Genomic DNA, 57,671 nt, shown 5'->3' on the forward strand with positions numbered 1-57,671 from the left:
AAGGAACGGACGAGGACCTCGTAGAACACGGCGCGTTTGAACCACTCGGGGTCGCGGTCCTTGGCGGGAGTGTCCTCGAAGGTGTCCGGAACAGGTTCGTTGACGCTCATGGTGTGGGTGACCCTCCGATCTGCGGGGTGGACGGTCGCAGGACGGTGAGTACGTGCGCGGGCCGGGTGCCCGGTTCGAGGCGCACGTAGTTGGCCCTGCCCCAGTGATAGGTCTCGCCGGTGAGCTCGTCGCGCACCGGTACCGACTCGTGCCAGTCCAGGCCGAGTTGTGGCATGTTCAACGAGACCGTGGCCTCCTGGGTGTGGTGGGGATCGAGGTTGACGACCACCACAACCGTGTTCGAACCGCTCGCCTTCGCACTCCGCTTGGAGTAGGCGATCACCGCTTCCTTGTCGGTGGGATGGAAGTGCAGATCGCGCAGCTGCCGCAGGGCGGGCGCGGCCCGCCGGATCGCGTTGAGCCTCGTGATGAGGGGCGCGAGACTGTCGGGGGTGTCCCAGTCACGGGGTTTGAGCTGGTACTTCTCCGAGTCGAGATACTCCTCGCTGCCCGGCTTGAGCGGGGTGTTCTCACAGAGTTCGTAGCCGCTGTAGACGCCCCAGGTGGGGGAGAGGGTGGCCGCGAGCACGGCACGGATCGCGAAGGCGGCCCGCCCGCCGTGCTGGAGGTACTCGTGCAGGATGTCGGGGGTGTTGGCGAAGAGGTTGGGCCGCATGGAGGCGGCGGCGTCCCCCGACAGCTCCGTGAGGTACTCCGTCAGCTCCTGCTTGGTGTTGCGCCAGGTGAAGTACGTGTAGGACTGCTGGAAGCCGATCTGGCCGAGCGTGCGCATCATCGCGGGCCGGGTGAAGGCCTCGGCCAGGAAGATCACGTCCGGGTCGGCGGCGTTGATCTCCCCGATGACCCGCTCCCAGAACACGACCGGCTTGGTGTGCGGGTTGTCGACGCGGAAGATCCGCACCCCGTACGACATCCAGTGCCGCAGCACGCGCAGGGTCTCCGCGACGAGGCCGTCCATGTCGGCGTCGAAGGCGATCGGGTAGATGTCCTGGTACTTCTTCGGCGGGTTCTCGGCATAGGCGATCGTCCCGTCGGGCCGGTGATGGAACCACTCGGGGTGCTTCTGCACCCAGGGGTGGTCCGGGGAGCACTGCAGGGCGAAGTCGAGGGCGATCTCCAGCCCCAGCTCGCGCGCCCGTTCCACGAACCACGCGAAGTCCTCCAGCGTGCCCAGCTCCGGGTGGACGGCGTCGTGCCCGCCCTCCGGCGAGCCGATCGCCCACGGCACGCCGACGTCGTCCGGACCGGGGTCGAGGGTGTTGTTGCGGCCCTTGCGGAACGTGGTGCCGATGGGGTGGATCGGCGGCAGATAGACGACGTCGAAGCCCATCGCCGCGATCGCGGGCAGTCTGCGGGCGGCGGTGCGGAAGGTGCCGTGCGGGCGCTCGCGGGTGCCCTCGGAGCGGGGGAAGAACTCGTACCACGCGCCGTACAGGGCCCGTTCCCGCTCGACGAGCAGCGGCAGCGGCTCGGACGCGGTGACCAGTTCCCGCAGCGGGCGCCGGCCGAGCACGGCGTCGACCTGCGGCGTCAGCGCTGCGGCCAGCCGGGAGACGGGCGGGCGGGTCTCGTCGCGCAGGGCGTCGACCGCGGCCCGCAGCACGACCCGGTCGGGCCCCTTCGGCGCCGCCGCGGCGGCCCGTTCGTGGAGACTCGCGCCCTCTTCGAGGACCAGCTCGGTGTCCATCCCGGCGGGGATCTTGATGCGGGCGTGGCGCCGCCAGGTGGCGACCGGATCGCTCCACGCCTCCACGGTGTACGTCCAGCGGCCCGTCGCGTCCGCGGTGACGTCCGCGCCCCAGCGGTCGGTGCCGGGGGCGAGTTCGCGCATCGGCGTCCACGGACCGGGCCTGCCCTGCGGATCGCGCAGGACGACGTTGGCGGCGACGGCGTCGTGGCCCTCCCGGAACACGGTCGCCGAGACCTCGAACGTCTCGCCGACGACCGCCTTGGCGGGCCGGCGCCCCTGCTGGACGAGTGGGCGGACGTCGAGGACGGGTATGCGCCCGACGGCGGGCGCGAGCTGCTCGGCGTCGCCGCCGTGCGGGGAGTGCGGGGAGTGCGGGGAATGCGGGGCGTTCTGTGCGTGCGTGCTGCTCGTGCCGCTCGTGGTGCTTGTGCCGTGCGTTCCGCTCGTGCCGTGCGTGGCGTTCGTGCCGTGCGTGGCGTTCGGGGCGTTCGGGGCGTTCGGGGCGTTCGGGGCGTTCGGGGCGTTCGGGGCGTTCGGGGCGTGCTCGGGGCGGGTCGTCGGGGGTGTTGACGGGTGGTGCCTGGCTGGCATGACCGCTCCTGTCCGCATCAACGGGGGGTAGGCGGATGGATGTGGTGGGGAGGGGGTCCTGCGAGGGAGTACCGGAGGAGCCTTCCACCCTATTCGGGTGAGCAATCCGGCACTTTGTTAACTACTCGCGCGTATGTCTACGCACAAGACCGGCCCCGTTCGCGGGGAACGGGGCCGGTTCTGGCGCTCCGTCACCGGAAGGGTGGGACCTGGAGGAGTTTGTTCGGCGAACCGGGCCCGCGGCCGGAGACCTTGCCGTTCGCGGCCCCCGCGACCAAGGCCCTCGCGACCTGCGCGGGCGTGGCCCTCGGGTGGTCGGCGAGGTGTAACGCGGCCGCGCCCGCCGCGTGCGGCGCCGCCATCGACGTACCCGAGTACGCCGCCTTGCCGGTGTCGCTCGCGTACGACGCGGAGGTGATCGACACGCCCGGCGCGAACAGGTCGAGTGCGGAGCCGTAGTTGGAGAAGCCCGCCCTGGCGTCCTTGCGGTCGGTGGCCCCGACCGTGATGGCCTCCCGCACATCGGCCGGGGAGTGCAGGGCGGCCGGCTGCCCCAGATTGCCCGCGGCGACGGTGTAGGTGACGCCGGACCGGATGGAGGTGCGCACGGCGGCGTCCAGCGCCGCGTTGTAGCCGCCGCCCAGACTGAGGTTGGCGACCGCGGGCTTGTGCGCGTGCCGGGTGACCCAGTCGATGCCCGCGATGGCCTGCGCGGACGTGCCCGCACCGGAGTCGTCGAGCACCCGCACCGCGACCACCTGGGCCTTCTTGGCCACGCCGAGGCTCGCGCCCGCGACCGTGCCGGCCACGTGCGTGCCGTGTCCGTTGCCGTCGGAGGCGATCCGGTCACCGCCCACGAAGTCCCAGCCGTACCTCGCCCGGCCGCCGAAGTCGGCGTGCGTGATCCGGACGCCGGTGTCGATCACATACACCGTCACGCCGGCGCCCGCGGACTTCGGCCAGCTGTAGCTGCCGTCCAGCGGCCGGCTCGGCTGGTCGACGCGGTCCAGCCCCCAGGACGGCGGGTTCCTCCCGACCACGTCCAGCGTCACACGCGTGTCCTGGACGACCGAGGCCACCTCCGGGTCGGCCGCGAGCCGCCGCGCCTGTCTCTCGTCGGCCTCGACGGCGAACCCGTTGAGCACCGTGCCGTAGGTGTGGCTGATGGTCGCCCCATACCCGCTGACGAGGCGTCGTCCGGCCGCCGACGACGCCTTCAGGTCCCCCTTCAGCGTGACGAGATAGCTTCCGCCGACGGCGCCGGGCAGACCGGCGCCGAGTATCGGAGCGCCCCGGGCGGCGAGCGATGTCCCCTCCGGTGCGGCGAGCGACGTGCCCTCCGGTGCGGCGAGCGACGTGCCCTCCGGTGCGGCGTGCGCGGGCAGGGTGACGGCCGACAGCACCACGGTCGTGACGACCGCGGTCAGGCCCCCCGCCCGGCGCAGACGCCGTGTTCGCGTCCGTGCCATGGTTCGAGTTCCCCTCCTCGACTCGGCTACAGCCTCTCGTGCGGGGCGAACTGCCACAAGGTGGCCTGCGAGGGTGAAAGGGTAATTTTTCGGCCTTCCGGTGACGTGCCCGGCCTCGCCCGAAGAGCGCCGCGTCAGGCCGCTTCACCCCGTCCGCCGATCGAGCGGGAGATCCTTCAGGCCGAAAAGCGCGGGTTCGGGGGCGGCCAGCCCTCAGCGACGCCGACGCCGACGCCGGTACCTTCTACGAAAGACGTGACGCACACCGCCGTGCGTCTCTTCCTCACGCACGCCGAGGTGGAATGTGAAGGCGATCCGTCGATTCACCGTCCGACCCCTCCTCCCCGAACCCCTCCGGCCACTCAGCGACCTGGCCCGCAACCTGCGCTGGTCCTGGCACGCGGAGACCCGCGACCTCTTCCAGTCCGTCGATCCCGAACGCTGGGCCACCGCCGACCGCGACCCGGTGAGACTCCTCGGCACCGTGCGCCCCGCACGGCTCGCCGAACTCGCCGAGGACCGCCGTTTCCTGCGCCGGCTCACCGCCGCCGCCGACGACCTGCACGACTACGTGACCGGCGACCGCTGGTACCAGGCACAGCCCCCCACCGCCGGGCTGCCCGCCGCCGTCGCCTACTTCTCGCCCGAGTTCGGCATCACGGCCGCGCTCCCCCAGTACTCCGGCGGCCTCGGCATCCTCGCCGGCGACCACCTCAAGGCGGCCAGCGACCTGGGCGTGCCGCTGATCGGGGTGGGCCTGCTCTACCGGCACGGCTACTTCCGCCAGTCGCTCTCCCGGGACGGCTGGCAGCAGGAGCACTACCCCGTCCTCGACCCCAACGAGCTGCCGGTCACCCTCCTGCGGGAGGACGACGGCTCCCCCGCGCAGGTCTCCCTCGCCCTGCCCGGCGGGAAGTCGCTGCACGCCCGGATCTGGCTGGCCCAGGTCGGCCGCGTCCCGCTCCTCATGCTCGACTCCGACGTCGAGGAGAACGACCTCGGCGAACGCGGGGTGACCGACCGGCTCTACGGCGGCGGCAGCGAACACCGCCTCCTCCAGGAGATGCTGCTGGGCATAGGAGGTGTCCGGGCGGTACGGACGTACTGCCGCCTCACCGGCCACGCCCCGCCCGAGGTCTTCCACACCAACGAGGGCCACGCCGGCTTCCTCGGCCTGGAACGGATCGCCGAACTCGCCGACGCCGGACTGGACTTCGACCCGGCGCTGGAAGCCGTCCGCGCCGGGACGGTCTTCACCACCCACACCCCCGTCCCGGCCGGCATCGACCGCTTCGACCGCGCTCTCGTCGCCCGGCACTTCGGCCCCGACGCCGAACTGCCGCGGATGGACGTCGACCGCATCCTGCGCCTCGGCATGGAGACCTACCCGGGCGGCGAGCCGAACCTGTTCAACATGGCCGTGATGGGCCTGCGCCTGGCCCAGCGCGCCAACGGCGTGTCCCTGCTGCACGGCCGCGTGAGCAGGGAGATGTTCTCCGGCCTGTGGCCCGGCTTCGACCCCGAGGAGGTGCCGATCACCTCCGTCACCAACGGTGTGCACGCCCCTTCCTGGGTGGCCCCGGAGGTGCTGCGCCTCGGCGCCCGGCAGGTCGGCGCCGAGCGCGCCGAGGACGCCCTGAGCGTCGGCGGCTCCGACCGCTGGGACGCCGTCACGGACATCCCCGACCAGGACATCTGGGAACTGCGCCGCGATCTGCGCGAACAACTCGTGGTGGAGGTACGGCGGCGGCTGCGCGCGTCCTGGCGGCAACGGGGCGCGGGCACCGCGGAGCTGGGCTGGATCGACGGCGCCCTGGACCCGGACGTCCTCACCATCGGCTTCGCCCGCCGGGTCCCGTCCTACAAACGCCTGACGCTGATGCTGCGCGACCGCGACCGGCTGACGGAGCTGCTCCTCCATCCCGAGCACCCCATCCAGATCGTCGTGGCCGGCAAGGCGCACCCGGCGGACGACGGCGGCAAACGCCTGGTCCAGGAACTGGTCAGGTTCGCCGACGACCCGCGCGTACGCCATCGCATCGTCTTCCTCCCCGACTACGGCATGGGGATGGCCCAGAAGCTGTACCCCGGCTGCGACATCTGGCTGAACAACCCCCTGCGCCCCCTGGAGGCCTGCGGCACCTCCGGCATGAAGGCGGCGCTCAACGGCTGCCTCAACCTCTCCGTCCTGGACGGCTGGTGGGACGAATGGTTCCAGCCCGACTTCGGCTGGGCGATCCCCACGGCCGACGGCGCCGGCACCGACCCCGACCACCGCGACGACATCGAGGCGGCGGCCCTCTACGACCTGCTGGAACAGCGCATCACGCCCCGCTTCTACGAGCGCGGCCGGTCCGGCCTGCCCGACCGCTGGATCGAGATGGTCCGCCAGACCCTCACCCTCCTCGGCCCGAAGGTGCTGGCCGGCCGTATGGTCCGCGAGTACGTGGAACGCCTCTACACCCCGGCCGCCCACGCCCACCGCGCCATGACCCCCGACGTCGCCCGCGATCTCGCCGCCTGGAAGCACCAGGTCCGCGCGGCCTGGCACGCGGTGACGGTCGACCACGTCGAGACGTCGGTCGCGACGACGACGGCCGAACTCGGCACCACGCTCTCCCTGCGCGTCCGCGTGGGCCTCGGCGACCTGGCCCCCGACGACGTCGAGGTCCAGGCGGTCTCCGGCCGGGTCGACGAGGAGGACCACCTCACGGACGCGACGACGGTCCCCCTCAAACCGACGGGCGGCCCCGACCTGGAGGGCCGCTGGTCGTACGAGGGCCCCCTCGCCCTCGACCGCACCGGCCCCTACGGCTACACCGTCCGCATCCTCCCGACCCACCGCCTCCTCGCCTCCGGCGCGGAACTGGGGGTGGTGGCCCTGCCGCCGGAGGACGTGGTGGAGGGCGCGGGGGTGGTGCTGCGCTAGGAAGGGCTCTTCGGTGTGCGGGCGTTGGCGATGCCGGCGCCCGCACACGCATGCAGGTCACCGGGGCAGTGAGGGGCACGCTCTTGTCATGTCCGATCCGGGCTGACATACGCTGTGTCGCCCGACAAATGACTCCCAGAGAGGCCGAAGGCGCGTGTCTGACAGACCGTCCGATGAGCCCGGCTCCATATCCGATGAGGAATGGGCGAAGTTCGTCCAGGACAGTGAGCGTGCGATACCCTCCTCCGCTCCGAAGGAGCCGTCCGCGAGGGCGCGGATGGTGGCCGCGCGGTTGCGGGAGCAGGAGGCCAGGGGGGAGCTGCCCGAGGGGTGGCGTACCGGGCCGGCCTGGCAGGAGATGGACGGCACGGCCGCGCGGAAGCGTCGGCGGCGGTGGGTGTTCCTCGGCCTGCCCGTCGTGATCGCCCTGGCCGTGGTCGCCATGCGGCCTTCGCTGCTGCCCGGGGATCCGTTCGGCGCCGGAGACCCGGTGGCCGCCGCGTCGCCGCTGCCCGCCGAGACCGCCGCGCCGACCGCCGCTCCCGACGCGGTGGATCCCGACCGGCCCACGCTCGAACAGCCGTTCCTCGGCTCACCGGCCTTGCAGTGGGCCGACGGCGCGGCCGGGATCGTGCTGCCGAAGGCGACGCCCGTCGGATCGCTGTCGAAGGCCAAGGTGGCGAAGGCGCTGGAACTGACCAGGAACCTCCTGGTCGACGCGAACCTCGACCCGGTCACGCTGCGCGGCGGACGTCCCGAGACCGCGCTCGCGGTGATCGAACCCCGGCAGACGGACCTCGTCAGCCGGCTGAACACCTCACTGAGCAAGCCCGACGAGCAGCACGACCCGTTGGCGATGTTCAGCCGCTTCGACCCCGCCGACCTGAAGGTGGTCGGCGATGTGGTCAAGACCCGGGGCCGGATGACGTTCAAGGCGGGTGAACACGCCTCCGTCGCCGTGCACGCCGACTACACCTTCGTCTACCCGGTGGTGCGCGCCGAGAAGGGCTCGACCGAGGTGGAGCGCACCATCGTCCGCCGTGTGCTCGACGTGGAACTCTCCGATCCGGCCAAGTACATCGTCACCCCGGGGAAGATCACCGTCAGGAACTACGAGCAGTCGATCGGCAACTCCGCCTGCGACGTCTACGACGGCTTTCTGCACCCCGAGTTCTCGACGACGGCCGAGGCTGAGCCCACGGGCGCGGCCCCGACCGGGCCGACCACGGATCCCTACGACCGCAGCCGTGAGCTGGGCGCGGACCGCGACCAGGGCTGCGGCGTCGTCTCCCGCACCTGAACCGCCGGCGGGCGCTCGACGGACGACCCTCCCCGCACGGTCATCCGGTCCGCGTCCTTGCGGTCCGAGTCCTTGCGGTCCACGTTCTTGCGGTCCACGTTCTTGAGTGCGATCCCCGGCTCCCGCCCGGCGCGGAGCCGGGGGCGGTACACGCCTTGGATTCTGCGGACGTCCTCACGGTCCTTCGGGCGGCCCAGGTGCCGCTTCCACCGCAGCGTGTCGTGCAGCGTCAGGAAGTTGATCCCCTGGTAGTCCTCCGCGGCCCGGATGAGGTCGTCGACCGTCCCCAGCAGGAACGGGAACCAGGCGTTCAGGACCTCGATCCGGGATCCGAAGAAATGCACGGACAGGACGTCCCCGTAGGGGGCGTGCCGGGGGCCGGGGAGGGACAGGGACCGGGACCGGGACACGGCGTGGTTCCAGGCGGCTCCGCGCGCGACGATGTCGAGATCGGTGACCTGGTCGCGCAGCCCGTGGATGAACAGGGGCGCGCTGCCGGCCACGACGAAGTCCTCGGTCGCCAGCCCGAGTGTCTCGAGCTGCTGGAAGTGCTCGGTCCCCAGTCGGTCCTGCCGCACCGGACACTCGGGTACGGAGGGCGCCCGGCTCCCCGGCGCGGGGATCGGGCGGTCGGAATCCGGGTGTCCGGTGCGGGTCATGCCGCTAGCCCCGAAGGGAGCGGCTGGAGGAGGAGCAGGGGGAACTGGGGGAGCTGGGGGAGCGGGGCGGGGGAATGGCAGCGTCCGCTACCGACGCTCTGATCAACAACGTCCACAGTTGTGCTGTCACATCGTCTCCTGTGAGCCTGGTTGCCGAGCCCTGCTGGGTGACCGACGCCTGGCGCCTTGGTAGGAGGCGCGCCTGATACCTCGTCGGGCGACTGCCACGCTACGTTCCGGAGCCCGGCGGAGCCACCCGCGCAGGGCCGAAAGCAAAGAGACGAACAGGCCCGCGAACCATGTCATCCGACATAGTTCTGCCGCGGGCTGTGCGTCTACGCTGGTCGGATCGGGTGGAGTCTCTTTGCCGAGCCCTCGTCCGGTGACCGCGCAGGCAGGCTGCGGGGGTGGTAGCCCGCAGTTTTGCCTGCGTTTGGGGTGCCCCGGTGTCCTACGGACGGCGTAGGGGTCCCCCCGTCCGCCGCGGCACGGCGTCGACGTCGACCCGTCATCCTCCGTACGGGCCGCATCGGCTGTATCGGCCGCTCCGGCCGCAATGGCCGCATCGGCCGCTTCGGTCAGGATCCGTGTGCCACCTCGGTCAGCGCGGCCCGGTCCCGCAGTTTCAGCTGGCGGTAGCCGCTCTCCAGCATTCCCGCCCTGCGGAACTCCCGCAGCGCCCTGGCGACGGAGACCGGCGAGGCGGACACCAGTGCGGCCAGCTCGGCCTGGCTCAGCGCCACGTCGAGCACCGTGCCGCCCTCCTTCGCGTGGCCCAGCGAATCGGCCAGCGACAGCAGGACGCGGGCCAGGCGCACCCGCACGCTGTAGGTGTGCACCTCGACCCGCGCGACGGTCGCCGAGCGCAGCTTCGCGGTGACCACCCGGAACAGCGCGGCTCCGAGGTCGGGGTGGACCTCGGCCAGCCGGAAGAAGGTCTTGTGCGACACCCGCCAGGCGGTCACCGGACCGGCCGGCGCGACCGTGGCCGACCGCAGGGGGGTCTTCTCCAGCGCCGAGAGCTCTCCGATGACGTCCCCCGGGCAGCGGATGGCGAGCAGCGTCTCCTGACCCGACTCCGAGCAGGACGTCACCTTCGCCAGCCCCGTCCGGATCACCAGCAGGTAGGACGCCGGGTCCCCCTCCCGGAACAGCAACTCGTCAGGGCCGTACGACACCTGGGCGCCCGCGTCGATCAGAGCCTGGCGCGACTCCCGGGAGAGCTGGCTCAGATAGGAGCCCGCCGGCCAGGTGCGGTCGGCTTTCCACGGCACGGCCTCGGCCTCGCCCATGCGTCCTCCCCCCCCCGTCCACGCTGCCTGATGATGGCAGGCGCCGGGACGAACTGAGAAGGACGAGTGTTCTTCAGGCCACCTCCCGTGCCGGGAAAACAACTGGGACGGGAGGCTCGGGCGGCGCTATGCTCCCCGCGATGACGACTCACTCTTCTCACAGATCGGGGGTCCCGTCCGCGCAAGGTGAGTGCTGATGCTCACTCAGACCGCGAACAGGGACGACACCCGCTTTTCCTTCTGGCCGCGCGTGCGCGAGTTCGCCGTGCCGGCCTCCATGATCGAGACGGCGACCGCCCGCCGGCATGCCGGGGACTGGGCGGGGGCGTGCGCCGCCGCACACGTCGACGTCGATCTCGACCTGCGCGCCGTGGCCACCGCGCACGGACGCGACCTCGCCTCCCGGCTCAGAGCCGATCTCCGGCACCTGGCTCCTGACCTCCTGCGCTGGCATCTTCCGCGGGTCGCGCCCGACGGATTGCTGAGACCCGGGCTGACCGTGGCGCTGGCCCGCTACGACCGCCCAGGGCGGGACGACACCAAGTGGCCCGTGCACCTCGTCGTGCGGACCCCGCCGGCCTGGGCCGACGCCGGGCAGCGGATCAGCCTCTCGGTGTGGGACGGCTTCGACGGCGGTCCTGCGCAGCGGCATCCACATCCCCGGCCCAGTCGGCGCTTTCGGCTCGATCTGCACCGTCACCTGTGGGACGCCCGCAGGACGGACGAGCTGCGCGAGCGGGCCGGCGCCGCGCCGGACGGGCATGGCCGTGCCGTCGACCGGTGGGCCGCCGAGGCCGAGATCCTGCTGCGGGCCGACGCCACGCCCCGGCCCACGCCCGTTCTCGTGCGGCTCGGGAGGCGACAGCGGCTCGTCCTCGACGATGTCGGCGCGTCCGAGTTCCGGATCACCGAACCGCCCCCGGGCGGCGACGGCTCCGCGCTGCCCGTACTGCCCGACGCCGCCACCTGGACGCCGCCCGATCTGGAACTGCTCCGGGCCGGCGCCGTCGACGTCGAGCGGCTGCATCCGCTCGTCGCCTCGGCGTTGGCGCCGGGGCACGAGCGGGCGGCGGCGGCCGGGTCGCTTCGGTCCGACGACCTCGCCGGACGGCCGCGCCTGGTCGAGTGCCGGGGCGACACGCACCGCATCGGCCTCGTGGACGGCGTCCTCGCCCCGCTCGATCACGGACCCGACGAGATCCGGCGCGAGGAGCTGCTGGTCGCACTGACCGGTACGCCTCTGCCCTGTCTCCAGGCCATCGACGACGCCCATCGTCGGCCCGACTGTCTGACCGGGGTCCGCGAACGTCTCGTCCACGGGGACATCGCCGGTGCGCTGGCCGTCGTCGAGGGCCTGCTCGGGGCGGACGCGGTGCTGCGCGACGGCGCGTTGCGGGACGAACTGGAGACGGCCGCACGGCGGCGGATCACCTACGGGCTGTTCCGCGCCGGGCTGGCCACGCCCGGCCCGCGCCGGGTGGGGCTGCGGCCGTCCGCCGGCCGCCCGCGAGGCCACCGTTCGCACCCACGCCAGACGCTGACCCGCTGACGCCACGCTCCCTTGTTCCCTTGCTTCTTTTCGCCAGCTCTTTCCGCGAGCTCATTTCGCGAGCTCTTTTCGCCGACCCAAAGGTGATCACGCATGCCCACATGTGCCCCTCTCCCTCCCGTCTCCCAACTCGACGTCGCCGCCGACCTGTTGACCCTGCTCCGCGCCTCCACCACCGAACCGCGTCCCGACGTCCAGCTGGAGGCCCTGACCCTCGCCGTGGCCGCCGATCTGCCCGTGCTGCTCTGGGGGGAGCCGGGGATCGGCAAGACCGCTGCCCTCACGCAACTCGCCGACGCCCTGGACCTGCCGTTGACCACCGTCATCGCCAGCGTGCACGAGCCGTCCGACTTCTCGGGGCTGCCCGTCGTCGGGGACGATCCCGCCGAGCAGGGGGTGCCGATGGCGCCGCCGGACTGGGCGGTGCGGCTGGTGCGGGCCGGCCGGGGACTGCTGTTCCTGGACGAGCTGTCCACCGCGCCGCCCGCCGTGCAGGCCGCGCTGCTGCGGCTGGTGCTGGAGCGGCGGATCGGCGCGCTGCAACTGCCGGCCGGCGTACGGATCGTGGCCGCCGCCAACCCGCGGTCGTCGGCGGCCGACGGCTGGGAGCTGAGCCCGCCGCTGGCCAACCGTTTCGTGCATCTGCAGTGGACCCACGACCACGAGGTCGTCGTCCGCGGACTCGGCGGGACCTGGCCCCGGGCCACCCTGCCCCGGCTCGACCCGGAGCGGCTGCCCGAGGCCGTGGATTTCGCCCGCCGCGCGGTGTGCGGGCTGCTGGCGGCCCGGCCCACGCTCGTGCACCGGCTGCCCAGCGGCGAGACCCGCCGGGGCGGGGCCTGGCCGTCGCCGCGCAGTTGGGACATGACGTTGAGTCTCCTCGCGTTCGCGACCGCCGCCGGGTCGTCCCGGGAAGTGCTCTCCCTGCTGGTGCGCGGCACGGTCGGGGACGGCCCCGGGCTGGAGCTGCTGGCGAGCCTGGACCGGATGGACCTCCCGGACCCCGAGACGCTGCTCGCCGATCCGGCGGGCGCCGAACTGCCCGAGCGCGGGGATCTGCGGCAGGCCGTGCTCGACGGGGTGGTGGCGGCGGTCCGCGCCCGTCCGGAGCGGTCCCGCTGGGACGCGGCCTGGGCGTTGCTGGTGAGGGCCGTCGAGACCGGGGCCCCGGATCTCGTCGTCGTGCCCGCGACCACCCTGGCGAGTCTGCGCCGGGAGGACTGGGACGTCCCGGACTCGATCGAGAGCCTCGCCGGGGCCGTCGGCCTGTCCCGACGGGCGGACCGGGCCGCGGCGCGGGTCGCGGACCTGGAGAAGGCCGCCCGATGACTTCCGACGAGGTGAAGGGTCCGCTCGACCGCGACAAGCTGCTCGCCGCGCGGCTGCAGGCGGCCCGGGCCCGGCCCTACCTGGCGACGGCGCTGTTCGCCCTGCACGTCGTGGAGTCGCGGCGGGTGCCGACCATGGCGGTGGACCGGCACTGGCGCTGCTACGCCTCACCGGCGTTCGTGGACCGGACGCCGGTGGAGCAACTGGCCGGCGTGTGGGTGCACGAGGTGTCGCATCTGCTGCGCGACCACCACGGACGCAGCGACCGGGTGGCGAGGGAACGCGGGCTGACCGGGGCGGGGGAGCGGCTGCGGATGAACATCGCCGCGGATCTGGAGATCAACGACGATGCCTACGGCGACGGGCTGGCCCGCCCCGAGGGCGTCGTCGTGCCCGAATCGATGGGGCTGCCGGAAGGCCAGCTCATGGAGGAGTACCTCACCCGGTTCCGGCTCGGGCAGTTCACCGACGGGCTCTCCTGGCTGGACTGCGGCAGCGGCGCCGACGGGCTGGAACGGGACTGGGAGCTGGGTCCCGAGGGCGCTCACGGGCTCAGCGAACAGGAGCGGGACGCGGTCCGGTTCCGGGTGGCGCAGGGCATCAACGGGCGGCCGGGCAGGGCCCCGAAGCAGTGGCGGCGGTGGGCGGAGGAGGCGTTCCAAACACCGCAGCCGTGGCGGGAGCTGCTAGGCGCGGCGGTCCGCTCGGCGGCCTCCGGGCCGGGCGCGGGCGAGGACTACAGCTACGGCCGTCCGTCGCGCCGCTCGGCGAGCGTCCCGGGCGCGGTCCTGCCGAGCCTGCGGCGCAGACCGCCCCGGGTCTGCGTGGTCGTCGACACGTCCGGGTCGGTCAGCGACGCCGAACTGGGCAGCGCGCTGCTGGAGATCGCCGCGATCTCCCGGGCCGTGGGCGGCCGACGCGACCTGGTCAGCGTGGTGCCGTGCGACGCGTCGGCCCGGATCGCACACCCCTTGTGCCGCGCGGAGGGGATTCCGCTGGTGGGCGGCGGCGGCACAGACCTGCGCACCGGCTTCGCCAAGGCCCTACGGGTATCGCCCCGACCGGACGTGGTCGTGGTCCTCACCGACGGCCAAACCCCCTGGCCGGCCACCCGCCCACCCTGCCGCACGGTAGTAGGCCTGTTCCCCCGCACCTCGGACTCCTACGACGAGGACGACCCCGACTACGTACCGGATCAGCCGCCGGGGTGGGCTCGGGTGGTGGAGATCGGGTGACGGGGATCGGGCGACGGGGACGGGCGGCATGATCGACAGGACGGGCGCGTGAAGTAGCTTGTCGGTTGCTACGGCCGGAAGCATCAGGTCGGTTGGATGGAGCCGAAATCGCCGGGATGACGTTTCTGGAAGGTGCGAGAGAGGACAGTACCGCCGAGGACGTCGGCCTTCCTGGGGACATCGAGTTGTTTCCTGTCTCGGTCGACGCGGAGAGGACAAGGTGATTCGAGTCATTTCTAATTTCGAAGATGCGGTAGTCGAAGTGCTTGGGCAGCCAAGGCGTACATCGATTCCGACTGCAGACTGGGGTGCGCTGGAGCGAATACTCGGCGTAACCCTCCCCGCTGACTACAAGCGAATCATTATTCGGTACGCACCAGTACAGGCGAACGGGCATCTTTACCTGCACCACCCGTCTACGGAACGCTGGAATCTCGGCCAGTGGATGGAGCGAACGGTCGCCGCATTCTCAAGCAGTGACCTGACAGGGGCGAAGTGCCCTGGGTTTCCGGGCGGCCCTCGGTTCGGGGGACCTGAGGGCTTGATTCCCCTGGTTTCCACTGACCGTGGAGAATATCTGTTCGGGCTGGCGGATGCTTCCGGAGGCTGGCGCCTGCTGGCCTGCAGCGGAGATGAACAGGACTTCTACGAGTATCAGATTGCTTTTCCTGAGTGGCTCTACCGCTATCTGTCAGGCGAATCGATGTTCGGTCCAGGCAGTGCTGTCTTCTACCCTGGCCCCGTCGTCTTCGAGGGGTTGCCGATGACAGCATCAGACCCCTCCGACACGTGGGATGGCCCAGACCGGGGGATGTGAGGTCACATACCCGGGCGGATGGTCGGCTGGGAGATGCGTGCTCGCTCCACGGGGCTGGAAAATACCGCCGGATTACAATACGTTCGTCGAACTCTTTGGAGGGGGAGTGGGAAAAGTGTTGAGCGTTTCGGCTCTTGAGAGGGTCGTGAGAGACCTGGTGGTGCACAGGGATCCAGTGCCGCGCGGGGTGAATTTCGCCGAGATATCGTCGTTGCTGGGAGTCGGGTTGCCCAGTGACTTTCGAGAATTGGCGGACAGCTATCCGACTCTTGAGCTCGATGGTTTCTGGCACATTCCGCTACCTGTTCCAGGAGGCGAACGAGACTTTGTTGCCGGGATTTTCCGGGAGCTGGAAGTGCTGAGAGATCTCCAGGCGGACGATATGGCTGATGGGTATGTCCCCCACCCGGATTCCGGCGGCTTGATTCCGTGGAGTGAGTCATTGTCCGGCGACGTTTTCTACTGGCGTGTTACGGGCGGTGACCCCGACAGTTGGCCTGTCGTGGTGAACAGTCGAAGTCTGGAGTGGTGGGAATTTTCCGGCGGTGCGCTCGCCTTCATTGTCGGGATTATCGACGGAAGTATTGAGCGGCGCGGCCTGCCGAGCGACGTGCCGGGATCCGATCCCAAGGTTCGCGCTTACGCAGGCTGACGGAGTCGTCGGCACGCTGATACCCAGTGGTCAAGGTTCAATGACTGAGGCTACGAGGACGGTCGTACTTGAGTTGGGGCAGGACAGTCCCGATCGGGTGGCCGCGCGACGCTCGGCATCGGAGCCGGGGTGGCAATGTCGGAGGGCCATGCAGTGTGCCCCTTGAAGACGTGCTGTGACCTGCTGTCATAGGAGCGATGGATGACCTGGGTTGAGAGGCTGTCAGAGGCGGTTTCCTGGAAGCCGCGACACGTAGAAATCTCGTGGGGTGAAATTGAGCAGCAGCTCGGCGTCGAACTGCCGACGGACTTCAAAAAGTTCTGCGAATGCTTCGGGCGGGGGAGTTTCAGCGGTTATCTAGAGGTCTATTCATCGTCGGGCGGCGCGAGTCTGCAGGTCCTCGATAAGCTGGCCAGTTTCCGCCGCCTGGTCGAACAACATCCAATGGTTCGAGACGCCTATGAGCCGTACGAAATTTTTCGAGGCTGTGGGGAGGGGGTGATTCCCTGGGGTATTTCCACCACGGCCTCCGAGTACTGTTGGCTGGCTAACTCCACAGATCGGCCCGACAGTTGGCCGATCGTCGCAAGAGAAGACGGTGGTGACTGGCAAATCTTTGAGATGTCAATGTCTGAATTCGCGTACAGGTTGCTTGCCGACGCAATATTCGAGGAGTTTACTATTGCGGACCTAGTTCCGGAGCCATTTTACGAGATCGCGCCACCCTCTGGAGCTCTTCAATAGCTGGGGTTGTGGCGGTTGAAAGTCGATGACGCGGCGCGTCTATACAGGCTGAGGGCGAAGGGCAGGTAAGGGGCCTTGGCTTGAGACCACTCCTGCCGTTGAGCTGGTCGACGGCGGTGGTGAAGTGTTCCCGGCGCAGTTGCGGGGTCTTTACGGAGCACCGTCCTCATGGACGTGCCGACTCCACCAGGTCGTACCGCCGGCCGCCGCGTGTCCCGGCCACAGCCTCAGCAGCGCCATGGAGAACATGTCCATGCAAAATGTGGACTTCTCCACCCTCACCGTGTCCATCAGCGATCCGGCCATCGCCCGCCATCGAGCCGCCCAGGGCGTCGATGCCTCCAGCGACCTGCTGGTCGCCTCCTGGCCCCCTGACCCCAACGCGGTTGCCGACGGCGCGGGAATGATGCCGAATTTGGGGGACCTTGAGAGCGGACAGCCGAGATGATCCAGGCGACCGAGTCAGAGCATTGAAATGAGTGGGATGAAGCAAGTGAGCGGAGAGAGAGTCGAGATGGCGAGAGTCCACCGACGGCGGCCGGCTGTCCTGAAGGCCGTTGTGGTCCTGGCCGGTCTGTGCGTGGTGGGGTGTTCGGCCGCCGGGGGTGCGGGTGCGGACGGGTCGGCGGACAGGGAGAGTTCACCCTCGGGCTCGGTCTCAGCGTCGGTGAGCGGTGTCGCGTCCCCGAGCCCTGCTCCCAGTCGCTCGGCGACCGCCTCGGCCTCGCCGTCACCGTCGAAGACCTCGGCTCCGCGGGCGACGAAGGATTCGTCGGAGGATGTGGGCAGCGGCTCCGGTACGTCGAGCGGTTCTGGTACGACCGGAAGTGGGTCGGGCCCCGTCGCGCAGAATCCCAACCGGGGGTCCAATCCCCCGCCCGCGCCGTCCCGTCCGTCGCCCACGCCGGAGTGGAACTCCGAGGAGTGGCAGCCCGGTGATCCGGTCGAGACCAAGCCTCTCGCCACGCCTGAGCAGGGCTGACATTGGCAGTGCCGCTCGGTGATCGACGCAGAGAGAAGCCGACGGCGCGTGTCCGACAGACCGTCAGTACGACGAGGCCGGAGCCGTCGTCATTGGTTGGCGGTCATCGGGTGATCTTTCAGGCCTCGTATCAGAGCCTGGAAACGGGCCGGGGTCGTGGTCAGCACGACCTCCGGCTCGTCGCTTTCGCGGAGGTGGAGTGCGCCGGTGGGCGACGCGGCGACGTTGACGCAGTTCGAGCTGTCGCCGCTGTACGAGGACTTCTGCCAGTGGAGGGTCCGCATGGTCGCTGCCTCTCAGATGTCCCGGGTGAGGTGGTGGATGAAGTCGCGCGACTTGGCGGGGGTCAGTGCGCAGGACGTCGTGTGGTCCAGCACCGCACGGTACTTGGTCAACTGCGCCTCCGCGTCGAGGAATCCGCAGCCGCCGTGATGAGTGTCCAACTGGACGGTGTCGAGCTGCGGTACGGGGCCCTCGACATAGTCGAAGGACTGGCCCGTACTTGGGAAGTACTCCGTGCCGAACGGAATCACCCTGACCGTGACGTGGGGCAGCTCGCTCATGTGGATCAGGTGTTTCAGCTGGCCGAGGGTGACGTCGCGGCCTCCGAAGCCCATGCGTAGAGCCGACTCGTGAATGAACGCCGAGTACGGGGGAGGGGTCTCCCGGTGGAGGATGCCCTGCCGCTTGATCCGGTGCGTGAGACGGTGCTCGATCTCGTATTGCCGCATGGGTGGCACCACTGCCCGAAACAGCGCTCGGGCGTGATCGGTGGTCTGGAGTAGTGCGGGGATGTGGATCACGAGAGCGACCCGCAACCTGGTCGCATGGTGCTCCAGTTCCGCCAGGTCGACCAGTGCGGCGGGCAGGTGTTCCCTGTATGGCTCCCACCAGCCCTGAGGCCGCCGTCCCGTGAAGTCGGCCAGGGCGTCGATCAGCGCCGCGTCGGAGCAGGTGTAAGCCGACGCCATCGCGCGAACCCGGTCGGCGCTCACGGCACTGCGCCCGGTTTCGATCATGCTGACGCGTCCCTGGTTGACGCCGAGCAGCGAGGCGGCGCTGGTGACGCTGAAGCCGGCCTGTTCGCGGAGTCTGCGCAGTTCCGCGCCCAGTCGACGCTGGCGCAGGGTGGGGTTGCCGGTGGGCGGCAAGGTGCCTCCTTTCGAACCGCAGCGCGGTGCTGACGTACCCCACACGAGGTAATTGCGGATACATCTCTCAAGTTTGGGAGATGTATCTCCCGTCGTGCTCTAGCGTAATGCTGTACCCGCTCAACACCCCGCCCCCATAAGCCGGAAGCGCACCGTCCAGGCAATGCCACCGCTCGGCGCGGACGTGAGCGAGTCGTCCAAGTTTCCTTTCTCTCCCGGAGGTCGTCATGGTCACCGTAGCTCCGCCCGACACCTGGACGTATGCCCTCCGGCTGCCGCATGACCCGAGAGCCGCACGGGTCGCACGTATGACCGTGCGGGCGGCCCTCGTCGGGCATGGGATGCGTGAAGTGCTGGACGTCGTCGAGTTGTTGACGTCCGAGATGGTGGCCAACGTCTACCGGCACACCGAGGGGCCCGCCTCGCTCCGACTCACCGCCCCCGGGGGCGGGCGGCTGCGGGTCGGGGTCTGGGACAGGCATCCGTACATTCCCGCGCCCTTCGCCGAGCCTCCTGGTGATCGGCTCCCGCCCGCTCCGGTCGACGGTGAGGGCGGGCGCGGGCTGTATCTCGTACAGGAGTGCGCGGACTGGTGGGGCGGCTGGCCGCTGGGGCGCGGGGGCGGGAAGCTGCTGTGGTTCGAGGTGGGCGGGCGGCGGAAGGCGCCGCCCGCCGCCTGAGGACCGGACCGACCGGCCCGCCCGCTACGACTTGTCGCTCTCGCTCAGCCCCCGCAGTACCGCCCCGCACCGGCGTGCGTACGCCTGCTGCATGGCTCGGGCTGCCGGGCCGCCGGCCTTGGCGTACCACTTTGCGGCTCTGCTGAAGGCCGAGACCGTCAGCCAGACCGTGCCGTCGCCGGTGCGGTCGACGACGAAGGCTTCCTCGCCGCGCTCGGGGTGGCCGGGGAGGGTGCCGTACGCCCAGCCCGCGCGGCGGTGTTCGTCCACCGTCCAGACCACTCGGCAGGGGGCTTTTATGAGGCCGACCAGGGTGACGGTGACGTCGACGCCGGGGGCCGCCCGTTGCGCCGTCGTGTCCATGCCCACCCCCATCGTGCGGTGCATCTCCCAGGTCAGGACGGCCTCGGCGGCGCGGCGGAAGACGTCGTGGCCCTCGCCGAGGCGGGTGCGCACATGGAGGGCGTGGAAGCCGGGCGGGCAGAAACCGGGACGGTCGCGGGTGGCGCCGACGTCGTCGTACGTGAAGGCCTTCTCAGACATGGGAGCCAAGCGTAGGGCGGCACCCGGGAATGCCTTCCTCCCGGGTGCCGCCCATGTCGACTACGCGCCGTCGCGGTGCCACCGCGCCCTTGACGACCGGCCGCGACGAGCCCGCAAGGACCCGAGGGCCGATCCGCCCAGCCCAGCGGAGCGCCTAGCTGACGTTGACCGCCGACCACGCCGCCGCGACCGCCTTGTACTCCGTGCTGGAGGTGCCGCCGTACAGGGCCGAGGCCGCCGACAGGGTGCCGGTGCGGGCCGCCTTGTAGTTGGTCGTCGACGTGAAGTACGTGGTCAGCGCCTTGTACCAGATCTGCAGCGCCTTGTCGCGGCCGATGCCGGTGACCGTGGAGCCGTTGGACGTGGGCGAGTTGTAGGTCACGCCGTTGATCGTCTTGGAGCCGCTGCCCTCCGAGAGGAGGTAGAAGAAGTGGTTCGCGACGCCCGACGAGTAGTGCACGTCGAGGTTGCCGACCGACGAGGACCAGTAGTTGGCGGAGCCGCCGTCCTTGCTGGGCTGGTCCATGTAGCGCAGCGGGGTGCCGTCGCCGTTGATGTCGATCTTCTCGCCGATGAGGTAGTCGCCCTTGTCCGACGCGTTGTTCGCGTAGAACTCCACGCCGGTGCCGAAGATGTCGGAGGTCGCCTCGTTGAGGCCGCCGGACTCGCCCGAGTAGTTCAGGCCCGCGGTGTTGGAGGTGACGCCGTGGCTCATCTCGTGGCCGGCCACGTCCAGCGAGGTCAGCGGGTGGGTGTTGCCCGAGCCGTCGCCGTACGTCATGCAGAAGCAGCTGTCGTCCCAGAACGCGTTGACGTACGCGTTGCCGTAGTGGACGCGGGAGTAGGCGGCCACGCCGTTGTTCTTGATGCCGCTGCGGCCGAACGTGGACTTGTAGAAGTCCCACGTGGTCTGCGCACCGTAGGCGGCGTCGACGGCGGCGGTCTGGTCCGTGGTGGAGCTGGAGGCCGCGCCGGTGCCCCAGGTGTCGTCCGCGTCGGTGAACAGGGTGCCCGCGGAGGACGACGTGGCGTGCGCCTTGTTGTACGTCTTGTGGTTGCCGCGGGTGCTGTCCGCCAGCTGGTACGTCGACCCCGACAGGGTCGTGCCCAGGGTGACCGTGCCCGAGTAGAGGCTCTTGCCGGTGCCGGTCTCGATGCCCTGGTACTCGTAGAGCTTCTGGCCGGTGGCCGCGTCGGTGATGACGTGCAGCTCGCTCGGGGTGCCGTCGTCCTGGAGGCCGCCGACGACCGTCTCGTAGGCGAGGACGGGCGTGCCGTCGCCGGCCCAGACGACCTTGCGGGGGGCCTGGTCGGCGGCGTCGGCCTCGGAGCCGACGGCCTCGGCGGCGGTCAGCGCCTGGGTCTCGGCCTTGGCGGCGGTGACCTTCGGGGTGAGCGTGGCCACCTTGATGGTCGCCGAGTTGGCCTTGGTGACGCCCTTGGCGGCGCCGGTCGCGGACTCGTGGACGACGAGGTCGCCGCCGAGGACCGGCAGTCCCGCGTAGGTGCGCTCGAAGCGCGTGTGGACCGTGCCGTCGGCGTCCTTCACGACGTCCTTGACGACCAGCTTCTCCTGCGCGCCGAGGCCTATCGTCTGGGCGGTCTCGGGCGCCTCGGCCTGCTCCTGCGTGATCAGCGTGGTGCGGGCGGCGGGCGACAGCTGGATCGGCGCGCCGAGGGGGATCGACGTGCCGCCGGACTCCACCGGGGTCTGGGCGGCGGCGGGACCGGTGGTCAGGCCGGTGGTGACCAGCGCTCCGGCCGCGACCGCGGTGGCGATGGCCAGGGTGGTGCGCTTGTGACGCGCGTAGAGGGAGGTCACACAAGCTCCTTGGATGTGGGGGGTCCGGACGGCGTGGGGCTGTCCGTGACGGCTGTGAAGTTGTGCGGCGGGTGTGAGGAAGCCTCGCATCAGGTCGCGTACATGTCAGGACCTCGAAGTGATGTTGGCTGGAAATCATCCTCCGGATGAACATTGCTGGAATGTAAACGGAGTTGACCTGGGTAAAAGGCCAACAGGCCGTGGGTAAGGGGCTGGCAAAAAGGGGACGCCGTCCCGGAGTGAGAAGAACCTCCGGGACGGCGTCCCCATGGACGAGCGGGTGCGGTGTGCGCCGGCTACAGGAAGGGTCCCGGTTACGGGAAGGTCAGGCTCCAGCCGTTGATCCGGCCGGTGTCCTGGGCCGCGTTGTCCTGGACCCGCAACTGCCAGACCCCGTTGGCGACTTCGGAGGAGGCGTTCACCGTGTACGTGGTGTTGATGTTGTCGCTGCTCCCACCGGTGCTGTACGCCTTCAGCGTGTACGCCGTGCCGTCGGGCGCGACGAGCTGGACCTGAAGGTCACCGATGTAGGTGTGCGTGATGTCGACCGCCACCGGGAGACTCGCCGGCGCGTTGCCGGTCCGTCCGGAGACGGTGATCGACGACGTGACCGCAGCCCCGTTGTCCGGAATCGATACGTCGGCGGTGTTCTCGAACACCGTGCCGCCGCCCCCGTCGCCGGGCCGCGAGCCGACCGCGATGGCCGCCCACGCGTTCTGCACCGCCGTGTACTCGGCGCTCGTCGTGCCGTACAGCTCACCCGTCGCCGCGAGCGTGCCGGTGCGGGCGCCCGCGTAGTTGGTCGTCGACGTGAACTTCGTGGTGAGCGCGCGGAACCAGATCTTCTCCGCCTTGTCGCGGCCGATGCCGGTGACCGGAAGACCGTCCGAGGTGGCCGAGTTGTAGGTGACCCCGTTGATGGTCTTGGTGCCGCTGCCCTCCGAGAGGAGGTAGAAGAAGTGGTTCGCCGGCCCGGAGGAGTAGTGCACGTCGATCGAGCCGATGCCCGAGTACCAACTGTCCTTGGAGGACCCGTCCTTGCTCGGCTTGTCCATGTAACGCAGCGGCGTCCCGTTGCCGTTGATGTTGATCTCCTCGCCGATGAGGTAGTCACCGACGTCGGAGGAGTTGTTGGCGTAGAACTCGACGGTCGAGCCGAAGATGTCGGAGGTCGCCTCGTTCAACCCGCCCGACTCACCGCTGTAGTTGAGGCCGGCCGTGTTGGAGGTCAGGCCGTGCGTCATCTCGTGCGCGGCCACGTCGATCGACGTCAGCGGGTTGGCGTTGCCCGAGCCGTCGCCGTACGTCATGCAGAAGCAGCTGTCGGACCAGAACGCGTTGACGTACGCGTTGCCGTAGTGGACGCGCGAGTACGCGCCGACGCCGTCGCCGCGGATGCCCGAACGGCCGTGCACGTTCTTGTAGTAGTCCCAGGTCAGCTGGGCGCCGTAGTGGGCGTCGGCGCCGGCCGACTCCAGGTTCGACGCGGCGCCGTTGCCCCAGATGTCGTCGGGCCCGGAGAACAGCGTGCCGGTGCCGGAGGTGCCGCGGTTGAGGTTGTACGTCTTGTGGCCGCCGCGCGCGCCGTCGGTGAGGTTGTACGTCGACCCGGACTGGGTGGTGGTCAGCGTGACCTGACCGCTGTACACCGTGTTGCCGGTGCCGGTCTCGATCGCCTCCCACTCGTACAGCTTCGCGCCCGTGGTGGCGTCGGTGACGACGTGCAGCTCCTGCGGGGTGCCGTCGTGCTGGAACCCGCCGACGACCGTTTCGTACGCCACGGTCGGCGTGCCGCTCGCGGCCCAGATCACCTTGCGCGGCGCCCGGTTGACGTCGGGGCTCTTGGCGTCCTCCGCCTTCGCCGCGGACAGGGCCTGCGCCTCGGCCTTGGCGGCGGGCACGGCGGCCGCGATGGTGGCCGGCGCGATCTTCGCGCCGGTGGCCTTGACGACGGCCTCGGTCGCGTCGGCCTTCGTGGACTCGACGACCAGGTCGCCGCCGAGGACGGGCAGCCCGTCGTAGGTGCGCTCGTAGCGGGTGTGGACGGTGCCGTCGCCGTCCTTCAGGACGTCCCGGACGACGAGCTTCTCCTTGGCGCCCAGGCCGAGCTCCTTCGCGGTCGCCGTCTTGGCGGCGTCGGCCGCGCGTATCAGCTCGGCGCGCTGGGCGGGGCTGAGCTGGACCGACTCGGCGCCCGGGAGCACCTGGCCGACGGCCGAGGGCGCCTCGACCGGGGCGGCGGTCGCGGCGCCGGACTGCACGGCGGCGGCGATCAGCGCCGAGACGCCCACGAGGGCGACGGCCGCGACGCGACGGGTGGGGGTGTGGGGGGTGCGTCTGTGAGAGGAACTGCTGCTCAACACTGACTCCTTCTGCGCGGCCGCGGATCGCGCGGCCAGGGGGAGACCCGACGGCTGGTGGGCCGTACGGGCACGACAAAGGCGGTACGCAGAACAAAGGCGGTACGTGGAGCGGCCCCCCGCCGCAGCCGGGGGCTGTGGGGTTGCTGTGAACCAGCAGTGGGAAGAGTGGCAGTGGATTGCGCTGTCTGTCAGGACCGCGTCAGGAAGTTGGCCGGAAAAGGTCCGTTGTTCGGGAGTTCGAGTTCGATATACGGACCAAAGGGGTCAGTGGTCGTCGGCGGGCGTTCCGTGCCAGGTCCGCCACAGCGCCGCGTACGCGCCGTCCCCCGTCACCAGCGCCTCGTGCGTGCCGAGTTCGGTGAGCAGGCCGTCCTCCATCACCGCGACCCGGTCCGCGTCATGGGCGGTGTGCAGCCGATGGGCGATCGCGATGACCGTACGGCCCCGCAGCACGGCCGCCAGGGCGCGCTCGGTGTGCCGGGCCGTCGTCGGGTCCAGCAGCGCGGTCGCCTCGTCCAGGATCAGCGTGTGCGGGTCAGCCAACACCACCCGGGCCAGGGCGAGTTGCTGGGCCTGCGAGCCGTCCGTACGGCAACCGTCCCCGCCCAGCACGGCGTCGAGGCCGCCGGGCAGCTCCCGGACCCAGTCCGCGGCGCCCACCGCGGCCAGCGCCGCCCACAACTGCGCGTCGTCCGCAGCCGGTTCGGCGATCAGCAGGTTGTCGCGGACCGTGCCGAGGAAGACATGATGCTCCTGGGTGACCAGCACGACCTGCCGGCGCAGCGTCTCCGGCGCGAGGTCCGCGACCGGCACCCCGCCCACCGTCACCGTGCCCGCGCTCGGCGCGTCCACCCCCGCCAGCAGCCTGCTCAGCGTGGTCTTGCCCGCGCCGGACGGGCCGACCACCGCGAGCCGCTCCCCGGGCCGCACCGTCAGATCGACCCCGCGCAGCACCTCGCCGCCCCGCTCGTACGCGTACCGCACGCCGGTCACGTCGATCCGGTCGTCCGCCGGGACGGGGGACGCCTCGGACACCGCCCGCGGCGCCTGCGCCAGCCCCTCGACCCGCGCGAACGAGGCACTGCTGGACTGGAGTTGCTCGACCCGGACCAGGATCTCGTCCAGCGGCTCGGTGAGCTGGCGCAGATACAGCGCCGACGCCACCACCGCCCCGAGGCTCACCATGCCCCGCCCGTGCAGCACGCCGCCGAGCAGCAGCACGCCCGCCACCGGCAACGAGTACGACACCTCGACGACCGGGAAGAACACCGTCCGCAGGTAGAGGGTGTGGAAGCGGGTGCGGCGGGCCGTCGTCAGCGCGTCCTTGCTCGCCGTCGTCCGGCGCTCCGCCAGCCGGAACGCGTCGACGGTCCGGGCCCCGGCGGCCGTCGAGGCGAGCGACTCGGCGACCTCCGAGTCCGCCGCGCTCTGGTCGAGATAGGCCGAGCGGGCCCGGCGCAGATACCAGCGCAGCGCACACCAGATCGGAGTCAGCCCCAGCACCCCGGCCGTGCCCAGCAGCGGATCGACCATGAACACCGCGGCGAGCGTGAACAGCGCCTGCACCGTGCAGACCAGCAGCTCCGGCCCGGCGTCGCGCAGGGTCGTGCCGACGGCCGCCACATCCGCGGTGCCGCGCGTGGTCAGATCGCCGGTGCCGGCCCGCTCCACGACCGACGCGGGCAGCGCCAGCGCCCGGTCGACGTACTCCTCCCGCACCCGGGCCAGCGTCCGCTCCCCGAACCGGTGCCCCGCGTAGCGCGCCCAGCGGATCAGGAGCAGCTGGGCGAGCGCGCACACGGCGATCGCCGCGGCCAGCCGGTTCACCGCGTCCATCCCGCGCCCGGCGCGCACCTCGTCGATGATCCGGCCCAGCAGCCAGGGCCCGGCCAGCCCCGAGGCGGCGGCCAGCACGTTGAGGAGCAGCACCCCGACGAACGCTCGCCCGTCGGCCCGCACCAGCCGGCCCGCGGCCCGCCGCACCTCGGCGGGCCCGGCGACGGGCAGCCGCCTTCCGTCGCCCGTCACCGTACGACCTCCTCGGCGTCGTGGGAGTCTGCAGCGTCTACGGGGCCTTCGGGGCCTTCGGGGTCTTCGGCGTCGCGGGCCACCAAGGCGCGGTATCCCGGCTCCCGTTCCAGCAGCTCGCGATGGCGTCCGGCGGCCGAGAGCTTCCCGTCGACCAGATAGAGCACCGTGTCCGCATGGTCGAGGACGAGCGGGGACGTCGTCGTCACGAGCGTGGTGCGGCCGGCGCGGGCCGCCCGCAGCCGCTCGGCCACCGCCGCCTCCGTGTGTGCGTCCAGCGCCGACGTCGGCTCCACGGCCAGCAGCACCTCCGGGTCGGCGAGCAGCGCCCGCACCAGCCGGACCCGCTGCCGCTGGCCGCCGGAGAGACTGCGGCCCTGCGCGGTCACCGGCGCGTCGAGCCCCTCCGCGAGCCCCTGCACGATGTCGTCGGCGGACGCCGCCCGCACCGCCGCCCGCAGTAGCTCCGGGCCCGGGTCGCCGCGCCCGCCCACCACCTCGCGCAGCGGCCCCGCGAACAGGTCGGCCTCGTTGTCCGCGACCAGGATCCGGGCCCGCACCTGCGGCAGCGGGATCGCGTCGAGCCGGACCCCGCCCCAGGAGGCGTCCGTCGGGCCCAGCCGTCCGAGCCGGTCGACCAGGGCCGTCAGCTCGGCGGGGCGCGCCCCGACCAGCGCGGTCAGCCGGCCCGGCGGCACCCGCACGCCCGACGCCGGATCGTGCAGCGCCGACGGTTCCGAGGGCGGCTCGGCCGTCCCGGTGTCCGGATCGGGTTCGAGCCGCAGCAGCCGGACGACCCGGTCGGCGGCGACGACGCCCCGGCTGAGCTGGTAGCCCATGTCGACGAGGAACGCCACCGGGCCCACCAGCACGGCGACATAGCCGTACACCGACACCAACTCGCCGACCGTCAGCTTCCCCTGGACGGCCTCCCGGACCGCGAGCCAGGTCACCGCCGCGAGGAACAGCCTCGGCAGCCCCACCCCCAGCGACTGGAGCCAGCTGGCCGACGAACCCACCCGGTAGCCCTGCTCCCGCAGCCGCCCCGAATCGCGCCGGAACCCGTCCGCGAACAGGCTCTTGCCGCCCAGCCCGTTGAGCACCCGCAGCCCGCCCGCGAGGTCCCCGATCCGCGCGGTCAGCATCCCCTGCCGCTCCCGGTACTCGCCCTCCGCCCCGCGCAGCCGCGCCATCAGCGGCCCGACGAGCACGCCGACCACCGGCATCCCGAGCAGGACGACGACGGCCAGCAGCGGCGAGACGGCCAGCAGCAGCCCGGCGACGAACACGTACACGACGACCGAGCCCACCCCCGGCCCGATCACCGTCAGCGACTGCGCGATGGTGTGCACATCGCCCACGCCGATGGTGACGACTTCTCCTGCGCCCGTCCGGCGCGGCAGCGCGTCCCCCAGCCGCACCGCCTGCCGCACGGTCACCTTGATCGTGCGGAAGTACGCGTCCATCCGCAGCCGCGTCATCGTGCGGTGCCGCACGATGCTCACCCAGGCGTTGGCCGCCCCGACGGCCGTCAGCGCGGCCGTCCAGCCGACCAGCGCGGCCGTGTCACCGGGCTCCAGCCCCTCGTCCACCGCCTTCGACAGCAGATACGGCGACACCGCCAGCAGCACCATCCAGACGCTGGCCAGCACCGCCCCGGCCACGCCCCGCCACGGCTGACAGCGCACCAGCCAGGCCAGATAGGCCCAGCCGTTGCGGCAGTCCGGGACGCCGGGATCCCCCTGCACGTCGACCGCCGAGTCGCCCTTCCTCAAGCGCCGCTTTAAATTCCGCCTCACGCGAGACTGTCCCGCCACGCCCGGTGCAGATCCGCGAACCGGCCGGTGCCCGCGATCAGCTCGGCCGGACTGCCGTCCTCGACGATCCGGCCGTACTCCATGACCAGCACCCGGTCCGCGATCTCCACCGTCGACAGCCGGTGCGCGATCACCACCGCGGTACGGCCCTTCAGCACCGTCGCCATCGCCGCCTGCACGGCCCGCTCGCCGGGCACGTCGAGCGAGCTGGTCGCCTCGTCGAGGATCAGCACCGCCGGGTCGGCGAGCAACGCCCGCGCGAACGCGACCAGTTGACGCTGGCCCGCGGAGATACGGCCGCCGCGCTTGCGCACGTCGGTGTCGTAGCCGTCGGGCAGGGCGCTGATGAACTCGTGCGCGCCGATGGCCTTCGCCGCGCGCTCGATCTCCTCCCGGCTCGCGTCGGGCCGCCCGATGGCGATGTTCTCGGCGACCGTGCCGGAGAACAGGAACGCCTCCTGCGTCACCATGACCACCCCGCGCCGCAGTTCGGACACCGGCAGCTCGCGCAGATCGACGCCGGCCAGCAGCACCCGCCCGGCGGAGGGGTCGTAGAAGCGGGCGAGCAGCTTGGCCAGCGTGGACTTGCCCGCACCGGTGGAGCCGACGACGGCGACCGTCTGTCCGGCGGGCAGCGTGAGATCGAAGCCGGGCAGGACCTCGCCGCCCGTGCGGTAGCCGAAGGAGACCCCGTCGAAGACGACCTCGCGGCCGGGCGACTCGCCTTCCAGCGGCGGGAGTTCGCGCGGCGCGGTCGGCTCCGGAACGGACGGCGTCTGGGCCAGCAGCCCCGCGATCTTCTCCAGGGAGGCGGCCGCCGACTGGTAGGAGTTGAGGAACATGGCGAGCCGGTCGATCGGGTCGTACAGCCGCCGCAGATACAGCACCGCCGCCGCCAGCACGCCCAGCTCCAGCGTGCCGTCCGCCACCCGGGAGGCGCCCCACAGCACGATCCCCGCGACCGCCGTGTTGGCGACCAGCCGCGATCCGACGACATACCGGGCCATCTCCAGCAGCGCGTCGCCGTTCCGGCGCTCGTGCCGCCGGTTGAGGACCTGGAAGTCGGCGTCGTTGACGGCCTCGCGGCGGAACGCGCGCACCGGGCGGATGCCGTTCATCGTCTCCACGAACTTCACGATCACGGCCGCGATCGCGGTGGACCGCGCCACGAACACCCGCCCGACCCGCCGCCGGTAGCTCCGGGCGAGCAGGTACAGCGGCCCGAAGGAGGCCACCGCGACCGCGCCCAGGCCCAGGTCCAGCCAGAGCAGCATCGCGGAGATGAACGCGAAGGACAGCACGACCGTCACGAGCTCCTGCAGACCCTCGTTGAGGAGCTCGCGCAGGGCCTCCACGTCGTTGGTGGCGCGGGAGATGAGCCGGCCCGAGGTGTAGCGCTCGTGGAAGTCGATGCTGAGCGCCTGCGCATGGCGGAAGATCCGGCCGCGCAGATCGAGCAGCACGTCCTGGTTGACGCGGGCGGCGGCGACCAGGAACGCGTACTGCAGGGCGCCGGAGACCAGCGCGCACAGCAGATAGCCGACGCCGACCGCGATCAGCGGCCCGTGGTCGTCGGCCCGGAAGGCCGGCACCGCCCGGTCGATGGCGTACGCCACCAGCAGCGGGCCGGCCTGCACCGCCGCCTGCTGGAGCAGCAGCAGGACGGTGGTGAGGGCGACCCGGGCCTTCATGGGGGCGAGCAGCGAGCGCAGCAGCGTGCCCGTGGCGCCGGGCGGCGTGGGCAGGACGTCCTTGTCGAAGGGGTCCTCGACGGCCGGCGGACGCGGCTCCTGCGGCCGGTCCTCGACGGAGGGGTCAGCGTCGGTGGCGGGGACGGAGGACGGGACGGAGGAGGGGACGGCGGCGGGGTCGCCGGTCGGATCGTCGGTGGGGGAGGAGGTGGTGGGGGTGGTGGTCATCGGTCGTCCTCCTGGCGGCCGGTTCCGGACATGAGGTGGGCGTACTCGGGGTTGCCGCGCAGCAGTTCCTGATGGGTGCCCACGGCGGTGATCCGGCCGCCGGACAGCAGCGCCACCCGGTCGGCGAGCAGCACGGTGGAGGGGCGGTGGGCGACGATCAGCGCGGTCGTGTCGGCGAGGACCCGGCGCAGCGCGGCCTCCACGGCGGCCTCGGTGTGCACGTCCAGGGCGGACAGCGGGTCGTCGAGGACGAGGAACCGGGGCCGTCCGACCACGGCTCTGGCCAGTGCGAGGCGCTGCCGCTGGCCGCCGGAGAGGCTGAGCCCCTGCTCGCCGACCTGGGTGTCGGCGCCCTGCGGCAGGGCGTGCACGAAGTCGGCCTGGGCGACGGCGAGGGCCCGTTCCAGCTCGCCCTGGCCGGCGCCCTCCGCGTCCGTGCCCATCAGCACGTTCTCCCCGACGCTCGCCGAGAACAGGGTGGGCTCCTCGAAGGCGACGGCGACCTTGGAGCGCAGCTCGGAGCGGGACATCGCGGTGACGTCCGCGCCGTCGAGCGTGATCCGGCCCGAGGTCACCTCGTGCAGCCGGGGGACGAGCGCGGTCAGCGTCGTCTTCCCGCTGCCGGTGGCCCCGACCAGGGCCATCGACTCACCCGGCCGGATGTGCAGGTCGACGCGGTCCAGGGTGGGCGGGGAGGTGGGATCGGCGTCCGGGTAGCGGAAGACCACGCCGTCGAACCGGAGTCCGGCGTCGGCCGTCGCGTCCGCCCCGACAACGCTGTCCTTCTCCGCTGCTCCCTTCTCCGCTGCTTCCTGTTCGGGCTCCTCGTCCATCACCTCGAAGTAGCGCTCGGTCGCGGTGGCCGCCTCCTGGCTCATCGCGAGCAGGAAGCCGATCGAGTCCACCGGCCAGCGCAGCGCGAGCGCCGTCGACAGGAAGGCGACCAGCGTGCCCGCCGACAGCTCCCCGTCCGCGACCTGCACCGAGCCCAGCACCAGCGCCGCCCCGATCGCGAGCTCCGGCAGCGTCACGATCACCGCCCAGATGGTGGCGAGCAGGCGCGCCTTGCCCAGCTCCGTGCCGCGCAGGGTCCCCGAGATCTCCCGGAAGGCCCGCGCCTGGCTGCGGTGCCGGCCGAAGCCCTTGATGATGCGGATCCCGAGAACGCTCTCCTCGACGACCGTCGTCAGATCGCCGACCTGGTCCTGCGCGCGCCGCGCCACGACCGCGTACCGCTGCTCGAAGACCATGCACATCACCATGACCGGGATCGCGGGCCCCAGGATCACCAGGCCGAGCGTCCAGTCCTGGAGCAGCATGATGATCACACCGAGGACGATGGTCACGCTGTTGACCAGCAGGAACGTCAGCGGGAAGGCGAGGAACATACGCACCAGGCCCAGATCCGCGGTCGCCCGGGACAGCAGCTGACCCGACGGCCAGCGGTCGTGGAACGCCACCGGCAGCCGCTGCAGCCGTCGGTACAGAGCGGCCCGCATCTCCGCCTCGACATGCGACAGCGGGCGCGCGACCAGCCAGCGTCTCGCCCCGAACAGCAGGGCCTCGGCGCACCCGAGCAGCAGCAGGCACAGGGCGCCCAGCCACACCCCGGCGCGGTCCCGGTCGGCGACCGGCCCGTCCACCATCCACTTCAGGACGAGCGGGATCACCAGACCCGTACAGGAGGCGAGGACCGCGACGAAGGCGGCCGCGAACAGCCTGGCCCGCGCCGGGCGTACGTACGGCCACAGCCGCAGCAGGGTCCGCACCGCGGACCGGTCCTCGGTGTTCTCACGTGTCGTCGGCATCACGGGCGAGCCTACGGATCGGCACTGACATCGCCCACCGAGTTTCGGCCCGACAACGATCCGGCGTTGGTCCTACGACCTGCGTTTTTCGGCAGATTTCCGGGGGCGGACGCGATCGGGTGCAGCGCAGTGTCAACCGATCGGCGGATGCCCGTTCGAGCGAGCCGGCCGATGCGCGGCCCTCGCGCCGGACGAAACGCTGGGGCCATGCCCGTCATCGAAGTCACCGACCTGCACAAGTCCTACGACGGCCGTGCGGTCGTCGACGGCGTCTCCTTCACCGTCGAGGAGGGCGAGATCTTCGGGATCCTCGGCCCGAACGGCGCCGGCAAGACGACCACCGTCGAGTGCGTCGAGGGCCTGCGGGCGCCCGACGCGGGCCGGGTCCGGGTCACCGGCCTCGACCCGGTAGCCGACCACGCGCGCGTGGCCCGTGTCCTCGGCGTACAGCTCCAGCAGAGCGAGCTCCAGCCGAAGCTCACCGTCCGCGAGGCGCTCGACCTGTACGCCTCCTTCCACCCGAGCCCGCTCGACCCGGCCCCCCTCGCCGAGCGCCTCGGTCTGACCCCGGTGCTCTCCACCCGGTTCGCACAGCTCTCCGGCGGCCGGCTACGCCCTCGCCCTGCTGCTTGCCGTCGCGGTCGCGCTCGCTCTCGGATCGGTGGTGTCGGTCGTGTCCCGCACGACGAAGATCGCCGGCGCGGTCGGCTCTGCCGTGTTCTTCCCGTCGATGTTCTGCGCGGGCCTGTGGCTGCCGGTGCAGGCCATGCCGGACGTCCTCGCCCGGATCGTCGGCTGCACCCCCTTCGGGGCGGCCGCGCAGGCCCTCGACCAGGCGGCGGCCGGGCACTGGCCGGGCTGGAGCCACCTCGGCGTGCTGGCGATCTGGTTCCTGCTGCTGACCGGCGCGGCGGCCCGCTGGTTCCGCTGGGAGTAGGCGGAGCCGCACGATGCAGACTGGAGGGATGACAGAGGCGGACGGCCGGCTCGAACAGCGATGGGCGCAGGCCAACCGCTGGGGGCCGTACGTGCTGCTCGGCTTCGCGGTCCTGTTCGCCTGCGCCACCGCCGCCCTGACGCCCGGCGCGGCCGAGCGGTGGGCGGTCGGCGGGCTGGTCCTCGCGGCGCTCGCGCTCCAGCTGCTCTGGGGCCGCCACGGGCGGCCCCGGGAGCCGTCCGCCGTCGGCGTCGCGTACTACGTCGTGCGATGGGCGCTGGCCTTCGCGCTCACCTGGCTGAACCCGTTCTTCGCGTTCTACGCGGCCACCGGCTACTTCGACGCCGACGAGATCGTCCCCGGCCGCATCCGGCAGCGGCTCGCGCTCGTCGCCACGTCGATCCCCGTGGCGGGGGCGCAGGCCGGCGGGCTGCCGATCCACGGCGGCACCCAGTGGGCGGTCTTCGCCGGGCTCCTCGTCGTCAACAACGTGCTGTGGATCGTCGTGGGGAACCTCACTCACCAGGAGGAGGAACGCTCCCGCGCCCGCGCCGGGACCATCGCCGAACTCGAACGCACCAACGCGGCCTTGCAGCAGGCGCTGGCGGAGAACGCCGCCCTGCACGCCCAACTCCTCGTCCAGGCACGGGAAGCGGGCGTCGCCGACGAACGCCGGCGCCTCGCCGCCGAGATCCACGACACCCTCGCCCAGGGCCTGACCGGCATCATCGCCCAGCTCCAGGTCGTCGCGAACTCCCCCGACCCCGCCGGGGCGCGCGAGCACGTGGGCCGCGCCCTGGACCTGGCCCGGCACAGCCTCGGCGAGGCCCGCCGCTCGGTGCACAACCTGGCCCCGGTGGCGCTGGAGAGCGACGGACTGCCCGAGGCCCTGAAGAAGACGGTCGCCGAATGGGGCGACCGGACCGGCGTGCGCGCCGGGTTCACCGTCACCGGCACCGCCGAACAGCTCCACGAGGAGGTCTCGGCGACCCTCCTGAGGATCGTCCAGGAGGCCCTGCCCAACGCCGCCCGGCACGCCCACGCCGACCGCGTCGGCGTCACCCTCTCCTACCTGGGCGACGAGGTGATCCTCGACATCCGCGACGACGGCCGCGGCTTCGACCCCCTCGCGCTCCCCGTGCGCACCCGCTCCGCGGGGTTCGGCCTCGACGGCATGCGCGCCCGCGCCGAACGCGTCGCCGGCTCGCTCGCCGTCGAGTCGGAACCGGGCCACGGCACGGCCCTGTCGGCTCGCGTACCGTTGGTGCGCGATGAGCGATGACCCGGGGATCAGCCTCCTGATCGTGGACGACCATCCCGTCGTACGGGACGGTCTGCGCGGCATGTTCGACTCCGCGCCCGGCTTCACGGTCCTCGGCGAGGCGGCGAGCGGCGAGGAGGCCCTGACCCGGGCCGCCGCACTCGACCCCGACGTGATCCTCATGGACCTGCGCATGCCGGGCGGCGGCGGGGTCGCCGCCATCGCCGCACTCACCCGCCGCCGGTCACGCGCGAAGGTCCTCGTGCTGACCACGTACGACACCGACTCCGACACCATCCCGGCGATAGAGGCGGGCGCGACCGGCTATCTGCTCAAGGACGCGCCGCGCGAGGAGCTCTTCGCGGCGGTGCGGGCCGCCGCGCAGGGCCGTACGGTCCTCTCCCCGGCGGTCGCCTCCCGGCTGGTCTCCGCGGTCCGCGCCCCGGGCGGCGACGAGCCGCTGTCCGCCCGCGAGCGGGAGGTGCTGGCGCTGGTCGCCCGGGGCACGTCCAACCGCGAGATCGCCCGCGAACTCTTCATCAGCGAGGCGACGGTGAAGACCCACCTCACCCACCTCTACGCCAAGCTGTCGGTCAACGACCGCGCGGCGGCGGTGGCGAGGGCGTACGAACGGGGGATCCTGGGCCGGGACCGGCCCTGAGCACGGTATCCGGGCCCGGGCCCGTCAGCCCACCACCCGCAGCAACAGCACCGCCCGCTCCGGCACCCGCACCGCCGCCCCCGCCGGGTGCGTCACCCCCGGCGCCTCCCCCTGGTCCTCCTTCGACGTGTCCACGACCACCTCGTAGCGCTCCGCCCACGGCGGCCCCGGCAGGACGAAGTCCACCGGGGCGTCCCCCGCGTGCAGCACCGCGAGGAAGCTGTCGTCGGTGATCGGCGCGCCCCGCTCGTCCCGGCCGGGGATGTCCCGCCCGGACAGGTACATCCCCAGCGTCGCCGCGGGCGCGTACCAGTCGCCCTCCGTCATCTCCGCGCCGCGCGGGGTGAACCAGGCCAGGTCCCGCAGCCCGTCCGCCGAGTGCGCCCGGCCGGAGAAGAACGCACGGCGGCGCAGCACCGGGTGCCGGTGGCGCAGCGCGATCAGCCGGGCGGTGAGCTCGTACAGGGCCCGCCAGCCCGGGTCCTCCAGCAGCCCCCAGTCCACCCAGCTGATCTCGTTGTCCTGGCAGTAGGCGTTGTTGTTGCCGCCCTGCGTGCGGCCGAGTTCGTCGCCCGCGACCAGCATCGGCACGCCCGTCGACAGCAGCAGGGTCGTCAGCAGGTTGCGCAACTGGCGGCGCCGCAGCGCCAGGACGCGTTCGTCGGACGTGTGGCCCTCGGCCCCGCCGTTCCAGGACCGGTTGTCGTTCGTGCCGTCCCGGTTGCCCTCGCCGTTGGCCTCGTTGTGCTTGCGCTCGTAGGACACCAGGTCGCGCAGGGTGAAACCGTCGTGCGCGGTGACGAAGTTGACGGACGCGTACGGCCGTCGTCCGCCCCACGCGTACAGGTCGCTGGAGCCCGACAGGCGGTAGCCCATCTCCCGGACGTCCGGCAGCGCGTGCCGCCAGAAGTCGCGGACCGTGTCGCGGTAGCGGTCGTTCCACTCCGTCCACAAGGGTGGGAAGGCGCCCACCTGGTAGCCGCCCGAGCCCACGTCCCACGGCTCCGCGATCAGCTTCACCCGGCGCAGCACCGGGTCCTGCGCGATCACCGCCAGGAACGGGGAGAGCATGTCGACGTCGTGCATGGAGCGGGCCAGGGCCGCCGCCAGGTCGAAGCGGAAGCCGTCGACGCCCATCTCCGTCACCCAGTAGCGCAGCGAGTCGGTGATCAGGCGCAGCACATGCGGCTGGACCACGTGCAGGGTGTTCCCGCAGCCGGTGTAGTCCGCGTAGCGGCGGGCGTCGGACTGGAGGCGGTAGTAGCCGCGGTTGTCGATGCCCTTCAGGGAGAGGGTCGGGCCGAGCTCGCCCGCCTCCGCCGTGTGGTTGTAGACGACGTCCAGGACGACCTCGATGCCGGCCGCGTGCAGCGCGCGGACCATCCGCTTGAACTCGCCGACCTGCCGGCCCGTCGTTCCGGCGGCGGCGTACGCGGCGTGCGGGGCGAAGTAGCCGATCGAGTTGTAGCCCCAGTAGTTCTTCAGCCCGCGGCGCAGCAGATGGTCCTCGTGCGCGAACTGGTGGACGGGCAGCAGTTCCACCGCCGTAACGCCCAGCTTCACCAGGTGCTCTATCGCCGCCGGGTGCGCCAGACCGGCGTACGTGCCGCGCAGTTCCTCCGGGATCCCGGGGTGCAGCCGGGTGAAGCCGCGGACGTGCAGCTCGTAGATGACCGAGTCCGCCCACGGGGTCTTCGGCCGACGGTCGTCGGCCCAGTCGTCGTCATCGTGCACGACGATGCCCTTGGGGACGTACGGCGCGGAGTCGCGTTCGTCGCGGACGGTGTCGGCGACCTGCTGCTGGGGCCAGTCGCGGACATGCCCGTACACCTCCGGGGGCAGGGTGAACTCGCCGTCGACCGCGCGGGCGTAGGGGTCCAGGAGCAGCTTCGCCGGGTTCCAGCGGCCCCCGGTCCACGGGTCCCAGCGGCCGTGCACGCGGTAGCCGTAGCGCTGGCCCGGCATGACCCCGGGCACGAAGCCGTGCCAGATCTCGTGGGTCAGCTCGGTCAGCCGGCCCCGGGTCTCGCGCCCGGCCTCGTCGAACAGGCACAGCTCGACGGACTCCGCCCCGCCCGCCCACAGCGCGAAGTTGGTGCCCGCGACGCCGTCCGGGCCGACCCGGAACCGGGCCCCCAACGGCGTGGACGCGCCCGGCCGCACCAGCGGTCCCGGCACCTTGCGCGGCGCACCGTTCACGACGATGTCCGGCGTGGCGCGTGCTGCCGCCACCGCCTCCTGCTCGGCTGCGCTGGACACCGGCTCGCCTCCCGCGGCTCATGGAACGACGTGGGGAAAGAGCGCACGGTGTCCCGCCGAGGCCCCTCGTCACGTCGTCCTCCCCCCTTTTCTGCCCAGAGCGGACCTCGCACTCACGTTTCCCCGGAGCGTGCCCGATCGTTGGGTACGCCGTGAGGCACGTACAAGGGCGCGCAGGGCGCGCGGGGGTCGCACTGGCCGCCGTAATGACATGGGCAGGACTACTGGCTGGGGTCGCGGGCTGCACCGGCGGCGACAGCCCGAGCGGGCTCGACCGGATGGTCGCCAAACCCCCGGCCCCCGAGGACGTCATCCGGGTCGCCCCGGCGGACGGCGCCAAGGGCGTGCGACCCGGGGAGGAGTTGCGGGTGCGGGTGCCCGACGGGCGGCTGGAGTCGGTGAAGGTCGTCCGCTCGCAGGACGCCCAGGAGGCCGTCGTCCCGGGCCGGATCGCCGCGGACGGGCTGAGCTGGCAGCCGGACGACGACCGGCTCGGGCTCGCCGCCCGCTACACCGTGGACGTCGTGGCGCTGGACGGCGCGGGCAACCGCTCGGCCCGGCACACCACGTTCACCACCTACGTCCCCAAGGAGCGCTTCATCGGCTACGTCACCCCCGAGAACCGGTCCACCGTCGGCACCGGGATGATCGTCTCGCTGGAGTTCAACCAGGAGATCGAGGACCGCGCGGCCGTCGAACGCGCCGTCGAGGTCACGGCCGAACCGGCGGCGGACATCCGGCCCCACTGGTTCGGCAGCACCCGGCTCGACTTCCGCCCCGAGGAGTACTGGGAGCCCGGCACCCGGGTCACCGTCGCGCTCGGGCTGCGGGACGTCGAAGGGGCGCCCGGCGTCTACGGGCTGCAGCAGAAGTCGTTCTCGTTCACCGTCGGCCGCAGCCAGACGTCCCTGGTGGACGCGGCGAAGCACACCATGCAGGTGCGCCGCGACGGCGAACTGCTGGCCACCGTGCCGATCACGGCCGGGGCGCCGAAGAACACCACCTACAACGGCAAGATGGTGGTGACCGAGATGCTGGAGCTGACCCGGATGAACGGCGCCACCGTCGGCTTCAAGAAGGCCGACGGCAAGGGCGAGTACGACATCCCGGACGTCCCGCACGCCATGCGCCTGACCAGCTCCGGCACCTTCCTGCACGGCAACTACTGGGCGGAGGACGTCTTCGGCAAGGCCAACGTCAGCCACGGCTGCGTCGGCCTGCGCGACGTCAAGGGGGGTGGGGCGGACACCCCCGCGGGGTGGTTCTTCGACCGCAGTCTCGTCGGGGACGTCGTCGAGGTCGTCCACAGCAAGGACAAGGTGGTCGCCCCCGACAACGGGCTCGGCGGCTGGAACATGAGCTGGCAGGAGTGGCTCGCCGGAAGCGCCGTGAACTGACGCCGTGAACTGACGCCGTGAACTGACGCAGTGCAGTCACGCCGTGAACTGACCCCGCCCCCCATGCAACCTTCACCCCGGAATCACGGTCCTACTTGGGACCGAACGGTGACAATCTTGACCCGTCGGGGCCGCTGACCATGTGGTTAATATGCGGCGAACGCGGGTGACGCGTCGCTGCGGGCCCGGGGAGGGCCTGGGGGAGTGGGGAGAAGGACTTTGAACGTGCGACCGATATCGGGGGCGTCGGTTGGGGGGCGCTCGCGCGGCCGTGACAAGCGGTTGGCGGTGATCGTCGGAGGGCTGCTGCTGGCCGTCACGGCGTGCGGCGGAGGCGGGGACTCGGACTCCGGGTCCACCGCGAAGGACGACGGCGGCAAGGGCGCCACCGCCGCCGCCGAGAGCAAGCAGTCGGAGGCGGTCGTCACCATCGCCCCGAAGACCGGCGCGAAGGACGTGGACACCAGCGGCGTCCTGAAGGTCAGCGCGGCGAAGGGCAAGCTGACCGAGGTCACCGTCAAGGACGCCAAGGGCAAGAAGATCGAGGGCGCGATCTCGGCCGACGGCGCCGGCTGGACGCCCGCCACGCACCTGGCCGCGTCCACCGCGTACCAGGTGCACGCGGTCGCCAAGGACTCCGCGGGCCGCACGGCCGCCGAGGACTCGACCTTCACCACGCTGAGCCCGAAGAACACCTTCATCGGCAACTTCACGCCCGAGGACGGGTCCACCGTCGGCGTCGGCATGCCGTTCTCGGTGAACTTCACGCGTGGCATCACCGAGCCGGCCGACGTCGAGAAGGCCATCACCGTCACGACCGTGCCGGCCGTCGAGGTCGAGGGCCACTGGTTCGGCAACGACCGCCTGGACTTCCGTCCCGAGAAGTACTGGAAGGCCGGCACCAAGGTGACGGTCTCGCTGAACCTCGACGGCGTCGAGGGCCGCAAGGGCGTCTACGGCGAGCAGACCAAGACCATGTCCTTCACCATCGGCCGCGACCAGGTGACCGTGGTGGACGCCAAGAAGCACACGATGAAGGTCATGCAGGAGGGCAAGGTCGTCAAGACCATCCCGGTCACCACCGGCAAGCCCGGCTACGCGACCTGGAACGGCCAGATGGTCATCAGCGAGAAGTTCACCGTGACCCGGATGAACGGCGACACGGTCGGCTACGACGGCGAGTACGACATCAAGGACGTCCCGCACGCCATGCGGCTGACCAACTCCGGCACCTTCGTGCACGGCAACTACTGGGGCGGCGACGCCTTCGGCAACTACAACGCCAGCCACGGCTGCATCGGCCTGCGGGACGTGCGCGGCGGCTACGACAGCTCCATCGCCGCCGCGTGGTTCTTCAACCACTCGATGGTCGGCGACGTCGTGACCGTGAAGAACTCCACCGACCCGACGGTCGACCCGGCCAACGGCCTCAACGGCTGGAACATCCCCTGGGCGGAGTGGAAGAAGTAGCGGTCCCCGTCTCCTGACGACGGGCCCGGCGCTGTGACACACAGCACCGGGCCCGTCGTCGTTAGTCCCCGTTAACCTGCTGGCATGACCGTGAATCTCGAAGTCGCCGAAGGCGTCGGCACGCTCCGACTCGACCGCCCGCCCATGAACGCGCTGGACATCGCCACGCAGGACCGTCTCAAGGAGCTCGCCGAGGAGGCGACCCGGCGCGACGACGTCCGCGCGGTCGTCGTGTACGGCGGCGAGAAGGCGTTCGCGGCGGGCGCGGACATCAAGGAGATGCAGGACATGGACCACACCGCGATGGTCCTGCGCGCCCGCGCCCTCCAGGACTCCTTCACGGCCGTGGCCCGGATCCCCAAGCCGGTCGTCGCGGCCGTCACCGGGTACGCGCTGGGCGGCGGCTGCGAGCTCGCGCTGTGCGCGGACTTCCGCATCGCCGGGGACAACGCCAAGCTGGGCCAGCCCGAGATCCTGCTCGGGCTGATCCCCGGCGCCGGCGGTACCCAGCGGCTGGCCCGGCTGATCGGCCCCTCCAAGGCCAAGGACCTCATCTTCACGGGCCGGATGGTGAAGGCCGACGAGGCGCTGACCCTGGGCCTGGTGGACCGGGTCGTCCCGGCCGCCGACGTCTACACCGAGGCGCACGCCTGGGCGGCGAAGCTGGCGCAGGGCCCGGCGATCGCGCTGCGCGCCGCGAAGGAGTCGATCGACACCGGCCTGGAGACGGATCTGGACACCGGCCTGGCGGTCGAACGCAACTGGTTCGCGGGCCTGTTCGCGACCGCCGACCGCGAGATCGGCATGCGCAGTTTCGTCGAGGAAGGGCCGGGCAAGGCCAAGTTCCGCTGAGTCCGCGCCTGCTGTGTCCTGTGAGTGACGTCTCCTTCCAACTCCCCGCAATCACTTGCAATTGACGGGGTGTCTCACCCGGGTCCCACCCTGGTCCCTCGATGGGGCGGTTTGTCGAAACCTTAAGACAGTCTTAAGCGTGCCTTGTCGAGGGAGCCGGACGATTGCCGTCGGGTAGGCCGTTGCTGCAGGTCGACACGGGTTTGTCAGGCTTTGTGCTGCCAATGGCATATGCCGGTCGCATCAACCGGAACGGTTGATTCCGGGGGGCGTATTCCGTCGGAACGGCCCCGGAGGCCGTGCTGGGCGGCCATGATGGGGGCATGGCGGGGCTGGAGGGCAACGAACAGCCGCGGGGACCGAGCCGTGCGACCGCGGCGCGCTGGTCGCCTGCGGTCGAGGACGAACGGGCGCTCAAGGCGCTGGAGTTGTTCGGCAACCCGACGGAGGGCGAGGTTCCGCTGCCGTCCCGCCCCGAGTCCGCGGCGACGGCCCGCCGGCTGGCCCAGGTCGTCGTCCTCAGACAGTGGGGACTGACCCCCAAGATGACCGAGGACGCGGTCCTGCTCGTCTCCGAACTCGTCGGCAACGCCGTACGGCACACCGGCGCCCGCGTCTTCGGTCTCCGGATGCGCCGCCGCCGCGGCTGGATCCGCGTCGAGGTCCGCGACCCCTCCCGCGGCCTGCCCTGTCTGATGCCGGTCCAGGAACTGGACATCAGCGGCCGCGGCCTGTTCCTGGTCGACAAACTCGCCGACCGCTGGGGCGTGGACCTGCTGCCCCGCGGCAAGACGACCTGGTTCGAGATGAGGGTCGCCGACCGTTAGGCGCTGCCGCGGGGTCGGTCGGGGGCGCTTCTCGGGCATCCGGCGCTGGTGTCGGCGTCCCTGGAGGCTGCCGCCCCCAGACCCCCGCTTCGGCCTGACGGCCTCGTCCTCAAACGCCGGACGGGCTCAAAGGGTGGGTCAATCGTCGGGATTGCGACATTTCGCACCTTAAATGGTGCGCGTGACCACCTCCGACCGTCGTTACCTGCTGCGGGCGGGCGCCGGGCTCGTCGCCGGGGGCGCGTGTGCAGCCGCGTGCTCGCCCTCCGGGAGTTCCCCGGGTGCCGTCGCGCCCCGCGCCCCCACGAGCACGGCCTCCTCCGCCGACGTGGCCCCCGGGCCCCGGGCCTTCCCCCGGCAGCCCGTCCAGATCAGCCACGGGCCCCGGGACCGGCCCCGGGTGGCGCTCACCTTCCATGGACAGGGCGAACCCGCCGTGGCCCGGGCGCTGCTCGGTGAAGCCGAGCGGCACGGGGCCCGGGTCACCGTCCTGGCGGTCGGGAGCTGGCTCGACGAGCACCCCGAGCTCGCCCGCCGGATCCTGGACGGCGGTCACGACCTCGGCAACCACACCCAGCGGCACCTGGACGTCAACGCCCTGTCGGAGACGGACGCGGCGGCCGAGATCGCCGGGTGCGCCGAGCGGCTGCGCAGGCTCACCGGGTCCATCGGCACCTGGTTCCGCCCCTCCCGGGCCCTGCGCGCCTCGCCGCTCGTGGAGACGCTGGCCCGCCGCGCCGGCTACCCGCACGTCCTCTCCTACGACGTCGACTCCCTCGACTTCACCTCGCCCGGCGCTCCCGCCGTCGCCCGCACCATCCTCGGCCAGGTCCGGGGCGGGTCCGTCGTGAGCCTGCACTTCGGGTACGCGGACACGGTCGCCGCGCTTCCGGCCGTCCTGGACGAACTCGCCCGCCGCGGACTGCACGCGGTCACCACCACGGAGCTGATCGGCTGATGCACCGAAACCTCGTGAAACGCGCCCTGCCGGCCGTCGTCGCCCTCGCCGTCCTCGCCGCCTGCGGCACCGACGGAGAGGACGGCGCGGCCGAGGCCACCCGGGCGGCGGCCCCGGCGCCCGTGAAGAAGCCGGTGAAACCGCTCGTCGACGGACTGCCCGGCATGCCGCCGGTGCTGGATCCGAAGGACGTCTACGCCGCCGACCGCCCGAACAAGCTCTCCCCGGTCGTCAAGGACTTCCCGTCCCGGGTGTACGTCCCCAACACCGAGTCCGACACCGTCTCCGTCATCGACCCGAAGACGTACCGGGTGATCGAGACCGTCCACGTCGGCCGCCAGCCCCAACACGTCGTCCCCTCCTGGGACTTGAAGACCCTGTGGGTCAACAACAACCGCGGCCACACCCTCACCCCCATCGACCCGAAGACCGGCAAGGCGGGCCGGTCCCTCGAAGTGCACGACCCGTACAACCTCTACTTCACGCCCAACGGCAAGTACGCGATCGTCATGGCCTCCCTCGACCGCGAGCTCGTCTTCCGCGACCCGCACACCATGAAGCGGATCAAGACCGAACCGGTCACCTGCTACGGCGTCAACCACGCCGACTTCTCTCTCGACGGCAGGTACTTCATCGTGTCCTGCGAGTTCAGCGGCGAACTGCTGAAGGTCGACACCGAGCAGATGAAGGTCGTCGGACAGCAGCGGCTGCCCTTCAAGGGCGCCATGCCGCAGGACGTGAAGGTCTCGCCCGACGGGAAGCGGTTCTACATCGCGGACATGATGGCCCACGGGGTGTGGATCGTCGACGGCGACACCTTCGGCGAGCCGGAGTTCCTGCACACCGGCAAGGGCGCCCACGGGCTGTACATCGGCCGCGACTCCCGCGAGATGTACATCTCCAACCGCGGCGAGGGCAGCGTCTCCGTCTTCGACTTCCGCGCGAACCGGCTCACCAAGAAGTGGCGGCTCCCGGAGGGCGGCAGCCCCGACATGGGCGGCGTCTCCGCGGACGGCAAGGTCTTGTGGCTGTCCGGGCGGTACAACTCCGAGGTGTACGCCCTCGACACCGCCACCGGCCGCCAGCTCGCCCGCATCAAGGTCGGCAGCGGCCCGCACGGCCTCGCCGTCTACCCCCAGCCCGGCCGCTACTCCCTCGGCCACACCGGCATCTTCCGGTAGGGGCTCGCGAAGAGCGTCTCTGCGCCGCTTGAGTCTCCACCCGCTGGAAGGCCCAGACTTCCAAACATGATCGACGACGGCACCGGACTGCTCACCATCGGCGAACTGGCCCGTGCCACCGGACTGCCCGTGCGCACCATCCGTTACTGGTCCGACGAGGATGTCCTGACCCCCGTGACCCGGTCGGCCGGCGGCTACCGCCTCTACGGCGCAGAGTCCGCCGCCCGGCTGGAGCTGATCCGCACCCTGCGCGAACTGGGCCTCGGCCTGGCCGACGTGCGCCGGGTGCTGGCCGGGGAACGGACGGTCGCGGAGGTCGCGGCGGCGCATGTGAGCGCGCTGGACGCGCAGATCAGGGCGCTGCGGGTGACCCGTGCGGTGCTGTCGTCCGTGGCCCGACGCGGAGCGAGCGCACAGGAGACGACCTTGATGAACAGACTGGCCCGACTGTCGGCCGCCGAGCGGTCGCGGATCGTCGACGACTTCATGGCGGAGATCTTCGACGGATTCGACACCGCCGACCCCGACATCCGCACCCGGCTGCGGTTCGCGGCGGTGGACCTGCCGGACGACCCGACCGCCGAGCAGGTGGACGCCTGGGTGGAGCTGGCCGAGCTGATCCAGGACCCGGCGTTCCGGGCGCGGATGCGGCAGGCGGTGGAGTTCAACGCGGCGGACCGGGGGCCCGAGGCGCCGGCCGGCACGTCCCTGTGGTTCATGAGCCGGCTGGTGGGGCTTGCCGGCGACGCCCTGGGCCGCGGGCTCGCCCCCGACGCACCGGAGGCGGCGGAGCTGCTGCGGGGCCTGATCGGCGAGGCCGACCCCGCCGCCGTACTGGAGAAGCTTTCCGCCGCGACGAACGTACAGGTGGCGCGCTACCGGGAGTTGTCGGCCGTCGTGCAGGGGCTCGGCCCGCAGGCCGCCTACCAGGAGGAGTTCGCGTGGGCGGTCGCCGCACTCGCCGCTCGCACGGCCGGATAATCTGACCTGCGTCAGTACGACAGCAGGACAAGAAAAAGAAAAAGGGGCGGATCGGTGGCCGACATCGAAGAAGCGCGCAAGCAGTTCCAGCGGATCGACACGGACGGTGACGGATTCATCACCGCGGCCGAGTTCAAGACCGCCCTCGCTCAGGAGGGTGACTGGAACGTCACCGAGGCGGTCGCCGAGGTCCTCATCAAGAGCCGTGACCTCAATGGGGACAAGGTTCTCTCGTTCGACGAGTTCTGGGCCTACCTGAGCAAGTGACGCGCGCGAAAGGGGCGCCCCGCAGCCGCGGGGCGCCCCTTCCAGAAGCATGCGCAGGCATGTCCACAGGTCCTGGGTTCAGAACCTGCGGCCGGTTCTACTGCTTCGGTGTGGGCGGCTTGGGCAGGGAACCGAAGTTGGTGGCCCGCTTCCACGAGACCCCGTCCGTCCACGCCCCGTTGGCGCCCAGGGACCTTCCGGAGATGACGTAGTAGAGGTCGTTTCCGGCTACGACCGCCAGCGGGGATTTACCGGACGAGAAACCGGTGGCAGCGGATTCGCTGAACTCGCTGTAGTTTCCGTTGCGGTCGATCCGCCAGCTTCCCACACTGTTGTCGTTGTGCTTCGTGATGGCGATCGCGCCATAGCCGCTGCCGGAGAGCGCGATGGACGGCGCATACGGAGAATTCGCGCCCGGAAGTCCCCGCGGCTGTGTCCAGTTCGAAGCCCCGTACGTCTGCCGCGTCATATAGATGTTGCCGTCGATCCCCCTGAAGGCGAGGGCGATCTGGTTCCAGGGAGCGGCGTCGTCGCCGTCGTCGATCTGAGCGGCCAGTGACGGCGCGTCGTAGCTCAGTGCACCCGGAACCAGCCGGGGATCCTGGAAGGTCGTCGCGGCGGCGTCGTAGTACATCGCCCAGACGTCGTCGTTGGACTGGCTGTTCCACGCGAGCATGAAGGAGTTGCCGGGCAGCGCGGTCGCGGCCACGGGCAGGTAGTTGTGGGTCCGCGTGTCCCGGGGAATCTTGGCCCCGTAGGGCAGCGCGGCGGGCAGCTGGTAGCTCGCGTTGAGCTGGACGCGGTGCTGCCAGACGTCGCCGTCCCGGCCGGTGTGGAAGATCCGGAAGTTGCCGCGGTTGCCGTCGTCGGTCCAGATCACCGTCGGGGGAGCGTAGGTCTGCGCGTTGGGGGACCCCGGTGAGATGGGCAGCTGGTACGCGCCGCCGTTGTTCAACGAGATCCATATGAAGTCGTTGTCCGCGCCACGCCACGCGTGCATGATGTTGCCGCGGTTGTCGCGCGCTTCGCCGATGGTGGACTGGCTGCGGATCTGCCCGCCCGAGTAGGTCACCGGATTCCACTCGCGTGGTTCACCGGGATAGGGGCCGGCACTGACCGAAGGGCCGTCGGCCTCGGCCGCAGAGCCACTGGCCAGAGCCGGCGTCGCCATTCCGGAAACCGCGGCAGAGGCAGCCACGATTGCCACGGCAGCCAGCCGGAACTTCCTGGATTTGTTCAGCATTTTTTCTCCGAGTCGCATTTCGCCACGTTCAGTCAGAGCTCCGGCACGAAGGAGAGCTTGGCGGTGACCCGCCGGTATTTCTCGGCGGCTTCGTCGAGGGGCATGTCCTGGAAGGCGACCGCCGTGGCGAGCGAGTCGAGTTCCGTTCGGCATGCTTCCGCGCTCGACAGCTTGTCGGCCATGTCGTCCGAGCGTTGCAGCCCGGCGGTGATGGTGCCGACCACCGAGGCGATGAGCGCTGCCACACACAGCAGTTGCCAGACGAGCGAGCTGCTGCCGAAGGACAGGGCGTCACCCACCGTCCCGGCGAAGTCCTGCCCGCCCAGAGCAGGACCCGCGGTGGACAGCGACACCACCGCGCCGGCGATGATGCTCATGAGCGAGAGCCGGTCGCGCCGGCGCCGGGCGTGTTGAAGGTAGGCGCCGATATCGGCCTCGCGGCTCTCGATGCGTGCCACCAGAGCCTGCCGGGAATCGGTTTGACTCTCGGACGCCGTGATCTCAGCCATTCATCCTCCTCGGAGCCGTCGTCCTGAAGACACCGGCCACCCGGCCGCCATAACAGCTCGCGGATGAGATGTAGCGCACATCGACGCGAGGGAACGCCCTTGCCTCGGACGGCAGTTGGGCGGTTCGACGGCCTTGTCCCGATCCGGCCCGCAACGTCGAGGCCGCCGTTGCGGCTACGGGCGGAGGAGGGGGGCTATTTCCTCAGCACTCGATGATGTTGACCGCCAGCCCGCCCCGGGCCGTCTCCTTGTACTTGACGCTCATGTCGGCGCCGGTCTCCTTCATCGTCTTGATGACCTTGTCCAGGGACACCTTGTGCTGGCCGTCGCCGCGCATCGCCATACGGGCGGCCGTGACCGCCTTCACCGCGGCCATGCCGTTGCGTTCGATGCAGGGGATCTGGACGAGGCCGCCGACCGGGTCGCAGGTGAGGCCGAGGTTGTGTTCCATGCCGATCTCGGCGGCGTTCTCGACCTGTTCGGGGGAGCCGCCGAGGACTTCGGCGAGGGCGCCGGCGGCCATGGAGCAGGCGGAGCCGACCTCGCCCTGGCAGCCGACCTCGGCGCCGGAGATGGAGGCGTTCTCCTTGAAGAGCATGCCGATGGCGCCGGCCGCGAGGAGGAAGCGGACGACTCCGTCCTCGTCGGCGCCGGGCACGAAGTTCATGTAGTAGTGCAGGACCGCCGGGATGATGCCGGCCGCGCCGTTCGTGGGGGCGGTGACCACCCTGCCGCCGGCCGCGTTCTCCTCGTTCACCGCCATCGCGTACAGCGTGATCCACTCCATCGAGTGGGCCAACGGGTCGCCCTCCGCCCGCAGTTGACGGGCCGTCACGGCGGCGCGGCGACGCACCCGCAGGCCGCCGGGCAGGATGCCCTCCCGGGACATGCCCCGGGACACGCAGCGCTGCATCACCTGCCAGATCTCCAGCAGGCCCGCCCGGATCTCGTCCTCCGTGCGCCAGGAGTGCTCGTTCTCCAGCATCAGCGAGGAGATCGACAGACCGGTCTCCTTCGCCAGGCGCAGCAGCTCGTCGCCCGTGCGGAACGGGTACTTCAGGACCGTGTCGTCGAGTTTTATCCGGTCCGCGCCGACCGCGTCCTCGTCCACGACGAACCCGCCGCCGACCGAGTAGTACGTCTTCGACAGCAGTTCCGTGCCCGAGGCGTCGAACGCCCGGATGGTCATGCCGTTGGCGTGGTACGGGAGCGCCTTGCGGCGGTGCAGGACCAGGTCGTCGTCGAAGGAGAACGGGATCTCGTGCGTGTCCAGCAGCCGCAGCCGGCCGGTCGCCTTGATCTGCTCCACCCGGTCGTCGGCGCCCTCCACGTCCACCGTGCGCGGCGAGGAGCCCTCCAGGCCGAGCAGGACCGCCTTCGGCGTCCCGTGGCCGTGGCCGGTCGCGCCGAGCGAGCCGTACAGCTCGCAGCGGACCGACGCCGTGGAGTCCAGCAGGCCCTCCTTGGCCAGCCGCAGCGCGAACATGCGGGCCGCGCGCATCGGGCCGACCGTGTGGGAGCTGGACGGGCCGATGCCGATCGAGAACAGGTCGAAGACCGAGATGGCCACGGGAACTCCTCAAAGAGGGCGGGGACACACGTCGTCGGGTGCCCCCGCCAGGAAACTACTTGTTCAGGCCGGGGTACAGCGGGTGCTTGTCGGCCAGTGCCTTGACGCGCGCCTTCAGACCCTCGACGTCGTACGACGGCTTCAGGGTCTGCGCGATGACGTCCGCGACCTCCGCGAAGTCCTCGGCGGTGAAGCCGCGGGTCGCGAGGGCCGGGGTGCCGATCCGCAGGCCGGACGTCACCATCGGCGGGCGCGGGTCGTTCGGGATCGCGTTCCGGTTGACGGTGATGCCGACCTCGTGGAGACGGTCCTCCGCCTGCTTGCCGTCCAGCTCGGAGTCGCGCAGGTCGACCAGGACCAGATGGACGTCCGTGCCGCCGGAGAGGACGGACACCCCGTGCTCGGCGGCGTCCGCCTGCCCGAGGCGCTCGGCCAGGATGCGGGCGCCGTCCACCGTACGCTGCTGGCGCTCCTTGAAGTCGTCGCTCGCCGCGACCTTGAAGGAGACGGCCTTCGCCGCGATGACGTGCTCCAGGGGGCCGCCCTGGAAGCCCGGGAAGACCGACGAGTTCAGCTTCTTCGCGAACTCCTGCTTCGCCAGGATGATGCCGCCGCGCGGGCCGCCCAGCGTCTTGTGGGTCGTCGAGGTCACGACGTCCGCGTACGGCACCGGGTTCGGGTGCAGGCCCGCCGCGACCAGACCGGCGAAGTGCGCCATGTCGACCCAGAGGTACGCGCCCACCTCGTCCGCGATCCGGCGGAACTCGGCGAAGTCCAGCTGCCTCGGGTACGCCGACCAGCCCGCGATGATCACCTTCGGCCGGTGCTCCTTGGCGAGCGCCTCCAGCTCGCCCATGTCGACCAGCCCGGCCTCGTCCACGTGGTAGGCGACCACGTCGAACTGCTTGCCGGAGAAGTTCAGGCGCATGCCGTGGGTGAGGTGGCCGCCGTGCGCCAGGTCCAGGCCGAGGATGGTGTCGCCGGGCTGGGCCAGGGCGAACAGGGCGGCCTGGTTGGCGGAGGCGCCGGAGTGGGGCTGCACGTTGGCGTACTCGGCGCCGAACAGCTCCTTGACCCGGTCGATGGCGATCTGCTCGGTGACGTCGACGTGCTCGCAGCCGCCGTAGTAGCGGCGGCCCGGGTAGCCCTCGGCGTACTTGTTGGTGAGGACCGAGCCCTGGGCCTCCATGACCGCGAGGGGGGCGAAGTTCTCCGAGGCGATCATCTCGAGGGTGGACTGCTGGCGGTTCAGCTCGGCGTCGACCGCGGCGGCGACCTCCGGGTCGAGCTCGTGCAGGGGCGTGTTCAGCACAGTCATCTGGATCCTCAGCCGGCGGCGGTAAGGGCGATGTACTCGTCGGCGGAGAGCAGGTCGTCCGGCTCGTCCGTGACGCGTACCTTGAACAGCCATCCGCCCTCGAAGGGGGCGGAGTTCACCAGCGCCGGATCGTCCACGACGTCCTGGTTGATCTCGGTGATCTCACCGGTCACCGGCGCGTACAGGTCGCTGACCGACTTGGTCGACTCCAGCTCGCCGCAGGTCTCGCCCGCGGTCACCGTGTCACCGACCGCCGGGAGCTGGACGAACACCACATCGCCGAGCGCGTTGGCCGCGTGCTCCGTGATGCCGACCGTCGAGACGCCGTCCTCGGCGCCCGACAGCCACTCGTGCTCCTTGCTGTAGCGCAGCTGCTGGGGGTTGCTCATGGCCTGAATTCTCCTGTACGCGAGGGAGTGCTGATGAATGGGGGACTGCTGGAGGCGTGCGTGACCAGCGGCAATGTGGGCAGGGTCACGCCCGGGGACCGGGCACCGCGCCCAGTGTCTATTTCCGGCGCTTGTAGAACGGCAGCGCCACGACCTCGTACGGCTCGTGCGCGCCCCGGATGTCCACGCCGACGCCCGGGCTCCCCGCCGCCGCGTGGGCCGCGTCGACGTAGGCCATCGCGATCGGCTTGCCGAGCGTGGGGGAGGGCGCGCCGGAGGTGACCTCGCCGATCACCTTGCCGTCGGCGACCACGGCGTACCCGGCGCGCGGGACCCGACGACCTTCGGCGACGAGGCCGACGAGGACGCGCGGCGGCTGCGAGGCGGCGCGTTCGGCGGCCGCCTCCAGTGCCTTGCGCCCCACGAAGTCGCCCTCCTTCTCGAACTTCACCACCCGGCCGAGACCGGCGTCGAAGGGGGTGCGGGAGGTGCTCAGCTCGTGCCCGTACAGCGGCATGCCCGCCTCCAGGCGCAGCGTGTCCCGGCAGGACAGCCCGCACGGGACCAGGCCGACGCCCTCGCCCGCCTTCGTCAGCGCCTGCCACAGCTCGACGGCGTGCTCCGGCTTCACGAACAGCTCGAAGCCGTCCTCGCCGGTGTAGCCCGTGCGGGCGATGAGCGCCGGGACCCCGGCGACCGTGCCGGGCAGGCCCGCGTAGTACTTCAGACCGTCGAGGTCGGCGTCGGTCAGCGCGGCGAGGACGCCGGGGGACTCGGGCCCCTGGACGGCGATCAGCGCGTAGGCGTCCCGGTCGTCGCGCACGACCGCGTCGAAACCGGCGGCGCGCTCGGTCAGGGCGTCCAGCACCACCTGGGCGTTGGAGGCGTTGGCGACGACCATGTACTCGTGCTCGGCCAGCCGGTAGACGATCAGGTCGTCCAGGATGCCGCCGTCCTCCTGGCAGATCATGGTGTAGCGGGCGCGGCCGACGCCGACGGTGGCGATGTTGCCGACCAGCGCGTGGTTCAGGAGAGCCGCCGCCTGCGGCCCGGTGACGGTGATCTCGCCCATGTGGGAGAGATCGAAGAGGCCGGCCTTCGTGCGGACGGCCTGGTGCTCGTCGCGTTCGGAGCCGTAGCGCAGGGGCATGTCCCAGCCGGCGAAGTCGGTCATCGTCGCGCCGAGCGCGCGGTGCAGGGCATCGAGCGCGGTGTGACGGGGTGCGGAGCTGCTCATCGGACGGTCGTCTCCCAAGGCATGACGGCGAGGTCGTTCCTCCCCATCTGTCATCGGAACCTGAGAGGTTCGTCACGACCCCGCGAAACGGTGGTCCTGACTTGCACCTTGGGTGGGGCCGCCGGGAACGGCGGCCCGCTTTTCAGATGTGCCTCGCCCGCGCGGTAACGGGGCCTGAGAGATTCAAGGGAGGGACTTGCTCCTTCGGCGCCCCGGCGAAGCGACAGGCGGACCTGTTGCCGGGGACTCTCCCGCGCGGATTCGAACGGCCGGTATGCAGTTGGCGCGGCCATCATCGCACGGCCCGCCCCGGTCGCGGCAGGCCGCATCTGTAACCGGCTTGTGTCGGTACGCGCACGAAAACGCGAGACACCGCGCATTACCTTCTCTTTACGCTCGATGGGGATGAGGACTACCTGACCCCAGGGGAGGACGATCACGGTGAACAGGACGACAACGGCGAGGACCACCGCATTCGCGACCGCTTCGGGGCTCGCGCTGCCCGCGCAGCCCGGCACCCGGGCCCGGGAGGCGTGCGGCCCGCAGCCCGCGCCCGTCGTCCGCGACCTGCGCGAGCGGGCCGGCCGCAGCCCGCACGGACTGCTCTTCGGCCCCCGTGACCTGGTCGTGGTCACCGGGCTGCCCGGCAGCGGCAAGTCCACCCTCATGAAACGGGCTGTGCACGGCGTCCGCATCGACTCCCAGGACACCCGTGACCGCTGGGACGCCCGCGCGCCCCGCCACCTGCCCTACGCCCTCTACCGCCCGCTCGTCCGCCTCGCCCACTACGCCGGGCTGCGCCGAGCCCTGCGCGGCGGCCAGGGCGTCGTCGTGCACGACTGCGGGACCCAGGCCTGGGTCCGCGACTGGCTGGCCCGCGAGGCCCGCCGCCGTGGCGGCACCCTCCACCTGGTCCTTCTCGACGTCGGCGCGGACCAGGCCCTGGAGGGCCAGCGCGAGCGCGGCCGAGGCGTCTCGCGGTACGCGTTCCTGCGGCACCGCCGCGCCGCCGCCCGCCTCCTGCGTTCGGTGGAGCAGGGCGCCCTCCCCGAAGGCTGCGGCTCGGCGGTCCTGCTGGACCGCCCTGCCGCAGACGTACTCCGGCGCATCGCCTTCACCGGCTGAGGCGTCCCGCGGCCCGCGGCGGGCCGCCGGGCCGGCCATCGCGTCTGTGGCGTGATGCGCCGCACAGGCCCTAGCCTTTCAGCCACAGCAGACTGAGCGGTTCTTAGCAGGCGGTAGGCAGATGGATTTCCCCCCGGCGGACTTCCCGACGGACTTTCCGGCGCAGGCACACCCTCATCCGCACGGCGGATGGCCCGGCAACGAGCTGGAGGAGGTGCTCTCCGCCTCCCTCGGCGTGCCGGGAGCCGGCCCCCGGATCGTGGAGGCGCTCGGGCGCGGCTTCGTCTGGGTGCCGCTGCCCGGCGGCGGCGGCCCGCACAGCGGCCCCCTCGACCTGCCCACACTGGAGCTGGACGGCCAGGTCTATGTGCCGGTCTTCAGCTCCGAGGAACAGTTCCGCCAGGTCGTCGGCTCGCACATGTCGTTCACGATCGCGCCGGCCGTGGAGTTCGCCCGGGGGCTGCCCCCGCAGGTGGGCATCATGGTCAACCCCGAGGGCCTGGTCGCCGTCCCGCTGCCGCCGCCGGCCGTGGCCGAGCTGTGCCGGGCGGGCCGCACCCCGCTGGACGGATCCGCGAGCGGCGGCCGGGTCCGCCTCTACGAGCCCGACTGGCAGGACGACCCGATCGACTTCCTGGCCGCGGCCTCCGCGGAGTTCGAGGCCACGGGCGTGATCCGGACCGCCCGCCGCTGCCTGGCCGCCGTCGAGACGGCGGAGCCGGCGATGTTCGTCGGCGTCGAACTGTTCGGGCTCCCCCAGGAGTCCCCGTGGGAGGGCGATCTGCGCGCCGTGCCGCTGGAGGCGCTGAGCAGGGCGCTCACGAAGACCTCGGCCCCCTGGCCGGTCAACCTGGTGCTGCTCGACGTCGCCCAGGATCCGGTGGCCGACTGGATGAGGGAACGGGTCCGCCCCTTCTACTCACGCTAGGGGGCCCGCCCGGGGCGCGGGGCCGTGCCGATGCCCGGCTCCGCCGCGGGCCCCGACCGACCACCCGCGACCCGCACCCGCCAACGCACCACCAGCCCTGAGCCATTGGGCGCTTAAGCTGGACCCCGACGCGGGGCCATTTCTCGAAGGGGCGATAAAAAGTGAGCGCTGGCACTGCCGCGACCGGCTCGGTCGAGCACATGCTGCGCCAGGTCACGCCCGGGCGCTACGACGCCTACGAGGCCCTCCTGCGCGCGCTCGCGACCCCCTCGTCCGGCCAGGTCTGGATGCTGTTGTGGCACGGCCAGGCGGGCTCCCCGGACGCCCAGTACGGGAACATGGAGGTGGACGGCCACGGGTACGCCCCCTGCGTGACCTCCGCCCAGGAGCTCAGCGCCAGTGGCTGGAACCGCTCGTACGAGGTGGTCGACGGAATCGACGTGGCCCGCACGCTCTACCCCGACCACTACGGTCTCTGGCTCAACCCGCACGGCCCCGGCGGCGGCGTCGGCATCCCCTGGCTGGATCTGCGCCGGATCGCCACCGGGTTGGAGCGCCAGCCCGCCGGACCGCTGCGGCTGTCCGAGCCCGCCATCGAGATCCCGCAGTTCTACGCCCTGCTCGCGCAGAACGCCCATCGCACCCCCGCGGTCCGCGCGCTGCGCCGGGCCTGGGTGCAGCCGGCGCTGGGCGCGCCCTACCTGGCCGTAGGGCTGGACGTGTACGACTCCTCGCCGTCGGCGGTGGACGCCGTCCGGGCCATGATGCAGCAGTCGATCGGCGCGGTGCCGGACGGGCTGCCGGTGTCGACGGTCGCCATGACCGACGAGTACGACCCCGTCGTGATGTGGATGCGCGCCAACGCCCGGCCGTTCTACGACCGCGAGGCCCATGCTCCCGCTCCCGCGTCGGCCCCCGCGCCCGCGGGCGGCTACGGCTATCCGCCCACCGGACGCTACTGATTTCCGCCACCGCCACCGCTACCGCCGCTTCCGCCGCCGCCCACGATCGCCCGCCGCCGCTTCCGCCGTCAGCCCTGCCGCGCGATCTGTCGCGCGTCGTGCCGCCGGTTCCGTCGCGGGTCGGTTGTGTGTCTGTTGTGAGGTCGACCGCCTGGCAGGAGTCGGACGTCTTCGCGCGTAGATAGCGGCGATCGGTCCCGTTCTCGTCCGATCTGCCCGAATAAGTCCCTGTCCGGGGGGCGTTACCCGCCGTCCGGATAACGGAACCCCTCTACCCGCATCACGTTTACGCATCCTTTCCCTGCCAAGTCTGGCAACAGATCGCCAAAGCGTTGAAGACTCCCGCTCCAGGGGACTTATCCCCTGCGTATTACGGACTGATCACGCCGCCACAGCGGCAAGCGCGGGCCGGCTACCGCCGGTTGAGAGGGGTCCCTGCCAGATGACGGCACCATTGCACGAGCCGACCGCGGAAGCGGCCCCGAGCGCGGCCGAGGAAGCGGCGGTCGCCACCAGCGACGCCAAGGCCGTTCAGGGTCGTTCCCTGGGCCGGATCGCCTGGGAGCGCCTCAAGCGGGACAAGCTCGCCCTGACGGGCGGCATCGTGGTGCTCGTCCTCGTCGTGGTCGCGCTGCTCGCGCCGGTCATCACGGGGATCCTCGGGCAGGACCCGAACGAGTACCACGAGAACCTCATCGACCCGCTGTTCGGCACCCCCACGGGCTCGCTGGGCGGCGTGAGCGGCGAGCACCTGCTCGGCGTCGAGCCGGTCAACGGCCGGGACATCTTCGCCCGCATCCTCTACGGCGCCCGGATCTCCCTGCTGGTCGGCTTCCTGTCGGCCGTGGTCGCCGTGATCCTCGGAACGGTGCTGGGCATTCTCGCCGGATTCTTCGGCGGCTGGGTGGACTCCCTCATCAGCCGGGTGATGGACGGTCTGCTCGCCTTCCCGCAGCTGCTGTTCATCATCGCGCTGGTCTCCGTCATGCCGAGCGACATGCTGGGCCTCACCGGCTCCAGCGTGCGCGTCTTCGTGATGATCCTGGTCATCGGATTCTTCGGCTGGCCCTACATCGGACGCGTGGTGCGCGGCCAGACGCTCTCGCTGCGTGAGCGCGAGTACGTCGAGGCCGCCCGATCGCTGGGCGCCGGTCGGCTGTACATCCTGTTCAAGGAACTGCTGCCCAACCTGGTCGCCCCGATCGTCGTGTACACGACGATGATGATCCCCACCAACATCCTCACCGAGGCGGCGCTCAGCTTCCTGGGCGTGGGCGTCAAGCCGCCCACCTCCTCGTGGGGACAGATGCTCTCGAGCGCGATCGACTACTACGAGTCGGACCCCATGTACATGGTGGTCCCGGGTGTGGCGATCTTCATCACCGTGCTGGCCTTCAATCTCTTCGGCGACGGCGTCCGGGACGCGCTGGACCCGAAGGCCTCCCGCTGAACCGCGAACTGCCGAACCTGAACTGCTGAACCGCGAACTGCTCTGAACCGCGAACCGCTGAACCGCAGCACAGCGCAACCGCAGCACCGCTGAACAGCGAAACCGCCGAACACGGCACCCCAACCGTCCCGTGGCCTTCACACGGGGTCTCTCATCTAATCCGGAGGATCCGAGATCGTGACTACCCAACGCACCTCAGGGCGGCGGAAGCAGGCATTTGCCGCTGCCGCCGCGGTCGCCGCGCTGCTGACCACGGCGGCGTGCGGCGGTGACGGAGGCGACGACGACAAGGGCGGCTCGGCCACCGGCGCCGCCGGCTTCGACGCCGCGAACAACAAGGTCGCCCAGGCTTCCGCCGCCAAGAAGGGCGGCACGCTGAAGTTCGGTGCCGCACAGGACGCCGACTCGTGGGACACCACGCGCGGCTACTACGGCATGATGTGGAACTTCGCCCGCTACTACAGCCGTCAGCTCGTCACGAACAAGACCGAGCCGGGCGCGGCGGGCGCCGAGCTCGCCCCGGACCTCGCCACCGGTCTCGCCAAGGTCACCGACGACGGCAAGACCTACACGTACACCCTGCGTGACGGCATCACGTGGGAGGACGGCAAGCCGATCACGTCCAAGGACGTGAAGTACGGCATCGAGCGCGTGTGGGCGCAGGACGTGCTGTCCGGCGGTCCGACGTACCTGAAGGACGTCCTCGACCCCACGGGCGCCTACAAGGGCCCCTACAAGGACACGGCGGCCGACAAGCTCGGTCTGAAGGCCATCGAGACGCCGGACGACAAGACCGTCGTCTTCAAGCTGCCGCAGGCCAACTCGGACTTCGAGGAGATGCTGGGCCTGATCTCGGCCTCCCCGGTCCGCCAGGACATGGACACCAAGTCCAAGTACGGCCTGAAGCCGTTCTCCTCGGGCCCGTACAAGTTCGCCTCGTACGCCCCGGGCAAGGACCTCAAGCTGGTCCGCAACACCAACTGGAAGCAGGCCTCGGACCCGCTCCGCAAGGCCTACCCGGACGAGATCACCGTCCAGATCTTCTCGGACGCCAACCAGCTGGACCAGCGTCTGCTCAGCGGTGACCTGGACCTCGACCTGAACCAGACCGGCATGTCGCCGCAGGGCCGCACCACCGCCCTCAAGCAGCACAAGGCCAACCTGGACAACCCGGTCTCCGGTTACGTCCGCTACGCGGTCTTCCCGCAGAACGTCGCGCCGTTCGACAACATCGAGTGCCGCAAGGCCGTCATCTACGGCGCCGACCACGTGTCGCTGCAGACCGCCCGTGGCGGCCCGGTCGCCGGTGGCGACATCGCCACCAACATGCTGCCGCCGTCCGTCCCGGGCGCCGAGGGTCAGAAGTACGACCCGTACGAGATCGCCGGCGCCAACAAGAACGGCAACGTCGCCAAGGCCAAGGAGGCCCTGAAGGCCTGCGGTCAGCCGAACGGCTTCAAGACCACCATCGCGGTCCGCAACAACAAGCCGGTCGAGGTGGCCACCGCGCAGTCCCTCCAGGCGTCGCTGAAGAAGGTCGGCATCACCGTCGAGATCGACCAGTACGACGGCTCGCAGTCCTCCGGCATCATCGGCAGCCCCTCGAACGTGAAGAAGAAGGGCTACGGCATCATCATCATGGGCTGGGGTCCGGACTTCCCGACCATCCAGGGCTTCGGTCTCCCGCTGTGGAACAGCAAGTACATTGCGGAGAGCGCCAACAACAACTTCGCGCTCATCAAGGACAAGACCATCGACGGTCTGTTCGCCTCGTACGTCACCACGCTGGACGAAGCCGGCAAGACCAAGATCTCCACGGAGATCGACCACAAGGTGATGGAGGGCGCGTACTACCTGCCCTTCGTCTACGAGCGGTTCGTCAACTGGCGCTCGGACAACCTGGCGAACGTCTACACGACCGACGGCTACAGCGGTCAGTACGACTTCGTCAACCTCGGTCTGAAGAACCCGAAGAAGTAATCCCGGCACACCCGCCGAACGGCACGAAAGGCAGGTGAAGGCCGGCGCGGCGTGATCGCGGGCCACCGGACGATCTCCGGTGGCCCGCGGTCCGCGGCGGGCCGAGAGCTGTGCTCGCTTACCTCATCAGGCGGTTGCTGGCCGCCGCAGTGATGCTTGTGGTCATCGTCATGGTGGTCTTCGGCATCTTCTTCCTCATCCCCAAGTGGGCCGGCGTCGACATCGCCTTGAGCTTCGTGGGCAAGCAGGCCGACCCTGCCGCCGTCGAGGGGGTGCGCGAGAAGCTCAGCCTGGACGATCCGATCTACGCCCAGGTCTGGGAGTTCTTCAAGGGCATCTTCGCCGGTCGCACCTACACGGGCGGCGGCGAATCCATCCACTGCGCCGCCCCGTGCTTCGGCTACTCCTTCCGCAGTGAGCAGGCCGTCTGGCCGGTGCTGACCGACCGCTTCCCGGTGACCCTGGCCC

General features: G+C 70.9%; 46 protein-coding genes, 2 pseudogenes and 2 riboswitches (1 of these 50 running past the window's edge). Of the genes and pseudogenes, 28 read left to right on the forward strand and 20 right to left on the reverse strand.

What is annotated here, in order from left to right; genetic code table 11:
- Positions 1-106 precede the first annotated feature (106 nt).
- Both ACWCPF_RS28555 and ACWCPF_RS28560 read right to left on the reverse strand, forming a co-directional pair.
- Entirely contained in the window at positions 107-2,353 is a 2,247-nt protein-coding gene (locus ACWCPF_RS28555) for an alpha-1,4-glucan--maltose-1-phosphate maltosyltransferase (RefSeq protein WP_451047977.1), read from the reverse strand.
- 191 nt (positions 2,354-2,544) lie between these two features.
- Positions 2,545-3,822 carry a S8 family peptidase gene (locus ACWCPF_RS28560; protein WP_451047978.1) on the reverse strand — a complete coding sequence of 426 codons (1,278 nt, stop codon included), beginning with the start codon at positions 3,820-3,822 and terminating at the stop codon, positions 2,545-2,547.
- Between the two features lie 304 nt (positions 3,823-4,126).
- Here ACWCPF_RS28560 and ACWCPF_RS28565 point away from each other — a divergent pair, with 304 nt between their 5' ends.
- Together ACWCPF_RS28565 and ACWCPF_RS28570 are read left to right on the forward strand one after the other, a co-directional pair.
- Positions 4,127-6,751 carry a glycosyltransferase family 1 protein gene (locus ACWCPF_RS28565; protein ID WP_451047979.1) on the forward strand — a complete coding sequence of 875 codons (2,625 nt, stop codon included), beginning with the start codon at positions 4,127-4,129 and terminating at the stop codon, positions 6,749-6,751.
- Between the two features lie 154 nt (positions 6,752-6,905).
- On the forward strand, positions 6,906-8,051 hold the full coding sequence (locus ACWCPF_RS28570) for a hypothetical protein (RefSeq protein WP_451047980.1): 1,146 nt from the start codon (positions 6,906-6,908) through the stop codon (positions 8,049-8,051).
- Here the strand turns inward: ACWCPF_RS28570 and ACWCPF_RS28575 are convergent.
- Together ACWCPF_RS28575 and ACWCPF_RS28580 are read right to left on the reverse strand one after the other, a co-directional pair.
- Entirely contained in the window at positions 7,985-8,710 is a 726-nt protein-coding gene (locus ACWCPF_RS28575) for a hypothetical protein (RefSeq protein ID WP_451047981.1), read from the reverse strand. The two genes, ACWCPF_RS28570 and ACWCPF_RS28575, sit on opposite strands and share 67 nt — an antisense overlap.
- Before the next feature lie 578 nt (positions 8,711-9,288).
- Positions 9,289-10,002 (reverse strand): Crp/Fnr family transcriptional regulator, encoded by a 714-nt coding sequence (locus ACWCPF_RS28580; protein WP_451047982.1) that lies wholly within the window; start codon positions 10,000-10,002, stop codon positions 9,289-9,291.
- A 196-nt stretch (positions 10,003-10,198) separates the two neighbouring features.
- On the opposite strand from ACWCPF_RS28580, the gene ACWCPF_RS28585 reads away from it, so the two are divergent.
- From ACWCPF_RS28585 to ACWCPF_RS28615, 7 genes are all read left to right on the forward strand, one after another.
- Positions 10,199-11,551 carry a hypothetical protein gene (locus ACWCPF_RS28585; protein WP_451047983.1) on the forward strand — a complete coding sequence of 451 codons (1,353 nt, stop codon included), beginning with the start codon at positions 10,199-10,201 and terminating at the stop codon, positions 11,549-11,551.
- A gap of 93 nt (positions 11,552-11,644) precedes the next feature.
- Complete coding sequence (locus ACWCPF_RS28590) at positions 11,645-12,880, forward strand: AAA family ATPase (RefSeq protein WP_451047984.1); 1,236 nt, start codon at positions 11,645-11,647, stop codon at positions 12,878-12,880.
- Positions 12,877-14,115, forward strand: coding sequence for a vWA domain-containing protein (locus ACWCPF_RS28595; protein ID WP_451047985.1), 1,239 nt, complete (start codon positions 12,877-12,879; stop codon positions 14,113-14,115). The genes ACWCPF_RS28590 and ACWCPF_RS28595 overlap by 4 nt, the downstream gene beginning before the upstream one ends.
- A 220-nt stretch (positions 14,116-14,335) precedes the next feature.
- Entirely contained in the window at positions 14,336-14,932 is a 597-nt protein-coding gene (locus tag ACWCPF_RS28600; RefSeq protein ID WP_451047986.1) for an SMI1/KNR4 family protein, read from the forward strand.
- Between the two features lie 145 nt (positions 14,933-15,077).
- Entirely contained in the window at positions 15,078-15,584 is a 507-nt protein-coding gene (locus ACWCPF_RS28605) for an SMI1/KNR4 family protein (RefSeq protein ID WP_451047987.1), read from the forward strand.
- Positions 15,585-15,785: 201 nt separating this feature from the next.
- Positions 15,786-16,328: an SMI1/KNR4 family protein gene (locus ACWCPF_RS28610; protein ID WP_451047988.1), complete on the forward strand. Its 543-nt coding sequence runs from the start codon at positions 15,786-15,788 to the stop codon at positions 16,326-16,328.
- Positions 16,329-16,575: 247 nt separating this feature from the next.
- Positions 16,576-16,776 carry a hypothetical protein gene (locus tag ACWCPF_RS28615; RefSeq protein WP_451047989.1) on the forward strand — a complete coding sequence of 67 codons (201 nt, stop codon included), beginning with the start codon at positions 16,576-16,578 and terminating at the stop codon, positions 16,774-16,776.
- A gap of 623 nt (positions 16,777-17,399) precedes the next feature.
- Here ACWCPF_RS28615 and ACWCPF_RS28620 read toward each other — a convergent pair.
- Complete coding sequence (locus tag ACWCPF_RS28620; RefSeq protein WP_451047990.1) at positions 17,400-17,594, reverse strand: DUF397 domain-containing protein; 195 nt, start codon at positions 17,592-17,594, stop codon at positions 17,400-17,402.
- A gap of 12 nt (positions 17,595-17,606) precedes the next feature.
- The gene (locus tag ACWCPF_RS28625) at positions 17,607-18,461 is read right to left on the reverse strand and encodes a helix-turn-helix domain-containing protein (RefSeq protein WP_451047991.1); all 855 of its coding nucleotides are present in this window, start codon (positions 18,459-18,461) and stop codon (positions 17,607-17,609) included.
- Positions 18,462-18,688: 227 nt separating this feature from the next.
- Here ACWCPF_RS28625 and ACWCPF_RS28630 point away from each other — a divergent pair, with 227 nt between their 5' ends.
- Entirely contained in the window at positions 18,689-19,141 is a 453-nt protein-coding gene (locus tag ACWCPF_RS28630) for an ATP-binding protein (RefSeq protein WP_451047992.1), read from the forward strand.
- Between the two features lie 24 nt (positions 19,142-19,165).
- Here ACWCPF_RS28630 and ACWCPF_RS28635 read toward each other — a convergent pair whose 3' ends face one another.
- From ACWCPF_RS28635 to ACWCPF_RS28665, 7 genes are all read right to left on the reverse strand, one after another.
- A complete protein-coding gene (locus ACWCPF_RS28635) occupies positions 19,166-19,684 on the reverse strand; it encodes a DUF1990 domain-containing protein (RefSeq protein WP_451047993.1) in 519 nt (172 codons plus the stop codon).
- A gap of 154 nt (positions 19,685-19,838) precedes the next feature.
- A complete protein-coding gene (locus ACWCPF_RS28640) occupies positions 19,839-21,506 on the reverse strand; it encodes a M4 family metallopeptidase (RefSeq protein ID WP_451047994.1) in 1,668 nt (555 codons plus the stop codon).
- Positions 21,507-21,820: 314 nt separating this feature from the next.
- The gene (locus tag ACWCPF_RS28645; RefSeq protein ID WP_451047995.1) at positions 21,821-23,866 is read right to left on the reverse strand and encodes a M4 family metallopeptidase; all 2,046 of its coding nucleotides are present in this window, start codon (positions 23,864-23,866) and stop codon (positions 21,821-21,823) included.
- Between the two features lie 267 nt (positions 23,867-24,133).
- The gene (locus tag ACWCPF_RS28650; protein ID WP_451047996.1) at positions 24,134-25,897 is read right to left on the reverse strand and encodes an ABC transporter ATP-binding protein; all 1,764 of its coding nucleotides are present in this window, start codon (positions 25,895-25,897) and stop codon (positions 24,134-24,136) included.
- Complete coding sequence (locus ACWCPF_RS28655) at positions 25,894-27,672, reverse strand: ABC transporter ATP-binding protein (protein WP_451047997.1); 1,779 nt, start codon at positions 27,670-27,672, stop codon at positions 25,894-25,896. The genes ACWCPF_RS28650 and ACWCPF_RS28655 overlap by 4 nt, the downstream gene beginning before the upstream one ends.
- Positions 27,673-27,692: 20 nt before the next feature.
- A complete protein-coding gene (locus ACWCPF_RS28660; RefSeq protein WP_451047998.1) occupies positions 27,693-29,633 on the reverse strand; it encodes an ABC transporter ATP-binding protein in 1,941 nt (646 codons plus the stop codon).
- Positions 29,630-31,441: an ABC transporter ATP-binding protein gene (locus tag ACWCPF_RS28665; RefSeq protein ID WP_451047999.1), complete on the reverse strand. Its 1,812-nt coding sequence runs from the start codon at positions 31,439-31,441 to the stop codon at positions 29,630-29,632. Before ACWCPF_RS28665 ends, ACWCPF_RS28660 begins: the two co-directional genes overlap by 4 nt.
- 207 nt (positions 31,442-31,648) lie before the next feature.
- Between ACWCPF_RS28665 and ACWCPF_RS28670 the strand changes: the two are divergent.
- The 4 genes and pseudogenes from ACWCPF_RS28670 to ACWCPF_RS28685 form a co-directional block, all read left to right on the forward strand.
- Positions 31,649-32,050, forward strand: a pseudogene (locus ACWCPF_RS28670) (ATP-binding cassette domain-containing protein); the annotation flags it as partial.
- Positions 32,049-32,378: pseudogene (locus tag ACWCPF_RS28675) on the forward strand (ABC transporter permease); the annotation flags it as partial. The pseudogenes ACWCPF_RS28670 and ACWCPF_RS28675, both read left to right, overlap by 2 nt.
- Before the next feature lie 28 nt (positions 32,379-32,406).
- Positions 32,407-33,660: a sensor histidine kinase gene (locus tag ACWCPF_RS28680; protein WP_451048000.1), complete on the forward strand. Its 1,254-nt coding sequence runs from the start codon at positions 32,407-32,409 to the stop codon at positions 33,658-33,660.
- Positions 33,650-34,300, forward strand: coding sequence for a response regulator (locus ACWCPF_RS28685; RefSeq protein ID WP_451048001.1), 651 nt, complete (start codon positions 33,650-33,652; stop codon positions 34,298-34,300). Before ACWCPF_RS28680 ends, ACWCPF_RS28685 begins: the two co-directional genes overlap by 11 nt.
- Before the next feature lie 24 nt (positions 34,301-34,324).
- Here ACWCPF_RS28685 and glgX read toward each other — a convergent pair whose 3' ends face one another.
- Entirely contained in the window at positions 34,325-36,559 is a 2,235-nt protein-coding gene (gene glgX / locus ACWCPF_RS28690) for a glycogen debranching protein GlgX (protein ID WP_451048002.1), read from the reverse strand.
- A gap of 152 nt (positions 36,560-36,711) precedes the next feature.
- On the opposite strand from glgX, the gene ACWCPF_RS28695 reads away from it, so the two are divergent.
- The 8 genes from ACWCPF_RS28695 (at position 36,712) to ACWCPF_RS28730 (ending at position 44,492) form a co-directional block, all read left to right on the forward strand.
- Positions 36,712-37,956, forward strand: coding sequence for a L,D-transpeptidase (locus ACWCPF_RS28695; protein WP_451048003.1), 1,245 nt, complete (start codon positions 36,712-36,714; stop codon positions 37,954-37,956).
- Between the two features lie 219 nt (positions 37,957-38,175).
- Positions 38,176-39,426: a L,D-transpeptidase gene (locus ACWCPF_RS28700; protein WP_451048004.1), complete on the forward strand. Its 1,251-nt coding sequence runs from the start codon at positions 38,176-38,178 to the stop codon at positions 39,424-39,426.
- Positions 39,427-39,510: 84 nt separating this feature from the next.
- Positions 39,511-40,278, forward strand: coding sequence for an enoyl-CoA hydratase/isomerase family protein (locus ACWCPF_RS28705; RefSeq protein ID WP_451048005.1), 768 nt, complete (start codon positions 39,511-39,513; stop codon positions 40,276-40,278).
- Positions 40,279-40,601: 323 nt separating this feature from the next.
- Positions 40,602-41,105, forward strand: a complete 504-nt coding sequence (locus ACWCPF_RS28710) for an ATP-binding protein (protein ID WP_451048006.1) — start codon at positions 40,602-40,604, stop codon at positions 41,103-41,105.
- Between the two features lie 172 nt (positions 41,106-41,277).
- Positions 41,278-42,063 carry a polysaccharide deacetylase family protein gene (locus ACWCPF_RS28715; RefSeq protein ID WP_451048007.1) on the forward strand — a complete coding sequence of 262 codons (786 nt, stop codon included), beginning with the start codon at positions 41,278-41,280 and terminating at the stop codon, positions 42,061-42,063.
- On the forward strand, positions 42,063-43,244 hold the full coding sequence (locus tag ACWCPF_RS28720) for a YncE family protein (RefSeq protein WP_451048008.1): 1,182 nt from the start codon (positions 42,063-42,065) through the stop codon (positions 43,242-43,244). Before ACWCPF_RS28715 ends, ACWCPF_RS28720 begins: the two co-directional genes overlap by 1 nt.
- A gap of 66 nt (positions 43,245-43,310) precedes the next feature.
- Positions 43,311-44,225: a helix-turn-helix domain-containing protein gene (locus tag ACWCPF_RS28725; RefSeq protein ID WP_451048009.1), complete on the forward strand. Its 915-nt coding sequence runs from the start codon at positions 43,311-43,313 to the stop codon at positions 44,223-44,225.
- Between the two features lie 54 nt (positions 44,226-44,279).
- Positions 44,280-44,492, forward strand: coding sequence for an EF-hand domain-containing protein (locus ACWCPF_RS28730; protein WP_351916439.1), 213 nt, complete (start codon positions 44,280-44,282; stop codon positions 44,490-44,492).
- A 97-nt stretch (positions 44,493-44,589) separates the two neighbouring features.
- Here ACWCPF_RS28730 and ACWCPF_RS28735 read toward each other — a convergent pair whose 3' ends face one another.
- The 6 genes from ACWCPF_RS28735 to gcvT all read right to left on the reverse strand — a co-directional run bounded on the left by ACWCPF_RS28735 (position 44,590) and on the right by gcvT (position 50,758).
- On the reverse strand, positions 44,590-45,663 hold the full coding sequence (locus ACWCPF_RS28735) for a hypothetical protein (protein WP_451048010.1): 1,074 nt from the start codon (positions 45,661-45,663) through the stop codon (positions 44,590-44,592).
- 104 nt (positions 45,664-45,767) lie between these two features.
- Positions 45,768-46,244 (reverse strand): hypothetical protein, encoded by a 477-nt coding sequence (locus ACWCPF_RS28740; RefSeq protein ID WP_451048011.1) that lies wholly within the window; start codon positions 46,242-46,244, stop codon positions 45,768-45,770.
- A 202-nt stretch (positions 46,245-46,446) separates the two neighbouring features.
- The gene (locus ACWCPF_RS28745) at positions 46,447-47,814 is read right to left on the reverse strand and encodes an L-serine ammonia-lyase (RefSeq protein ID WP_451048012.1); all 1,368 of its coding nucleotides are present in this window, start codon (positions 47,812-47,814) and stop codon (positions 46,447-46,449) included.
- Positions 47,815-47,869: 55 nt separating this feature from the next.
- A complete protein-coding gene (gene glyA, locus ACWCPF_RS28750; RefSeq protein WP_451048013.1) occupies positions 47,870-49,132 on the reverse strand; it encodes a serine hydroxymethyltransferase in 1,263 nt (420 codons plus the stop codon).
- Positions 49,133-49,140: 8 nt separating this feature from the next.
- Entirely contained in the window at positions 49,141-49,521 is a 381-nt protein-coding gene (gene gcvH, locus ACWCPF_RS28755; protein ID WP_451048014.1) for a glycine cleavage system protein GcvH, read from the reverse strand.
- Between the two features lie 118 nt (positions 49,522-49,639).
- Complete coding sequence (gene gcvT, locus ACWCPF_RS28760) at positions 49,640-50,758, reverse strand: glycine cleavage system aminomethyltransferase GcvT (RefSeq protein ID WP_451048015.1); 1,119 nt, start codon at positions 50,756-50,758, stop codon at positions 49,640-49,642.
- 37 nt (positions 50,759-50,795) lie between these two features.
- Positions 50,796-50,910, reverse strand: a riboswitch (glycine riboswitch).
- A riboswitch (glycine riboswitch) is annotated at positions 50,911-51,022 on the reverse strand. It abuts the riboswitch before it with no gap.
- A gap of 177 nt (positions 51,023-51,199) precedes the next feature.
- On the opposite strand from gcvT, the gene ACWCPF_RS28765 reads away from it, so the two are divergent.
- The 6 genes from ACWCPF_RS28765 to ACWCPF_RS28790 all read left to right on the forward strand — a co-directional run.
- Positions 51,200-51,883 carry an AAA family ATPase gene (locus tag ACWCPF_RS28765; RefSeq protein ID WP_451048016.1) on the forward strand — a complete coding sequence of 228 codons (684 nt, stop codon included), beginning with the start codon at positions 51,200-51,202 and terminating at the stop codon, positions 51,881-51,883.
- Between the two features lie 121 nt (positions 51,884-52,004).
- Positions 52,005-52,811 (forward strand): enhanced serine sensitivity protein SseB, encoded by an 807-nt coding sequence (locus ACWCPF_RS28770; protein WP_451048017.1) that lies wholly within the window; start codon positions 52,005-52,007, stop codon positions 52,809-52,811.
- Positions 52,812-53,011: 200 nt separating this feature from the next.
- Entirely contained in the window at positions 53,012-53,773 is a 762-nt protein-coding gene (locus ACWCPF_RS28775) for an enhanced serine sensitivity protein SseB C-terminal domain-containing protein (protein ID WP_451048090.1), read from the forward strand.
- Positions 53,774-54,215: 442 nt separating this feature from the next.
- Positions 54,216-55,223, forward strand: coding sequence for an ABC transporter permease (locus ACWCPF_RS28780; RefSeq protein WP_451048018.1), 1,008 nt, complete (start codon positions 54,216-54,218; stop codon positions 55,221-55,223).
- Between the two features lie 177 nt (positions 55,224-55,400).
- The gene (locus ACWCPF_RS28785) at positions 55,401-57,203 is read left to right on the forward strand and encodes an ABC transporter substrate-binding protein (RefSeq protein WP_451048019.1); all 1,803 of its coding nucleotides are present in this window, start codon (positions 55,401-55,403) and stop codon (positions 57,201-57,203) included.
- A 110-nt stretch (positions 57,204-57,313) separates the two neighbouring features.
- A protein-coding gene (locus ACWCPF_RS28790) for an ABC transporter permease (RefSeq protein ID WP_451048020.1) crosses the window boundary here: on the forward strand, positions 57,314-57,671 show its 5' end (the start). The gene runs 641 nt beyond the window's last position; the window shows 358 of its 999 coding nt (coding positions 1-358); it begins with the start codon at positions 57,314-57,316; its stop codon lies off the right edge, out of view.

The sequence above is a fragment of the Streptomyces sp. NPDC001858 genome, from assembly GCF_053594615.1.

Coding starts and splice junctions, on each gene's coding strand:
- ACWCPF_RS28555 (WP_451047977.1), bottom strand. CDS start 2,353: ATGCCAGCCAGGCACCACCCGTCAACACCCCCGACGACCCGCCCCGAG.
- ACWCPF_RS28560 (WP_451047978.1), bottom strand. CDS start 3,822: ATGGCACGGACGCGAACACGGCGTCTGCGCCGGGCGGGGGGCCTGACC.
- ACWCPF_RS28575 (WP_451047981.1), bottom strand. CDS start 8,710: ATGACCCGCACCGGACACCCGGATTCCGACCGCCCGATCCCCGCGCCG.
- ACWCPF_RS28580 (WP_451047982.1), bottom strand. CDS start 10,002: ATGGGCGAGGCCGAGGCCGTGCCGTGGAAAGCCGACCGCACCTGGCCG.
- ACWCPF_RS28585 (WP_451047983.1), top strand. CDS start 10,199: ATGCTCACTCAGACCGCGAACAGGGACGACACCCGCTTTTCCTTCTGG.
- ACWCPF_RS28590 (WP_451047984.1), top strand. CDS start 11,645: ATGCCCACATGTGCCCCTCTCCCTCCCGTCTCCCAACTCGACGTCGCC.
- ACWCPF_RS28595 (WP_451047985.1), top strand. CDS start 12,877: ATGACTTCCGACGAGGTGAAGGGTCCGCTCGACCGCGACAAGCTGCTC.
- ACWCPF_RS28610 (WP_451047988.1), top strand. CDS start 15,786: ATGACCTGGGTTGAGAGGCTGTCAGAGGCGGTTTCCTGGAAGCCGCGA.
- ACWCPF_RS28615 (WP_451047989.1), top strand. CDS start 16,576: ATGTCCATGCAAAATGTGGACTTCTCCACCCTCACCGTGTCCATCAGC.
- ACWCPF_RS28620 (WP_451047990.1), bottom strand. CDS start 17,594: ATGCGGACCCTCCACTGGCAGAAGTCCTCGTACAGCGGCGACAGCTCG.
- ACWCPF_RS28630 (WP_451047992.1), top strand. CDS start 18,689: ATGGTCACCGTAGCTCCGCCCGACACCTGGACGTATGCCCTCCGGCTG.
- ACWCPF_RS28635 (WP_451047993.1), bottom strand. CDS start 19,684: ATGTCTGAGAAGGCCTTCACGTACGACGACGTCGGCGCCACCCGCGAC.
- ACWCPF_RS28660 (WP_451047998.1), bottom strand. CDS start 29,633: ATGACCACCACCCCCACCACCTCCTCCCCCACCGACGATCCGACCGGC.
- ACWCPF_RS28665 (WP_451047999.1), bottom strand. CDS start 31,441: ATGCCGACGACACGTGAGAACACCGAGGACCGGTCCGCGGTGCGGACC.
- ACWCPF_RS28680 (WP_451048000.1), top strand. CDS start 32,407: ATGACAGAGGCGGACGGCCGGCTCGAACAGCGATGGGCGCAGGCCAAC.
- ACWCPF_RS28685 (WP_451048001.1), top strand. CDS start 33,650: ATGAGCGATGACCCGGGGATCAGCCTCCTGATCGTGGACGACCATCCC.
- ACWCPF_RS28705 (WP_451048005.1), top strand. CDS start 39,511: ATGACCGTGAATCTCGAAGTCGCCGAAGGCGTCGGCACGCTCCGACTC.
- ACWCPF_RS28710 (WP_451048006.1), top strand. CDS start 40,602: ATGGCGGGGCTGGAGGGCAACGAACAGCCGCGGGGACCGAGCCGTGCG.
- ACWCPF_RS28715 (WP_451048007.1), top strand. CDS start 41,278: ATGGTGCGCGTGACCACCTCCGACCGTCGTTACCTGCTGCGGGCGGGC.
- ACWCPF_RS28720 (WP_451048008.1), top strand. CDS start 42,063: ATGCACCGAAACCTCGTGAAACGCGCCCTGCCGGCCGTCGTCGCCCTC.
- ACWCPF_RS28725 (WP_451048009.1), top strand. CDS start 43,311: ATGATCGACGACGGCACCGGACTGCTCACCATCGGCGAACTGGCCCGT.
- ACWCPF_RS28735 (WP_451048010.1), bottom strand. CDS start 45,663: ATGGCGACGCCGGCTCTGGCCAGTGGCTCTGCGGCCGAGGCCGACGGC.
- ACWCPF_RS28740 (WP_451048011.1), bottom strand. CDS start 46,244: ATGGCTGAGATCACGGCGTCCGAGAGTCAAACCGATTCCCGGCAGGCT.
- glyA (WP_451048013.1), bottom strand. CDS start 49,132: ATGACTGTGCTGAACACGCCCCTGCACGAGCTCGACCCGGAGGTCGCC.
- gcvH (WP_451048014.1), bottom strand. CDS start 49,521: ATGAGCAACCCCCAGCAGCTGCGCTACAGCAAGGAGCACGAGTGGCTG.
- gcvT (WP_451048015.1), bottom strand. CDS start 50,758: ATGAGCAGCTCCGCACCCCGTCACACCGCGCTCGATGCCCTGCACCGC.
- ACWCPF_RS28770 (WP_451048017.1), top strand. CDS start 52,005: ATGGATTTCCCCCCGGCGGACTTCCCGACGGACTTTCCGGCGCAGGCA.
- ACWCPF_RS28775 (WP_451048090.1), top strand. CDS start 53,012: ATGCTGCGCCAGGTCACGCCCGGGCGCTACGACGCCTACGAGGCCCTC.
- ACWCPF_RS28780 (WP_451048018.1), top strand. CDS start 54,216: ATGACGGCACCATTGCACGAGCCGACCGCGGAAGCGGCCCCGAGCGCG.